Source organism: Pseudomonas massiliensis (assembly GCF_000826105.1).
In the GTDB taxonomy this organism is placed as follows: Bacteria; Pseudomonadota; Gammaproteobacteria; order Pseudomonadales; family Pseudomonadaceae; genus Aquipseudomonas; species Aquipseudomonas massiliensis.
Genome location: NZ_CCYK01000007.1, coordinates 1,080,568 through 1,136,404, shown reverse-complemented (window position 1 = coordinate 1,136,404; position 55,837 = coordinate 1,080,568). Strand labels below are relative to the sequence as shown.

Sequence of the window (55,837 nt, the reverse complement as noted above, 5' to 3'; positions counted from 1 at the left end):
GCGTTCACCGCCACGTTCATCAGGGAAACCACCAGGAACAGCTGAGGAATGCTCAGCCCCGCCCCGCTGAGCAGGCCCACCGCCACCACCGCCGAGATGACCATGAAGAGCGCATTAAGGATATTGTTGGCGGCGATTACCTGGGCGCGTTCATGTGCAGGTGTGCGGGCCTGAATGAGTGCATACAGGGGCACGATGTAGAAGCCCCCGAAAATGCCCAGGCCAAGAATATCCACCAGCACCGGCCATACGCCGGGCTGGCCCAGCAACTCCAGCCAGCCATAACCGGCCTCGACCGGGGTCGCTACCTGCCCCGAATGCCACCACCAGAGCAGCCCGAACAGGGTCAGGCCAAAGGAACCGAAGGGTACCAGGCCGATTTCCACCTGCCGGCCCGACAACCGCTCGCAAAGCACGGAACCCAGCGCTATGCCAACGGAAAAGGTCGTGAGCACCAGGGTGACCGCGGTTTCGTCACCGTGCAGCCAGGTCTTGGCATAGCTAGGGATCTGGGTGAGGTAGATGGCGCCGACGAACCAGAACCAGGAATTGCCCAGCAACGAGCGGGACACCGCCTTCGGCTGGCCCAGGCCCAGACGCAAGGTATGCAGCGTCTGCGCGGGAATGTTCCAGCGGATCCTTGTATGAGGCGCCGCGGCCGGGGCCGGCGGAATGAAGCGGCTGGCCAGGTAGCCGAGCACCGCTACTGTCACCATGGCCACTGCCACCGAAGGCGCATACAGGGTTTCAGCCATCAGCATGCCCGCGCCTATGGTACCGCCAAGAATTGCCAGGAAGGTGCCCATTTCCACCAAGCCATTGCCGCCAAGAAGCTCCTGGCGCTGCAGGGCCTGGGGCAGGATGGAGTACTTGACTGGCCCGAACACGGCCGAATGGGTACCCATGGCGAACAAGGCGACCAGTAGTACGGGCAGATGGCTGGTAAGAAAGCCCGCCGCGGCGACGCCCATGATCAGAATCTCGGCCAGCTTTACCGCGCGAATCAGCCGGTGCTTGTCGAACCGCTCCCCTAATTGCCCGGCCAGGGCCGAGAACAGGAAGAACGGCAGGATGAACAGCAGTGCGCAGAGGTTGATCCAGAAGGTGCGATCCCCTTCGATGCTCAACTTGTAGAGTATGGCCAGGATCAGCGACTGCTTGAAGACATTGTCGTTGAACGCCCCAAGCGCCTGGGTAATGAAGAACGGCAGAAAGCGGCGGGTGCGCAACAGCTTGAACTGGGAACTCATCGTCCTGGAACTCCTGATCCATCGGCCTGATTGACATGGGACGCCCGCGGCGGCCAAAAGCCACACCCCAGGGTAGACATTGGTCGCGACTGACGCCGCCTGGCGAGCGTGCGACACTGGCAACGCCCCAGGAGTCCAAGCCTCTGCCCTTGGCCGTCACCGCCAGCGACCCGCCAAGGCCAATACGTTCAGAAGGAAGCCCCAATGTCGCTTTCCAGCGGGCTGATCGCCGCGGTAGCCCTGGCCTACATGACCATCATGTTTGCCATAGCCTATTGGGGTGACCGTCGCCGCACTTCCCTGCCCCCGCGCCTGCGGGCCTGGGTCTACAGTCTGTCCCTGGCGGTGTATTGCACCAGCTGGACCTTCTTCGGCGCCGTTGGCCAGGCGGCCGAGCAGCTCTGGGCCTTCCTGCCCATCTACCTGGGCCCGGCTCTGCTGCTGCTTCTGGCACCGCAGGTGCTGCAGAAGATGGTGCTGATCAGCAAGCAGGAAAACATCACGTCGATCGCGGATTTCATCGCCGCCCGGTACGGTAAGTCTCAGCCCCTGGCGATCGTGGTGGCGCTGATCTGCCTGATCGGCATGCTTCCCTACATTGCCTTGCAGCTCAAAGGCATCGTGCTTGGGGTAAACCTGCTGATTGGCGCCAGCGCCGACGCCACCGGCCCCCGGGTACAGGACACCGCCATGGTGGTGTCGCTGGTGCTGGCGCTGTTCACCATCGTGTTCGGTACCCGTAGCCTGGATGTTACCGAGCACCATCGCGGCATGGTCCTGGCCATCGCCTTCGAGGCGCTGGTGAAACTGTTCGCCTTCCTGGCCGTGGGGGCCTTCATCACCTTTGGCCTGTTCAAGGGTTTCGGCGATCTGCTGGGGCAGGCGCGGCAGGCTCCAGCCCTGGGCGCCTACTGGAAAGAGACCATCAACTGGCCGTCGATGATGGTACAGACGGGGGTAGCCATGATGGCGATGATCTGCCTGCCGAGGCAGTTCCAGGTCACGGTAGTAGAGAACCTCGAACCGCGGGACCTGCGGCTGGCGCGCTGGGTGTTCCCCGGCTACCTGCTGCTGGCGGCCCTGTTCGTGGTGCCCATTGCCCTGGCCGGTCAGATGCTGCTGCCAGGTGCGGTGGTGCGGGATTCCTTCGTGATCAGCCTGCCCCTGGCCGAGGCCCACCCCGCTTTGGCGCTGCTCGCCTTCCTCGGCGGGGCCTCGGCTGCCACCGGCATGGTGATCGTCGAAAGCGTGGCCCTGTCCACCATGGTCTCCAATGACATTCTGCTGCCCTGGCTGCTACGCCGCCAGCGTGCCGAGCGACCGTTCGAAGCCTTCCGCCACTGGATGCTCTCGGCCCGACGGGTAAGCATCCTGGTGATCCTGCTGTTGGCCTATGTGAGTTATCGTTTGCTGGGGTCCACCGCCAGCCTGGCCACCATTGGCCAGATCGCCTTCGCCGCCGTCGCCCAGCTCACCCCTGCCATGGTCGGCGCGCTCTACTGGAAGCAGGCCAATCGCCGGGGTGTGTTCGCCGGGCTGGCGGCAGGCAGCTTCCTGTGGTTCTACGCCCTGGTCTTGCCCATCGCCGCCCATAGCCTGGGTTGGCCTATCGATGCCTTCCCTGCGCTCAGCTGGCTGCATGGCAATCCACTGCACTTGCCGATCTCGGCCCTGACTCAGGGCGTAGTGCTGTCCCTGGCAGGCAATTTCGTCCTGTTCGTATGGGTGTCGGTGCTGTCACGCACCCGCGTGTCCGAACACTGGCAAGCCGGACGCTTCGTTGGCCACTACTACAGCCTTCGGCCCAACGCCAAGGGCTTGCTGGCGGTGCAGCTCGACGACCTGCTCAAGCTCGCCAGCCGATTCGTGGGCGAAGAGCGCGCCCGGGAAAGTTTCAGCCGCTTCGCCTATCGCCAGGGCAAGGGCTTCAATCCCAGCCAGACCGCGGACAGCGAATGGATCGCCCATACCGAGCGACTGCTGGCCGGCACCCTTGGCAGCTCGTCGACTCGGGCAGTGGTCAAGGCGGCCATCGAAGGCCGCGACATGCAGCTTGAAGACGTGGTGCGTATCGCTGACGAAGCCTCGGAGGTCTTACAGTTCAACCGTGCCTTGCTTCAAGGCGCCATCGAAAACATTACCCAGGGTATCAGCGTGGTGGACCAGCATCTGCGCCTGGTGGCCTGGAACCGCCGCTACCTGGAGCTGTTCAACTATCCGGAAGGCCTTATCGCGGTCGGCAGGCCTATTGCGGACCTTATCCGCTTCAACGCCGAGCGGGGGTTCTGCGGCCCAGGGGAAGCCCAGGTCCACGTAGCCCGGCGCCTGGACTACATGCGCCAGGGGCGGGCGCACACTTCCGAACGAGTATTTCCCAATGGGCAGGTGATCGAACTCATCGGGAACCCCATGCCAGGCGGTGGTTTCGTCATGAGCTTCACGGACATCACTGCCTATCGCGAAGCCGAGCGGGCACTCAAGGACGCCAACGAAAGCCTGGAGCGGCGGGTCGCCGAGCGTACCGCCGAGCTGTCGGCGCTCAACCAGGCGCTTTCCGCCGCCAAGGCGCACGCTGATACCGCCAACCGCTCCAAGAGCCGTTTCCTGGCAGCCGTGGGCCATGACCTGATGCAGCCCATGAACGCCGCGCGTCTGTTCTGCGCGGCGCTCGGGCACCAGGAAAAGGAGCTGCCCACCGACGCTCGCCCATTGGTCGCGCACATGGACAGCGCCCTGCGCTCGGCCGAAGACCTGATCAGCGACCTGTTGGATATCTCACGCCTGGAGAACGGTCGCGTCACACCGAACCGAGCAGCGTTCGCCCTCGACGAGCTCTACATTGCCTTGGGCACTGAATTCTCGGCGCTTGCCCAGGAGCAAGGGCTTAGTTTGAGAGTGCGTGGCAGCGCCCAGCGCATCGACAGCGATATTCGCCTGCTACGCCGCATCCTGCAGAACTTTCTTACCAATGCCTTCCGTTATGGTAGCGGCCCGGTACTGCTGGGGGTACGTCGTACACACGGGCATCTGCGCCTGGAAGTGTGGGACCGTGGCCCAGGCATTCCGGCAGACAAGCTGGGAGTTATCTTCGAAGAATTCCAACGCCTGGACAGTCACCAGACCCGTGCCGAAAAGGGGCTCGGCCTGGGCCTGGCCATTGCTGACGGCCTTTGCCGGCTCCTCGGCCACCGCATCGAGGTGCGCTCGTGGCCGGGGCGCGGCAGTGTCTTCAGCGTACAGGTGCCGTTGGCCGCGGCGGCTCCCACGGTAGTGCCAGCGTCGGTGCCCGCCGCGCTGCCCCTGGGCGGCTTGAAGGTACTGTGCGTGGACAACGAAACCAGCATCCTCACTGGCATGACCAGTCTGCTGACACGCTGGGGCTGCACTGTATGGACAGCCACGGGTCGTGATCGATGCGCCGCGCTCCTGGCCGAAGGTGCGCAGCCTCAGTTGCTGCTGGTGGATTTCCACCTTGACCAGGGCGACACCGGCCCAGCGCTGGTTGCCTGGCTGCGCACCTGCCTGGGCGCGCCTGTTCCGGGCGTGGTGATCAGTGCCGATGGTCGCGCCGAAACCATCGCCCAGGTCCATGCCGCCGGGCTGGACTACTTGCCCAAGCCACTCAAGCCGGCGGCCCTGCGTGCCCTATTGAATCGGCACTTCGCCCGGCGCGAGCTGACGCAGGCTTGAGTCCGCGTCCATTGGCCCGAAGAGATCATCCCCGCCAGCCACGGCGGCCTTGTCCAGCAGCTCCGGGGGCAGGCGCTTGCTGGCGCGGGCGCCCAGCAACTTGAGCTGCTCGCTGCGGCTGACCAGATTCCCGCGCCCTTCGGTAAGTTTGTTCCGAGCGCTGGCGTAGGCCTTGTCCAACTGCTGCAGACGGGTGCCTACCTCGTCCAGGTCCTGGATGAAAAGTACGAACTTGTCGTAGAGCCAGCCCGCGCGCTCCGCAATCTCCCGCGCGTTCTGGCTTTGCCGTTCCTGCTTCCAGAGGCTGTCCACCACTTTGAGGGTCGCCAGCAGGGTAGTAGGGCTGACCACGACGATCTGCTTGTCGAAAGCCTCTTGGAACAACCCCGGCTCATGTTGCAGCGCGGCGGAAAAGGCTGCTTCGATGGGCACGAACAAGAGCACGAAGTCCAGGCTGTGCAGGCCCTCCAGGCGACTGTAGTCTTTTCCGGCCAGACCTTTGATATGCGCTCTCAGGCTGTTGACGTGTTGCTTGAGCGCGCCCTGGGCCAGGTCGGCTTCCGAAGCGCCGACGTATTGCTGCCAGGCCACCAGGCTGACCTTGGCATCGACCACAACTTGTTTTTCACCGGGCAGCGTGACCAGTACGTCGGGTTGGAAGCGCTCGCCGTCCGCACTCTTGAGGCTGACCTGGGTCTGGTATTCCCGCCCCTTCTGCAGCCCGGCATGTTCCAGTACCCGCTCAAGCACCAACTCGCCCCAATTGCCCTGGGTTTTCTGGCCTTTCAACGCCTGGGTAAGATTGGTGGCTTCGTCGCTCAGGCGCAGGTTCAATTGCTGCAGCCGCTCCAGTTCCTTGGCAAGGGAAAATCGCTCACGCGCTTCCTGGGCATAACTGTCTTCCACGCGCTTTTCGAAGGCCTGGATCCGCTCACGCAGCGGGTCAAGCAGCTGACCCAGGCGCTGTTGGCTGTTCTCCGAAAAGCGTTGTTCCCGCTCTTCAAAGATCTTTCCCGCCAACTCGGCGAACTGAGCCCTGAGTTCGTCCCGAGCGCCCTGGACATCGGCCAGGCGTTGCGCGTGGCCCTCCTGCTGCTCTCTAAGCTCCGCGGTCAAGGCAGCGCAGCGCGCTTCCAATTGACGCAACTCCCCTTCACGCTGTCGACGCTCATGATCCCAGGCGTGAGCGGCATCACGGCCGTTGTCCACCTCCAAGCGCAACAACTCCAGCTCACGGGCGGCGGCGGCCAGTTCCGCTTGAACCAAGGCATGGCTGCGGCCCAGGTCAGCCAGTTCATGAGCACGCGCGGCCCCTTCCTGGCGAGCAGCTTCTTCACTGGCCTGAGCGAGTCGTAGCCGCTCCTGCAGCAAGGGAATGTCCGTGCGGGCCGCTGCCGCGGCGCGGTAGAAATGCCAGGCCAGGGCAACACAAGGCAGCGCACCGAGCAGGGCGCTGAAGACTAAACGGAGGACATCGTCGGGCATGGGGGGGTACCGGTGGAAGTGCTGGATGGCGAAGCGGGGAGTTGGCAGGTCAGTCTACCCACTACCTCGGTTATGCCGAAAAAATTACATGCTTCAACTTGACAGCGCAGCGGCTATGGACATCGATAATAGCGGCTCTAGAGCGCAATGGCCGCCGTAGAGCAATCAACGGTCACAATCCACAGAACCTGTGGATAACACAGTGGACAACACCCCTCTACCCTTCGCAAACCCTGATGGGACGGGGCCTCCAGACAAACTGTCCATTTTTTCACCAGCTCAAAAAAGTGTTTTTTTTCATTGACTTGAAAATCGGGAGCATGCTGCTCGAGGGCTGCATCACCGCTCCGCTGGAATGTGACAGTTTCGCACACTGGTGTGCACAACCCCTTGGGTTATGCAAGCCTTTAAACGCCAGGCTCGGTAGAGAACAACAGAAAAGGCGCAGCCTGTGGCACGAACGAGCATCCCTCTGAAGACCTATAGAAGCCGGTTTCCAGCGATCAGGCCCAACTACCGTTTATCGCCTCTCTCCCTGGAGGCTTGCCATGACTGCCTTTTATCTATAGGGTTCTCCGCAGTTCGTACATAAGCTGAAAGCAAATTTCGGCCGCTCAAGTCCCTCCAGCAACACCGTCGATGCCTAGCATCGAGTCTCGCTGTTCAATCGGACCCTCTCGGCCTTCAGGCCAGCGCCAAGCGTCTCTACCATTACGCCCCGCTGTCTCGCTTCCCAGGCTTGCCTCTCGCTGTCATGACCTCAGCCGGGCTGCCCCTCGTCTTGCGTACCGACCGCCGCCTGCATCACGTTCATCTATACGTCACAGGCGAGCTGTACTGTTCTGGCAGGTCTGCGTTATCTATCAAGCGCGCCGGAACAAATTCAATGCCGCACGGCTCTGATCCGTGTCAATCGCAGGAACACCCACAATGACCTTCAATACTCAAACCCAGGTTGCCATCCATACCTTGTCCCAAGCTTTCGCTCCGCTGCGTTGCGTCATCCTCGCGGCACGTAACGATAGCTTCAGCTTCTCCGTGGTCAACGAGCATGGCGTAGCGCGTCATACCGAACGCCTCTACCCGGAGCAATATGCTGCTCCAGCTCCATTGCAGGCAGTCATCGAGCGCGCTCGCCAGTCGCTGGTTGCCTGAGAGGCGCCCTCGACCTCTTGTCCTCAGGGTCGAATAGCTCCGACGAACGTACATTTGCGTCCCGAAGTTAAAGCTATGCTTTAACTTGAGCGATACGCCAGCGGCGTGTCGTTCCAGGCGAGCCCCGTTCGATCAATCGCTGCCACGCGTGGGGCTCGCCTTCTTACCCTTTCCTGTTACAAAAAAGTGCCTAGCTATCGGGCCTCCAGGTGTGAGGCCTGCTTCCGCTCGCTTCCCTATCAGTGACAAGTTCCCGGCCCTCAATCGAATTTCGTCAAAATGCCATCGCTGGGTTATAGCGCCCAATCCAGAAGGGTTAGCGGTCCCTGTAGCGAAACGCATTAGGGCTACCGTCAACTATATGACGTCGAAAACAGGAACCACGACTCGATTCTATTGCGTATGAGGGCTCTTTTAGTTGGATTGTCCGACAAAACTGCTCTAGCTTAGGTGATACAGAGGTGTAGCGCAGTTGCAGGTTTATTGGTACTTTGCCTCGGAGATCACCCTCGGAGTAACAACAACAATGAAAAAAGTCATGATCAGATCGAGCCTCGGCCTCGCAGTCACGCTTGCCTCCACTCAACTTTTCGCCAGCGGCTTCGCCATCAACGAGCAAAGCATCAGCGGCATGGGCGTGGGCTTCGCGGGTCGGTCATCATCGGCGGAAGACGCCAGCACCGTGGCGGGGAACCCGGCGGGCATGGCGCGTCTCAAGCAGGAACAATTCACCGTCGGCGCCGCTGGGATCTATGCCGACTCTGAAATCGATCACGCCCGCTCCACCCTGGGTGGCAGCAACGAAGGCGACATGGTTCCCCTAGTGGGCGTGCCCATGGGCTACTATGTAAAGCCCCTGGATGACCAGTGGGCCGTGGGCTTCGGAGTCTACGTGCCCTTCGGCCTGGCTACCGACTACGAAAGCGGCTATGCCGGCCGCTACTGGGCGGACAAGAGTGTGGTCAAGGTGATCACCTTCCAGCCCACCGTCAGCTATGCCTTCAACGACAAGGTGTCCATCGGCTTCGGCCCGACCATCAACCGCATCGAGGGTGAGCTGACCTCTCGCACCATCAACGCCGCCAACCCCATTTCAGGAGGCGACGGCCAGGTGAAGATCAAGGGTGACGACACCGCCCTGGGCTTCAACGTCGGTATCCTGGTTCAGGCCACCGACAAGACTCGCCTTGGCCTGACCTACCACTCCAAGGTGGACTACAAGCTGGACGGTGACACCAAGGTGCGAAACCTGCGTGCGAGGGCAGCCCTGCCAGCGTTCAACTTCAAGTCCGATGCTTCCCTCGACCTGACCACCCCGGAATCGGTGGACTTCTCCTTCACCCATGAGCTGGATGACCGCTGGACTATCTACGGTGGTAGCACCTGGACCCGCTGGAGCCGCCTGAAGGACATCACCGTGGAAAACTCCGGCAGCGCTACCGCAACCGCGCTCGGCCTGGGAACCATTACCGAAGAGCAGAACTGGCACGACACCTGGGCCCACGCCATCGGTGCGTCCTACAAGCTGAACAAGCAATGGACACTGCGCACGGGGTTCAGCGTGGACCAGTCGCCCACCAACAACCACGACCGTTCACCGCGCATCCCTTCGGGTGACCGCCGGATCTTCAGCGTCGGCGCCGGCTACAGCCCGACCGACAACATCACCCTGGACTTCGCCTACTCCTACCTCAAGGAAGAAAGCGTGGATGTGAACCTGCCTAGCTCAGGAAGTACTACCAACAAAGGTGCCTACAGCGCGACCTACAAAAACAGCGCCCACGGCTTCGGCAGCTCGCTTACCTACAGGTTCTAAGCCAGCCGATGCTCAACGAACCCCCGCCCTGCGGGGGTTCGTCATTTCAGGGGTGATCCAGGGTAGGCTGCCCTACCCCAGCGCCAGGCTCACCAGCATCACCACCTCCAAGCATTCCAGCAGCGCGCCAGCGGTATCCCCGGTGGTACCGCCCAGGCGGCGCAGCATCAAGCGTCGCAGAAGCCAGAACGTCAGGACCCCGGCCAGCGCGGCCGCCGGGGCCTCCCAAAGGGCCAGAGCGATACAGAATGAAAGTATCCAGGCAGCTTTCGCCCTCGGCAGGTACTCGGCCAGTGCCTGTCCAAGCCCCCCAGGCCGTACATAGGGCGTACTCAGGAACAAGCCCAACAGTGCCGCGCGGCCGAATATCGGCACCAGCCACCAGTGCGCTGAGCCCGGCGCGTCTATCAAGGCCAGCAGGGCCGCGAACTTGATCAAGAGCAGTAGCACGAGAGTGACCACAGCCATGGGCCCGCTGCGCGGATCTTTCATGATCGCCAAGGTACGCGCCCGGTCGCCATAGCCGCCCACCCAGGCGTCGGCGGTATCGGCGAGGCCATCCAGGTGAAGCCCGCCGGTCAACATCACCCAGGCCAGCAGCAGCAGGGCCGCGTGCAATAGCTTCGGGCTGTCGGCCAGAAGCCAGTCCAGGACCCAGAGCAGCATGCCGAAGAGCAGCCCGACCATCGGGTAGAACAGCAGGGAACGGCCGTTCTCCGCCGGGCTGGGCATACGGGCAAGGCGCACCGGCAGACAACTGAGAAACTGCAGGGCTATCCACCAGGCCATCATGTCAGTTCCCGCCATTGCCCTGGGCCGTCAAGGACCAGACGGTGCAAGGCCCCATGGGCGACTTCTATCTCCAGCAACCCCACGGCAGGCCGCCCTCGGGCCCGGGCGAGCAGCAAGCGGATCACGCCGGCATGGCCCACCAGCAGCAACCGTTGGCCAGGATGGCGGGTCCGCAGTATTTCCACGGCGGCCTCGACCCGATGGATAAAGTCCCTCAGGGGCTCGCCGCCAGGCGGCGGATGGGTGAACGGATCCTGCCAGAAGCGACCCAGCGCCTGCGCCTGGCCTTCCATCAGTTGCGCGGCGGTCTTGCCCTCCCATTCGCCGAAGTGCAGCTCCTTCAAGCCTGGCACGATCGACATAGGCACCCCAAGGGCGGCCGAAAGGTGTTCGGCGAAAGCGGCGCAGCGGCGCAGGGGTGAGCTGACGATGACATCCCAGGGCCCCTGCCCACCGACCGCAGCCTCGAGGGTCGCCCAGCCCTGGGGCGTCAGGTTGTCGTCCAGGCTGCCGCGAAAGCCACCGCCCCGTTCGGTTTCACCATGCCGCAGTAGGTCCAGGCGCAGGCTCACGCCGGACGATCCGCGACCGCCGCCTCGGCGAAGGTCGCCATGTTGCCGTGCAGTTCACAGGCCAGCCGCATCAGCGGCACCGCCAGGGCCGCCCCGCTACCCTCCCCCAGGCGCAAGCCCAGGGCCAGCAGCGGCTGCGCCTGCAACGCCTGGAGCACGGCCCGATGTCCGGGCTCGGCGCCTTGATGGGCGAAAAACAGCCATGGCGCGCACTCAGGGTTCAAGCGCACTGCGATCAGCGCGGCTACGCTGCAGATAAAGCCATCCACCAGCGCCGCCACGCCGGCCTGGGCGGCGCCCAGGTAGCTGCCAACCAGGGCGGCGATCTCGAAGCCACCGAAGCAGGCCAGGGCCTCAAGAGGGCCTGCGCAGGACGGGCCGTGGACGCGCAATGCCGCCTCTATTACCTGGGCCTTGTGATTGACGCCAGCGGCATCCAGGCCTGTCCCGGGGCCTACCAGATCCGCCGCCGGGCAATTCAGCAGCCAGGCCGCCAAGGCGCTGGCGGACGTGGTGTTGCCAATCCCCATCTCGCCCCCGATGAACAGCTCTGCGCCTTGGGCAGCGGCGAACTGGGCGGTTTCTCGGCCCACTTGCAGCGCCCCGGCGCATTGCCCAGGCGTCATGGCCGCCGCCTGGGCGAAGTTACGGGTGCCGGCGCCCAGCCGCGCCTGACGCACCCCTGGCAAGTCCAGGGGCGTTACCGTGCCCAGGTCCACTACCGTCATCTGTGCCCCGAGATTGCGCGCCAGGACGCTGATCGCGGCGCCACCGTTGATGAAGTTGCGCAGCATCTGGCCAGTGACCGCCTGAGGATAGGGCGATACCCCTTCGGCGACCACGCCATGATCGGCGGCGAACAGCCCGATATGTACATTGGCCAGGCGCGGTCGCGGACTGCCTTGAAGCGCCGCCAGGCGCACCGCAATGGTTTCCAGCTGGCCCAGCGATCCCGCCGGCTTGGTCAGCTGGCGCTGGCGCTCCTGGGCGATATCCAGGAAGGCGCCATCGACGGGCGCGCAGGGTTGGCACCACCAGGCTAGGGTCATGGTGTGGGTCCTTTGAGAGTAAGAGGTAGGCCAGCGACCGTGAGCACTACTTGCTGGCAGCATTCGGCGATTGACTGATGCAGGCTGCCGGCTTCGTCCACATAACGGCGAGTCAGCTCACCCAAGGGAACGATGCCCAGCCCGGTCTCATTGCTGACCAGAATGATCTCGCCCGGCAGATTCGGCAGCGTATCCAGAAGGGCCGCCCGCTCCGCCGACAGTCGCGCCGCGTCTTCCAGCATCAACAGGTTAGTCAGCCAGAGCGTGAGGCAGTCCACCAGCAGGCAGCGGCCTGGCGCCGCATGGATTTGCAATGCCTGCGCCAGGGCCAGGGGTTCTTCCACCAATCCCCAGTGCGGCGGGCGCCGGGCCTGGTGCAGCCTGACCCGGGCGTCGAGCTCGGCGTCCCTGGGCTCACTGGTTGCGATATAGGTCACCGGCAGCGCGCTGGCCTCGGCCAGCCGTTCGGCCAGGCGGCTCTTGCCGGAGCGAGCGCCCCCAAGGATCAGCCTGAGCATGTCAGCGGCCTCCCGCGCACAGGGCGCGCAACCGGGCGGTGTCCAGATGCGCTTCGACCAGGTCGGCCAGGCGGTCGATCTCACGCTCGCGCAGCCCTTCATAGTCGTGCTCGGCAGCTCGTTCCAGACCCGCCCAGCGGAGCAAGGCGGCACAGGCGGCCGGCTGCTCGAACAGCCCGTGAACGTAGGTGCCCATCACCTGACCATCGTCGCTGATGGCCCCGTCGGGGCGCTGGTTGTCGAGCCAGAGCGCAGGCCGCGCCAAGGCTGCGCCGGTACTGACGCCGGCGTGGATTTCATAGCCGCGGACAAAGGCACCGCCATCGGCCAACTGGCCGCTGACATTGCGCAATTGCTTGTGGGCCGCCAGGGTGGTTTCCAGCTCCAGCCAGCCCAGGCCCTGGCAATCACCCGCCGGCCCCTCCAGGCCGAGAGGGTCGTGGATACGCTCGCCGAGCATCTGTAGCCCACCACAAATGCCCAACAGCTTGCCGCCATAGCGCAAGTGTCGGCGTATCGCCCCCTCCCAACCCGCGTCCCGCAGCCGCTCAAGGTCGGCGCGCACGCTCTTGGAGCCTGGCAAGATAATCAGGTCAGCCGGTGGCAGGCTATCGCCAGGCCTGACAAAGCTGAGCGATACCTGCGGGTGCAACCGCAGCGGGTCGAAGTCGGTGTGGTTGCTTAGCCTGGGAAGCACCGGTACCACCACACGGAGCAGCGTGCCCGTCTTGCTGGGCTGGCGGCTGTCGAGGGCATCCTCGGCTTCCAGGTGGAAGTCGGTCAGGTAAGGCAATACGCCAAGCACGGGCTTGCCGGTGTGGGCCTCCAGCCAATCCAGCCCGGGCTGGAGGAGCTTGAGGTCGCCCCGAAAGCGGTTGATCACGAAGCCCTGTATCCGGACCTGTTCGCTTTCGGAAAGCAAGGCCAGAGTACCGACCAGATGGGCGAAGACGCCGCCCCGGTTGATGTCGGCGACCAGGATGACCGGGCAATCCACCGCTTCGGCGAAGCCCATGTTGGCGATGTCGCCTTCGCGCAGGTTGATCTCCGCCGGCGAGCCCGCGCCCTCTACCACTACCGCCTGATGGGCAGCCTCCAGGCGTTGGTGGGACTCGAGCACCGCGCGCATGGCGGTGGCCTTGTAGCCGTGATAGCGCATGGCATTCATGTTGCCCACCGCCTGGCCGTGGATGATGACCTGGGCCCCCGTATCGCTGTTTGGCTTGAGCAGTACCGGGTTCATGTCGGTATGTGGCGCCAGGCCGCAGGCTTGCGCCTGTACCGCCTGGGCACGACCGATCTCGCCACCGTCGGCCGTTACCGCGCTGTTGAGCGCCATGTTCTGCGGCTTGAACGGCGCTACGCTGAGGCCTTCTCGACGCAGCCAGCGACAGAGCGCGGTCACCAACGTGCTTTTACCCGCATCGGATGTGGTGCCCTGCACCATGAGCGTGGCCATCAATTGTTCCCAGCGATGGCGGCCAATGCCTGGGCCAGCCGTTGAAAGTGTGCCTCTTCAGCCGGCAAGCCGAAGCGCAGGCTTTGAGTATGGCGGAACAGGCGCACCAGAATGCCCCGCTCGGCCAGTGCCAGGTACCAGCTTTCGGCTTCGGCCAGGCGTACCCATTGGAACAGCCCGCAACCTCCTGTCGGGGCCAAGCCATATTCAGCGAGCAGGGCCGCCAGGCGCTGGCTGGCCGACTGGCAGCGCTCGATCTGCCGACGATGACCGGCCCGATCACGCAGGCAGTCCATGCCGAGGATCCGAGTCGGGCCGCTGACCGCCCAAGGCCCCAATTGCTCGTCCAGCGCGGCCAGCAGTCTGGGCGCAGCCAGGACGAAGCCCAGGCGAACGCCGGCCAGGCCAAAGAACTTGCCGAACGAGCGCAATACAATCAGCCCCGGCCTGCCAGCTTCCGCCGCCAGGCTGTGGCAAGGGGTCAGGTCCATGAACGCTTCGTCCACCACCAGCCATCCTCCGCGCGCCGCCAGGCGGGCCTCCCAGGCCAATAGCCGGTCACGGTCGAGCAGTCGCCCGGTGGGGTTGTTCGGGTTGACTACCACCAGCACGTCGAGCCCGTCGAGATAGTCGTCGACCTCGCCTTCGGCCAGTTCCCGCACCACGTGGCCGCCACGGCGCCAGGCCTCGGCATGCTCGGCGTAGGTGGGCCCGAGCACACCTACCTTGCCGCCGCGCCTGAGCCGGGGAAGCATCTGGATCGCGGCCTGGGAGCCGGCCACGGGCAAGGCCTGTTCCGCGCCGTAATACTGGCAGGCGACCACTTCGAGGCCATCGTCCGCCTCAGGCAAGCGGGCCCAGGCCTGGGCCGGGATCGAGGGCACCGCCCAGGGCCAGGGAGCGATCCCCGTGGACAGGTCCAGCCAGGCCCCTTCCTCGATACCGAAAGTCTTGGCGGCGGCGCGCAGCCGCCCTCCGTGTTCAAGCATACAGACTCGCCCCTGCGCAGATCAGCAACAACCATAGCCAAACGCCTCGCTGAACCAAAGCCCAGGCGCGCTCGATGCTTTCAGCGGTGGGCTGCGGCCCCTCGCCCAGGCGCGGCCGCTCATGCAACTCGCCGTGATAGGTGGCCGGGCCGCCCAGTTCCACACCCAGGGCGCCCGCGCCGGCGGCCATCACAGGGCCAGCGTTGGGGCTGTCCCAGGCACCGGCCTGGCGCCGCCAGCAGCGCAGCGCGCCAGCGGTACGCCCCAGCAGGGCGTAAGTCAGCGCGCACAAGCGGGCCGGGATCAGGTTGAGCAGGTCGTCGATCCGCGCCGCCGCCCAGCCGAAGCGCTCGAAACGTTCATTGCGATAGCCCCACATGGCGTCCAGAGTGTTGGCCAGACGATAGAGCACCACACCCGGGACACCGGCGACCATGAACCAGAACAGCGCGGCGAACACCGCGTCGCTGCCGTTCTCCAAGGCCGACTCGGTAGCCGCCTTGGCTACGTCAGTGGCGTCCAGGGCGTCGGTTTGCCGGCTGACCAGGCGCCCGACGCAGTGCCGCGCGCGCTCCAGGTCACCGCCACGCAGCGCCTGGGCCACGGGCTGCAAGTGCTCTCCCAGACTGCGCAACCCCAGGGCCCAGTACAGCGCCAGCACTTCCACCAGCCCGCCAATGATCGGCAGCCAGGAAAGGAACGTCAGGACCAGCACCGGCGGCAGCACAGCCAGCAACCAGGCAGTGACCCCATGGCTACGCCAGCCGTGGCCGGCAAAATTGAAGCGTTGCTCCAGACGCTGGGCAAGCCGGCCGAAGCCCACCAGCGGGTGCCAGCGCCGCGGCTCGCCGAGCAGCGCATCCAGTGCCACGCCCAGCACACAGGCCAGGGCCAGACTCACGGCGTGCCTCCCCAGCGGTCTTCGAATACCAGCTCATCCAACGGCCGCGCCTTGGCCCAGCCCTCCAAGGAGAGCATCGGCTCGCTGTAGAAATCGGTCACCGGCCCCAGGCACAGCACGGCCACGGGCCGGGCGCCGGGGGGAACCGCGAGCAATTGCCCGAGGCGATCGGGGTCGAACAGCGAAACCCAGCCCATGCCAAGGCCTTCCCCACGAGCGGCCAGCCAGAGGTTCTGCACCGCGCAGGCCAGAGACGCGAGGTCCATCTCCGGAAGGGTGCGGCGGCCGAACACATGAGCATCACGACCCTCCATCAGCGAAACCACCAGCAGTTCGGCGCATTCCAGCACGCCCTCGACCTTGAGCTTCATGAACGTATCGGAGCGTTCGCCCAGGGCCTGCGCGGTACGCACGCGCTCTTCCTCGACCAGACGATGGATGTCCTGGCGTAGCGCCGGGGAGCGCACCCGGATAAAGCGCCACGGCTGCATCAGGCCGACGCTTGGCGCCTGGTGCGCGGCGGCCAGCAGCCGTTGCAAGGTCTGCGGATCGACTTCTCCACCGCTGAAATGACGCATGTCGCGGCGTTCGGCGATGGCGCGGTAGATGGCGGCTCGCTCGGCCTCGGCATAAGCGTGTTCGGTGACCACTAAGTACCCTCGGGCTTGAACAGAGCCGCGGTGGCGGCCAGGTTGGACGGAAAATAGAAATGTACATAGGACGCGGTGAGCCGGCCGCTCTGGTAGACCGCTTCGGCGCCCCGGCCGCCATTGGGGCTATGGCCGCGGGCCACCGGCACCCATGGCGTGTCGGTGAGCGAATGGTGATAGGTGTGGCCGCGCAAGCAGCCATGGCCCAGGTCCACCTCCTGCAACGCCAGGGCCGCCAGCCTTTTTTGCAAGCGGGCCTCGCCAGGCATCAACCCTAGCAGCGGGGCGCGTTCCCCGGCCACGTCAGTGAGGCCGTCGAGCAGATACAGCATGCCCCCGCATTCGGCCAATAGTGGCTTGCCCGCCTGGTGGTGAGCGCGGATGGCCGCCAGCATCGGCTGGTTCGCCGCAAGCTGGCGATGGTGAAGCTCGGGGTAGCCTCCGGGTAGGTAGAGACTGTCGCAGGCGGGCAGCGCGGCGTCAGCCAGCGGGGAGAAGAAGTGAAGCTCGGCGCCCATGGCCCGCAGGGCATCCAGATTGCCGTTATAAAGGAAGGCGAAGGCCTCGTCCCGGGCCACCGCGATACGCACCCCGGCCAGGGTGGGCTCGCTCAGGCTCGGCTGCGGCGCCTCGAAGCTGACAGGAAGCGGTAGCGCCTCGGCCTCGGCGCCCAGCACGCCAGCCAGTGCCTCGGCTGCCGCGTCCAGGCGTCGATCCAGGTCGTCCAGTTCGCTGGCCTGCACCAGGCCAAGATGCCGACTGGGTAGGTTGATGGCCTGCTCGCGCGGCAAGCCGCCGAACCAGCGCAAGCCTTCGGTCAGGCTGTCGCGCAGCAGTTGACCATGCCGTGGGCTGCCCACGCGGTTGGCGATCACACCGGCAAAGGGCAATTCCGGGCGGTAACGCGCCAGGCCGAAGGCCAGGGCGCCGAACGTCTGCGCCATGGCGGTACCGTCGATCACCGCCAGCACCGGCACACCCAGGGCAATGGCCAGGTCAGCGCTGGACGGGGTGCCGTCGAACAGCCCCATCACCCCTTCCACCAGGATCAGGTCCGCGCTTTCGGCAGCGTCCCACAGCAACCGCCGGCTCTCCTGGGCACCGACCATCCACAGGTCCAGCTGGTAGACGGGGGCGCCGCTGGCCCGCTCCAGGATCATCGGGTCGAGAAAGTCCGGCCCGCACTTGAACACCCGCACGCGGCGACCAAGGTTGCGGTGCAGGCGCGCCATGGCGGCAGTGACCGTGGTCTTGCCTTGACCGGAAGCGGGGGCGGCGATCAGCACCGCCGGGCATCGCCGTGCCTGGCTCACCACTCGATCCCTTTCTGCGCCTTGATGCCCGCCTGGAAGGCATGCTTGACCAAGCCCAACTCACTTACCGTATCGGCTATTTCCAACAGCTCCGGCCGCGCGGCACGGCCGGTCACTATCACATGCTGCAGGGAGGGTCGATCGTTCAGGTCCGCCAGTACCATGGGCAGGTCAAGGTAACCGTGCTTGAGGGCGATGTTGAGTTCGTCCAGCAGCACAAAATCCAGAGCCGGGTCCCGCAGCATGGCTCGCGCCACGTCCCAGGCAGCGACCGCAGCGGCGATGTCACGCTGGCGGTCCTGGGTTTCCCAGGTAAAGCCCTCGCCCATGACATGAAAGCTGACCTCTTCGGGGAAGCGGCGGAAAAACAGCTCTTCCCCAGTGGCCTGGCGACCCTTGATGAACTGCACCACCCCGCAACGCATGCCATGACCCAGCGCGCGGGCCAGCATGCCGAAGCCGGAGCTGCTCTTGCCCTTGCCATTGCCGGTAAGCACCAGCAGCACGCCTCGCTCGTCCGGCGAGGCGGCGATACGGGCATCGATCACGGCTTTCTTGCGCACCATGCGCGCCTGGTGGCGCTCGTCGCGCCCGGTGGTATCCTTCATCGCTGCTCTCCGCTCGCTCGCGGGGGCGCACCAACGCCGCGCCTGCGCCGGGGTCGGCGGGCACGCGAACGTCGATGCCGCTCTCACCCGCGCGGCGATCTCGTATGACAGGCGCAGGTCACGCCCATGGGTTTCAGGCCGGTCTCCGGGCTCATGAGCGGGCGCTGCCCAGCTTCAGCGCCTTCCCGGTTCCCCAGTGGCTTGTGCTCAAGCGTGACTCATCTACCGTTGCGGGGGCAGCGCCGGGTTTGCACCGGCTTCCCTGTTTCACCCGAGCGCCTGCGGCACGTCGGACACCTGAAACGATCGGCGAAGGGTAAGGGGTTGGCCCCACAGCGTCAATGCGGCATGTTGAACCTCCGCCGGCTCGCTGCCTCTACGGTACATACCGCTCGCCAGGAAGCTGATGCCATGCCCAAGTCCAGTCTCGCTCTCATCGCTCTGTTGGCCACCAGCATGGCCGCCTGTGGGGAAAGCGCCAAGCTGCAGGTATCCGACGGCACTGGCCCGTCGCCGAAACTGCCCGCGCCCAACAAGACGCTCGTACCCACCGTCAACATCGCGCCCGCCGTGGGCTGGCCCGTCGGCGTCACGCCCAAGGCGGCGCCGGGCACCCAGGTGAAAGCGTTCGCCGAGGGTCTGGAACATCCTCGCTGGCTTTATGTACTGCCCAACGGCGATGTACTGGTGGCGGAAACCAACTCCCCCACCAAGCCGGACGACAGCAAGGGCATACGCGGCTGGGTGGCGGAAAAGGTCATGAGCCGGGCAGGCGCCGGCGTGCAGAGCCCCAATCGCATCACCCTGCTACGCGACCAGGACGGCGACGGGGTAGCGGAAACCCGGGAAACCTTCATCAAGAACCTGAACTCACCCTTCGGCATGACGCTGGTAGGCCAGGATTTCTACGTGGCCGATACTGACAAGCTCCTGCGCTTCAAGTACCAGCCGGGCGCCACCCACCTCAGCGGCGACGGCGAAACGGTCACCGACCTCCCCGCCGGCAGCCTGAACCACCACTGGACCAAGAATGTGATCGCCAGCCCCGACGGCAAGAAGCTATACGTGACCGTGGGCTCCAACAGCAACGTGGGCGAGAACGGCATGGCCGCCGAAGAGGGTCGCGCCGCCATCTGGGAAGTGGATGCCGCCAGCGGCCAGAAGCGCCTGTTCGCCACTGGTCTGCGCAACCCCAACGGCCTGGCCTGGGAACCGAAGACTGGCAAGCTGTGGACAGCTGTCAACGAGCGGGACGAGATCGGCAGTGACCTGGTGCCCGATTACATCACCTCGGTGAAGGATGGCGGCTTCTATGGCTGGCCCTACAGCTACTATGGCCAGCATGTGGACGTTCGGGTCGAGCCCGGCAATCCTGAGCTGGTACAGAAGGCCATCACCCCGGATTACGCGGTCGGGCCACACACCGCCTCCCTGGGCCTGGCCTTCGCCCAACCCAAGCAACTGCCCGCCCCCTTCGACCAAGGGGTGTTCATCGGCCAGCACGGCTCCTGGAACCGCGAGCCCCATAGCGGCTACAAGGTGATCTTCGTGCCCTTCGAGAACGGGATGCCCAAGGGGCAACCGCTGGACCTGCTGTCCGGCTTCCTCAATGACAAGGGCGAAGCCATGGGGCGCCCGGTCGGCGTGGTGGGCGATGACAAGGGCGGGGTGCTGGTGGCCGATGATGTAGGCAACAAAATCTGGCGGGTGACTCGCCAGTAGTGAACCGTGGCCCGGCGCGTGCCTCAAGCGCGCCGGCAGTTGTTCCCACTCGCTGGATTCAAGGCGCCGTTTGCGCCAGCCGTTCTGGCTGGATGACGCGCTTGGCGTCCAGATAGGCCTTTTGCCAATAAGGCTTGTCCAGGTAGTCCAGGCGCACCGTACCCCCGGTGGACGGCGCGTGCACGAAGCGCCCCTCCCCCACGTAGATTCCGGCGTGACTCACCTGCCCGCCACCCTGGGTGGAAAAGAACACCAGGTCCCCGGAACGAAGCGCCGCGCGATCCACGCTGGGTGCATGCATGGCGATCAACTCTGCGGTGGTACGCGGCAAGGCTATACCCGCCGCGTCTCGGTACACGAAGCCAATCAGGCCACTGCAATCGAAGCCTGCCGCAGGGGTGTTGCCGCCCCAACGATAGGGCGTACCCACCAGGCCGATGGCCCGGAACAGCACGTCATCGGCCTTGATCGAAGAATAATCGCTCGGGTCGACCATCAGCGGACGGGGCGCCGCGGCGACAGGGGCGGACGCGGGCGGCGGCGGGGTTGCACAACCGGCAAGCGCCACCAGCGGCAGCACTGCGAGCACGCGAAGGAAGAAAAAGGCCATGGACAGGGGTTCCGAGTTCGACTGCCGATGAAGATTAGCGTTTAACCCGCTGTTTTCCATAAAAAAGGGCAGCGAAAGCGTGACCGCTCGTCGCTGCCCTTGTCAGGCGTTGCGCTGGTTTACTTGCGAGCCATTTCGCTGACGGGCGCCATGGCCAACATGCGCTTGGCTTCGATATAGGTTTTGCTCCAGTAGCGGTCGCCCAGACTGTCGACCCGTACGCCACCGCTGCGGCGGCTGCTGGAGTGGATGAACTGATCGCCGCCCAGGTAGATACCGGCGTGGCTGACCCGGCCCTTGCGCCCCGAGGTGCCGAAGAACAGCACATCACCCGGCTTGAGGTTGTTACGGGCAACCAGCGGCGCCTTGACGTTGATCATTTCGCGGCTGGAGCGCGGCAGGGTCATGCCCGCCTCTTCGCGGAACAGGAAGTTGATGAAGCCTGTGCAATCGAAGCCGCTTTCAGTGGTGCCGCCAAACTGGTAGCGGGTACCGATCAAAGATTTGCCGCGTTCGAGGATGCTATCGGCCAGCAACGGCAGGCGATACGGCGCCTTGCTGGAAAACGCGGCCAAGTCGTCCTTGTCGTCGGCTTCGTCAGCCTCATCGAACACGGAAACCTGGGCAATGGATGGGTGGCGAAGCTGGGTTGGCGCCTGAGGGGCGCGTTCGGCGGTAACGGGGGCGGACACCTGCTGTTGCGAGACCGGTGACTGGGCTGCGCAGCCGACCAGCAGGGTAACGAGTGCAAGGGGCACGAGGGGTGCGAAGCGCTTGAGCATGGGCACGACCGTGTCGGTTGGTTGAAGAAGAGTGGAATATGCCCTCTATCGGCATCATTTGCAAATTTTATAGAACATTTTGTGACTCTCGTTGTTCAGGCTGACATCTAACGCGCAAATTGCTGGTCTAGAGCACTTGGACCTGAAGGGCCCTGACTCCAAGCCCATGATCTTGTTGCGTTATCCACGATGCCCGCGTTACGAAACATTCCAAGGAAGCAACGCCTAGGCGGATCCGCTTCGCTTAGCTAACGATGAGTGATATAGGAAAGCTATCAGTAGCGAAACGACTACTGCGCCAGTCAAGTGGCGGTCGGATCAGTGAAGCAAGGGTCATGCCAGGCAAGCCCAGGCCATTCGCCAGCTGCGCTGCTGTGCAGGCATGACGGCGCTGTTACCAGCCCAGGGTTTCCTTGAGGAAAGGGATAGTGAGCTTGCGCTGAGCTTGAAGCGAGGCCTGATCGAGGCGTTCGAGCAGGTCGAACAGCGAGCTCATGCTGCGACTTCCGCGGGTAAGGATGAAATGCCCCACCTCATCGGTCAGGTGCAGGCCCCGGCGCGAAGCCCTCAGCTGAAGCGCTCGCAGCTTGTCTTCGTCGGAAAGCGGCCGCATCTGGAAAACCAGGGCCAGGGTAAGGCGGGACTTGAGGTCTGCCAGCTTTACCGGCAATTCCCGTGGGGAATGTGACGCGGCGATCAGTAGGCGGCGCCCACTGTCACGCAGGCGATTGAACAGGTGGAACAAGGCCTCTTCCCAGTCTGCCTTGCCGGCGATGACCTGGAGATCGTCCAGGCATACGAGTTCATATTGGGCCAGGTAATCCAGAATGCCAACACCCCGGTCCAGCAGCTGGGCCAGAGGCAGGTACACCGCTGGCTGCCCCTGCTGCTCCATGCGCAAGCATGCCGCCTGCATCAGATGAGTGCGCCCTACCCCCGGCTTGCCCCAGAGGTAGATCAGGCTCTCCGTCCAGCCGGCATCCGCATCGCACAACCGCTCGACGTAGCCAAGCGCCGCGGCGTTGGCTCCGGGATAGTAGTTGACGAAGGTGGCGTCATCACGCAGGCGCACACCCAGCGGGAGTTGGATCGGCTCTTTCATGCGCCTGGGGTTACGCCTCAACTCAAAAGGTGCCAGATTCTAGCGGCTTGGCTGGAAGCTGCAAGCTTGACGCGCGCCAGGCCCGCCGGCAAGGGCTGATCGCGCGCCCGCCGGCCAGCCAGGGGTAATTACAACTGTGGATCCTCGCCACCGCCGTAGAGGTCCGATTGCTTGTAGAGCACGTGCATATGCCGCACCAGCACCATGATGACGGCGGCGACCGGCAGGGCCAACAGCACCCCGGTGAAGCCGAACAGCTCACCACCCGCCAGGATGGCGAAGATCACCGCCACTGGATGCAGGCCGATGCGATCACCCACCAGCAACGGGGTCAGCACCATGCCTTCGAGCATCTGGCCGATGGCGAATACCGCGCCGATGGCCGCAAGATGCCATGGGTCCAGGCCGAACTGGAACAGCCCCGCGGCGAGCGCGGCGCTGATACCGGTGATAAAGCCCATGTAGGGCACTATCGAGGCCAACCCGGCCAGCACCCCGACCAGCAGGCCCAACTCCAGGCCGGTGAGCATCAGGCCCACCGAATAGATGCCGCCCAGGGCGAGCATGACCATTAGCTGGCCGCGCACGAAAGCGCCGAGCACCTCATGGCACTCGCGAGCCAGCGTAACGATTTGCCCTTCCCGATGCCGAGGCAGCAGGCCACGGATCTTGGCCATCATCAGGTCCCAGTCTCGCAGCAGGTAGAAACCCACTACGGGAATCAGCACCAGATTGGCCAGCCAGCCGATCAGGGCCAGGCCCGAGGCGGTTGCCCTGGCCAGCACCAGGCCAACGATATCGGTGGTCTGCCCCATGTGGGCGGAAATAGCCTCCTTGATCTTGTCGAACTTCCAGAAGCCTTCTGCCAGCCCCAGCCGCGACTGAACCCACGGCAGCGCCACCTGCTGCAGCCAATCCAGAAACTGTGGGGTCAGTTCGTACAGCCGTACCACCTGCTTGGCCAGCATGGGAATCACCACCACCAGCGCCAGGAGCACGATCAGGGTGAAGAGCGCGAACACCACGACCACGGCAAGGGTACGGGACAAGCGCAGACGCTCGAGCCGGTCTACCAGCGGGTCGCCCAGGTACGCGATCAGCATGCCGACCAGGAAGGGCGAGAGGATAGGATGCAATTCGAAGATCAGGGCGACGGCGACCAACGCCGCGCCCAGCCAGAACCAACGCTTCTTGTCTGTCATGACCGCCCCTTACCAGTGGAACCGCAGAGGTTCGAGCGTGGGCGCCGCGCCCGGCGTGGCGGGGATTGACGCATCGGCGGGCGTCGCCGGCATCTCCTGCAAACGGGCCAGGCTCAGTTGCGCTCGCAACTGGTCGGCGCTGGCGGTCACCTGATAGAGAACGCGGTCACCCTGCACGCTCAACAGGCGGCCGCCCAGGGTATCGAGCACGCGCCCCAGTTCAGCGTAGTGGTCCAGGGTCATGCCCTGCACTTCGACCGTCAGGTCGCCACTGGCGCCCGGCTTGACCGTATAGCGGGGCGCAAGCCGTTGCGCCACGGCCAGCATCACCGCATCGGCCAGGCCTGCCTGGTCGGCCGCTTCCACGCTGCCCTGTTCTTTTTGCCCGCCCAGCCAAAGCCGCCACTTCGCCTGCCAACGCTCCCCACTGGGAACGGCATGCACGGCCAGCAACGCGTCGGCGCCATAGCGTTGGGATACACCTTGCAAAGGGGCCGGGTCGGCGGCTTCCAGGTTCTTGGCGGTGGCCGCCAGCTGCTCCGGCAGGTCGGCCATGGGCAGCTTGAGGGGCAGGCCACGGTGCCTGGCGGCCTGGCGCAGCGGGGCGGCGCTGGGCTGGGCATCGCCGGCCAGGATAGCCCCGGCGGGACTATCGTTCAGCCACCAGGCAAGGATGGAAGGGCGATTGGCGCCCCAGGTCGCCAGCCCGGCCTGACGCAGGGCCTTGTCTGTACTGACCGGGTCGAAATCCACCTGCAGGACCTGGGGCGGCCCGGCCTGGTAGCCGTATTGGCTGATGATCTGTTGCGGGTCCTTGCGAACGCTCGCCAGGGCGCCACCACCATAGGCCTTGGCGTCGCCGGTCAGGCGCAGCACCAGGGTTTCCAGGGCACGCTGGGTGGCCTGGTCCCGCTCTTCCGGTGCCTGGCTGGCGACCGGCTCGCTGACCTCGTACAGGTTGGCGACGGTTTCGCCCCAGGCTGCCAGATGAACTAGACCGAACAATGAAGCGAGCAGAACGGAGCGCAGGCGCATGGGCTGATTTCCAAAAGAACGTGTACTAAGAGAAGTGGGACCCACTTTCCCTGAAAACATTCGCCCTGCCAACCACGGCGCGGATTCGAGGGCTCGCCGGCCTGGCCGCGTTCTGGCCTGAACAGACCAACCCTGATAAAATCGCGCGCCTTCGCAGACCCCCGTGGTCGTTTCCTGTATCGCCCCTCTTCAAAGGCCTGGATCATGAGCAAGCAACCCTCCCTGAGCTACAAGGACGCCGGTGTGGACATCGACGCCGGTGAAGCGCTGGTCGAACGCATCAAGGGCGTGGCCAAGCGTACCGCGCGGCCTGAAGTGATGGGCGGCCTGGGAGGCTTCGGCGCGCTGTGCGAGATCCCGGCCGGCTACAGGCAGCCCGTGCTGGTCTCCGGCACCGATGGCGTGGGCACCAAGCTGCGCCTGGCCTTGAACCTGAACAAGCACGACAGCATCGGCATCGACCTGGTGGCCATGTGCGTCAACGATCTGGTGGTCTGCGGCGCCGAGCCGCTGTTCTTCCTTGACTACTATGCCACCGGCAAGCTGAACGTCGACGTGGCGGCCACCGTGGTCACCGGTATCGGCGAAGGGTGCGAACAGGCCGGCTGCTCTCTGGTGGGCGGCGAAACCGCCGAAATGCCGGGCATGTACGAAGGCGAGGACTACGACCTGGCCGGCTTCTGCGTCGGTGTCGTGGAGAAGTCGGACATCATCGACGGCTCCCGGGTGGCTACCGGTGACGCCCTCATTGCCCTGCCCTCCTCGGGCCCGCACTCCAACGGCTACTCGCTGATCCGCAAGATTATCGAGGTTTCCGGGGCGGACCTCGCCACCGAGCAGCTCGACGGCAAGCCCCTGGCGGACCTGCTGATGGCGCCGACCCGCATCTACGTCAAGCCCCTGCTCAAGCTGATCGCCGAAACCGGTGCCGTGAAAGCCATGGCCCACATCACCGGCGGCGGCCTGCTCGACAACATCCCGCGCGTGCTGCCAGCTGGCGCCCAGGCCGTGGTCGATGTGGCCAGCTGGGAGCGCCCGGCCGTATTCGACTGGCTGCAGCAGCAGGGCAACGTCGACGAAACCGAGATGCATCGCGTACTGAACTGCGGCGTGGGGATGGTGATCTGCGTGGCTCAGGCTGACGTCGCCCGCGCACTCGAGGTTCTGCGTGCCGAAGGCGAACAGCCTTGGGTGATCGGGGAAATCGCCACCGCGGCCGACGGCGCCGCCCAGGTCGAGCTGAAAAACCTCAAGGCCCACTGATGCCCGCGCCTTGCAACCTGGTGGTCTTGCTGTCGGGCACCGGCAGCAACCTCCAGGCAATGATCGACCAGTTCCGCCACGCCGACAGCCTCGTGCGCATTCGCGCGGTGATTTCCAACCGCGCCGATGCCCCGGGCCTGGTTCGCGCGGCGAACGCCGGCATCGAAACCCGCGTGCTGGAGCATGCCGGTTACCAGGGCCGTGGAGCCTTCGACGAGGCTCTGATGGCCCTGATCGACGGCTTCGAGCCCAGCCTGGTGGCCTTGGCGGGCTTCATGCGCATCCTCAGCCCCGGCTTCGTTCGCCACTACCATGGCCGTCTGCTGAACATCCATCCTTCGCTATTGCCCCGGTACAAAGGGCTGCATACCCATCGCCGCGCCCTGGAAGCCGGGGACGCGGAGCACGGTTGCAGCGTACACTTCGTCACCGAGGAACTCGACGGGGGCCCCTTGGTCGTACAGGCTGCCGTCGCGATAGCGGCCGAAGACACACCGGACACCCTCGCCCAGCGGGTTCACGCCCAGGAACACCGGATCTACCCCCTGGCCATCGACTGGTTTGCCCAAGGCAGGCTTGGCCTGACGCCCACCGGCGTTGTGCTCGATGGCCACCCGCTGCCAGCCAGTGGCCATTTGATTCGCCCATAGGAGACCATATGCGTCGTGCCCTGTTATTCGCGCTCGCCCTGCTCGCCCTACCCAGCGCACAGGCCGCAGACCTGAAACCCTTCTCGGCCAGCTACACGGCCGACTGGAAACAACTGCCCATGAGCGGTACCGCCGAACGCAGCCTCAGCAAAGGCGCCGATGGTGATTGGACGCTCAACTTCAAGGCATCGATGGTGATCGCCAGCCTTACCGAAAGCAGCACGCTGCGCATGGACAAGGAAACGTTGCTTCCGCAGAAATATCACTTCGAGCGTGGCGGCCTGGGCAAGGCCAAGACGGTGGACCTGGACTTCGACTGGTCCGCCAAGAAAGTCACCGGCACCGACCGCGGAGACGCCATCACCCTGCCGCTCAACCGGGGCGTACTGGACAAGTCCAGCTACCAGCTGGCGCTTCAGCATGACGTGGCGGCCGGCAAGAAGAGCATGAGCTACCAGGTGGTGGACGGCGACGAAATCGACACCTACGACTTCCGCGTTCTGGGTGAAGAGAAAGTACAAACCAAGGCCGGTAGCATTGACGCCATCAAGGTCGAACGCGTCCGTGACCCCACCCAGAGCAAGCGGGTGACCGTGCTCTGGTTCGCCAAGAGCTGGGACTACCTCTTGGTCCAGCTTCAGCAGGTCGAAACTGACGGCAAGGAATACACCATCATGCTGCAGGACGGCACGGTGGATGGCCGAAAAGTCCAAGGCAGCTAACCGCCTGCCGGCGTGACCGAGGTCCCTCGGTCACGTTTTTCCCTCCTTAAAACATTCTTCACGCAGCTTCATCTGCCGCGACAATTTGCCGCAGGCCGCGCCACGCCTGGCCTGAGCCGTTTTTCTTGAAAAACGCAACAGTCCGTTGCGCTGGCGCCGCGTTCCCATTCTCCCGCCAGGCTCCTATAACGGAAGCACGTCCCTTGCGACGGCTACCCAGAGGAGTGTCAACATGACTGTGAAAGTAAGCGAACGTGACGATGCCCATATGTCCCATGAAGGCCTTGCCGCCGGCGTGCGTATCTGGGACGTGTACCAACAGGACCTGCTGGTAGGCATGTTCCACAATGAACACGATGCGCTGGCCTACCAGCATGAGCTGGAGGCACAGGAGGCCGTTAGGGCTGAGATCCATCACGGCGCCATGTCCGAGTCAGGGAAGCTGGCGAACCTGGCCTGACGATGAACAGGCCCGCTGAACTGAACCCCATTTATCAGACAGCGAGGTAACCACAGTGGGAGCTAGCGCCAGCTAGCGAAAAAGCTGTCCCGTTGAACACGATTCGTCAGCTCCGCTGACTCCCACCGGCTGAACTGAACCCCATTTATCAAACAGCGAGGTAACCACAGTGGGAGCTAGCGCCAGCTAGCGAAAAAGCTGTCCCGTTGAACACGATTCGTCAGCTCCGCTAACTCCCAACGGCCATGTGGAACGGGCGCAGCTCCCGAATGCAAGGTGCAAGCTAGCGAATCTTCACCACATCAGATCATCGGGAATCTTGTAGGCGGCGTACGGATCATCGCCATCAGGCTCTTCCGTGGGGGTATTGAGCAGCACGATGCGGCGAGGCTCCCGCTCCTGCACCTTCACGGCCGCTTCACGAGGAATGACCTCGTAGCCGCCTCCGTGGTGAACGATGGCCAGGCTGCCGTTCGACAGCTTGCTACGCATCAGGCTGTTCACGGACAAGCGCTTGACCTTCTTGTCGTCGACGAAGTTGTAATAGTCTTCGGTGGTCAGCTTGGGCAAGCGGGTCGCTTCGATAAGCTGCTTGACCTGGGCCGCCTTGGCCTTGGCTTCGGCCTTGGCTTGCTGTTGGCGGTTGAGCTCCTGGTCCTTGCGCAGCTTCTCGGCGGCGGCCTCCTGGGCCAGGCGCTTCTGGGTGTCGTCCGCCTCGGCCTGGCCCTTTTGCACCAGCCGCTTGTGCTTCTGCTGCTCCTTGCTCACCTGCTTGACTTGTTTCTGGTTGACCAACCCTGCCTTGAGCAGTTGGTCACGAAGGGAAAGGCTCATGGTGCTCACTCGCTCTTGCTCAGCCGCAGCTGGGCGTTTTCTGTTCCTGACGTTTCGCTTCACCCCAGAGGGCATCGAGCGCCTCGAGGTCGCAATCTTCGATGACTTGGCCCCGCTCGCGCAACACCTGTTCGAGGTAGCGGAACCGCCGCTCGAATCTGCCGTTGGCACCTCGCAGCGCCTGCTCCGGGTCCACCTTCAGCTTGCGCGCCAGGTTGGCCACGGTGAAGAGCAGGTCGCCGAGTTCGTGCTCCACTGCCGAGGCGTCGTTGCCCGCCATGGCTTCGAGCAGTTCGTCCAGTTCCTCCCGTACCTTGTCCACCACCGGCAGCGCTGCCGGCCAGTCGAAGCCTACCGAGGCGGCGCGCTTTTGCAGCTTCACCGCGCGCGGCAGGCCCGGCAGGGCCACCGGCACATCGTCCAGCAATGAAAGCTGTTCGGGCGCATCGCTACGCTCAGCGCGCTCTTCAGCCTTGATCGCCTCCCAGCGATTCTTTACCTGCGCTTCGTCCAGGCGCGGGCTGTCCAGGGGCGCATAGAGGTCACCGGTGGCGAACACATGGGGATGCCGCCGCACCAGCTTGCGGGTGATCCCATCCACGACCTGGGCGAAGTCGAAGCGGCCCTCTTCCCGGCCCAGCTGGGCGTAATACACCACCTGGAACAGCAGGTCGCCCAGCTCCCCAGGTAAGTGGACGAAGTCCTCGCGCTCGATGGCGTCGGCGACTTCGTAGGCCTCCTCCAGGGTATAGGGCACGATGCTGGCGTAGGTCTGCTTCTGATCCCAGGGGCAGCCGTTTTGCGGGTCCCGCAGGCGCGCCATCAGGTAAAGCAGGTCTTCCAGTGTGTAGGCTTTCTCTGGCTGGCTCATGGGGTACGGTTACGCCGCGCTTCAATGATGTTGGGCAACTGGGATATTCGCCCCAGCAACCGTCCGAGCGCGTCCAGCCCCGGGATCTCGATGGTCAGGGACATCTGCGCGGTATTGTCTTCCTTGTTGGAGCGGGTATTGACCGCCAGCACGTTGATCCGCTCGTTGAGCAACACTTGGGATACGTCGCGAAGCAGGCCGGAACGGTCATAGGCGCGGATCAGGATGTCCACCGGGTAGGTAAGCACCGGCACCGGCCCCCAGCTGACCTGGATGATGCGCTCGGGCTCCTTGGCGCTGAGCTGCAGCACCGAGGCGCAATCCTGGCGGTGGATGCTCACGCCACGACCCTGGGTGATGTAGCCGACGATGGCATCGCCCGGTAGCGGCTGGCAGCAGCCCGCCATCTGGGTCAGCAGGTTGCCCACCCCCTGGATCTGGATATCCCCGCGCTTGCCCGGCTTGTAGCCGCTGGACGACTTGCGCGGAATCAGGTCGAGGGTATCGAGATGCCCACGGTCGGGCTCGGCCAGCTGCTGGGCAGCGTTCACCAAGGGGGCCAGGCGCAGGTCACCGGCGCCCAGCGCGGCGAACAGGTCCTCGGCGGTCTTGACGTTGGCTTTTTCCGCCAGGCGCTCGAAGTCTACCTGCGGCAGGCCCAGCCGGCTGAGTTCGCGTTCCAGCAGGCTGCGCCCGGCGGCCACGTTCTGGTCCCGGGCTTGCAGCTTGAACCAGTGGACGATCTTGGCCCGCGCCCGGGAGGTGGTGACATAGCCCAGGTTGGAGTTGAGCCAGTCCCGGCTGGGGCTGCCCTGCTTGCTGGTGATGATCTCGACCTGCTCACCGGTTTGCAGGCTGTAGTTCAGCGGCACGATGCGGCCGTTGATCTTGGCGCCCCGGCAGTTGTGTCCGATCTCGGTATGCACCCGGTAGGCGAAGTCCAGGGGCGTGGCCCCCTTGGGCAGGTCGATGGCGTGGCCGTCGGGCGTGAATACGTAGACCCGGTCCGGCTCGATGTCGACCCGCAACTGCTCGGCCAGCCCACCGATGTCGCCCAGTTCCTCGTGCCATTCCAGCACTTGGCGCAGCCAGGAGATCTTCTCTTCGTAATGGTTGGAGCTGGGCTTGACGTCGGTGCCCTTGTAGCGCCAGTGGGCGCATACCCCGAGCTCGGCTTCCTCGTGCATGGCATGGGTGCGGATCTGCACTTCCAGCACCTTGCCTTCGGGGCCTATCACCGCGGTGTGCAAGGAGCGATAGCCATTCTCCTTGGGGTTGGCGATGTAGTCGTCGAATTCCTTGGGGATATGCCGCCACAGGGTGTGCACGATGCCCAGCGCGGTGTAGCAGTCGCGCACCTCCGGCACCAGCACCCGCACCGCCCGGACGTCGTAGATCTGGCTGAACTGCAGGCCCTTGCGCTGCATCTTGCGCCAGATCGAATAGATATGTTTCGCCCGCCCGCTGATGTCGGGCTTGACCCCGGTTTCGGTGAGTTCACGTTCGAGCTGGTGCATCACGTCGGCAATGAAGCGCTCGCGGTCCAGGCGCCGCTCATGCAGCAGCTTGGCGATCTGCTTGTATTGCTCAGGCTCCAGGTAGCGGAAGGAAATGTCTTCCAGCTCCCACTTGATATGGCCGATACCGAGGCGATGGGCCAGGGGCGCATAGATATCGAAGACTTCCCGGGCCACCCGCTGGCGTTTTTCCTCGGGCGCGTTCTTCACCGCGCGAATGGCGCAGGTGCGCTCAGCCAGCTTGATCAGCGCCACTCGTACATCGTCGACCATGGCGACCAGCATCTTGCGCAGGTTGTCCACCTGCACCTGGGTGCCGAGCACCAGCGACTGCCGGGGGCTGAGGCTGGCGCTGATGGCCGCCATGCGCAGCACACCATCGATCAGCTTGGCGACCACCGGGCCGAAGCGCTCGCCCACCTCAGCCAGCCCCACCTTGCCCTCGCGCACCGAGCGGTAGATCACCGCCGCCACGAGCGAATCCTGATCTAGCTTGAGGTCGGCCAGGATCTCGGCGATTTCCAGGCCAGCCTGGTAGCTGGACGTGCCATCGGCCCAGGAATCCTTGGCGTTGACGTTAGCCACGTCCAGCGCAAGGGCGAACTCGCACGCCTGCTTCAACGCTTCCCGGTCGAGCGCCAGGTCCACGCTGACGATATGATCGAGCCACGCATCGAGGTTGATGCTGCCGTCCGTATTGACCGGCTGCTGCGCTCTCACCTGTACCATCTTTACCTTCCCTATGACGCACTACGGGTGCGCCAACATTCGCTGGCTCAGGCTCCCACCCGGCGCATCCGCGCCTCGGGCTGATCTGTGGAGCCGGGACCGCCGCCACTCGCGGGGTCGCCAGTCACATTGCCTGGTCGTCCTGACCTTTTTCAAATAACGCCATCGCCTCGACATGGGAGGTTTGCGGGAACATGTCGAGAACGCCGGCACGTTTCAAACGGTAACCCTGTTGCTGCAACGCCACGGTGTCACGGGCCAGGGTCGCGGGATTGCACGATACATACACAATGCGGCGCGGCCCCAGCGAGGATATATGGCGAACTGTTTCAAAAGCCCCATCACGAGGCGGATCCAATAGTACCGCAGAAAAGCCTTTCTTCGCCCAGGGCGCGCCTTGCAGGGGTTGTGACAGATCGGCCTGGTAAAAGGTCGCGTTGGCCAGACCGTTATCGATCGCGTTGGTCGCCGCGCGGTCGACCATGCCTTGCACACCTTCCACGCCGACCACTTCCCCGGCCAGGCGCGCCAGGGGCAAGGCGAAGTTGCCCAGGCCGCAGAACAGGTCCAGCACCCGATCTTGGGTGCCTGGCGCCAACCAGGCCAGGGCCTGCTCGACCATGGCCTGGTTCACGGCCTCGTTGACCTGCACGAAATCCCCGGGCCGGTAACCCAGCCGCAGATCCCATGGCGTCAAGGCGTATGCGAGGGTGCCGGCGGGATCGTCAGGATGCGGCTCGCCTGTACCCTGCCACCAGAGTTGAGCGCCCTGCCCCGCACAAAATGCGCGCAACCGCGCCTGGTCGGCGTCCTCCAGGGGAGCGGTATGGCGCACGAGCACGGCGGACTGGGTGCCATGGAACAACTCGATGTGGCCGATGGCGCGGGGACGGTTCAACTGACGCAGGACTCCAGGTAGTGCCTGGAAAATCGACTGCAAAGGTTGTACCAGCACCAGGCATTGGTCGATGTCCACGATCTGCTGGCTGGCCGCCGCGCGAAAACCCACTTCCAGGCGCTGCTTGGCCTGATCCCAGCGCACCGCGACACGGGCCCTGCGCCGATAACCGAATTCCGGGCTCACCAGGGGCTTCGCCCAGGCGTCCGGCGCCACGCCACCTACCTTGGCCAACTGCTCGGCCAATTGCCGCTGCTTGAGGGCCAGCTGGTCATCATGGCTGATGTGCTGCACGCTGCAGCCGCCACAGCGGTCCACATAGGGGCATGGCGCTTGCCGCCGCAGGGCCGCCGCTTCAATTATCCGCTCGGCCCGGGCCTGCACCACCTTGCCCTGTGCGCTGAGCACCCGGGCGTCCACCGTCTCGCCAGCCAAGGCGCCGCTGACGAACCAGGTGCGCCCATCCTCGAAGCCGATGCCACGACCGTCGGCGGCCAGGCGCTCGATGCGCAAGCGTAGCTTCTTGCCCGCTGGGACCGCCGCAGCCCGCTGACCGCCACTGGGCTGGAAGCGCAGCCCGCCATTCTTGCGTGCCATCAGTTGGGCGCGTCGAACAGGCCGCTGGACAGATAGCGGTCGCCGCGGTCGCAGATGATCGCCACCAGTACCGCATGCTCCACTTCCCGGCTGATCCGCAACATGCCGGCCACCGCGCCGCCGGAAGATACGCCGCAGAAAATGCCTTCCTCCCGCGCCAGGCGGCGAGTGATATCCTCAGCCTCGGCCTGGGCCATGTCGACGATACGGTCGACCCGTTCGGCCTGGTAGATCTTCGGCAGGTAGGCCTCAGGCCAGCGGCGGATGCCCGGAATCGCCGAGCCCTCCATCGGCTGCAGGCCCACGATCTGCACGGCCGGGTTCTGTTCCTTCAGGTAACGAGAGGTGCCCATGATGGTACCGGTGGTACCCATGGAGCTGATGAAGTGGGTAATGCTGCCGCCGGTCTGCTGCCAGATTTCCGGGCCCGTGCTTTGATAATGCGCCTCGGGGTTGTCGCCGTTGGCGAACTGGTCCAGCACCTTGCCCCGCCCTTCTGCCTGCAGGCGCTCGGCCAGGTCGCGCGCGCCTTCCATGCCTTCCTCACGGCTGACCAGGATCAGCTCGGCGCCGTAGGCGGTCATGGCGGCCTTGCGCTCAGCGGTGGAGTTGTCGGGCATGATCAGGATCATCCGGTAGCCCTTGATGGCCGCGGCCATGGCCAGGGCGATGCCGGTGTTGCCAGAGGTGGCCTCGATCAGAGTGTCGCCAGGCTGGATCTGCCCGCGCAGTTCGGCCCGGCTGATCATCGACAGCGCCGGCCGGTCCTTCACTGAACCGGCCGGGTTGTTGCCTTCCAGCTTCAGCAGCAGGGTATTGCTGGTGGCACCGCCCAGGCGCTGCAGGCGAACCAGCGGGGTATTGCCGACGCAGTCGGCGATGGTGGGGTAATGCACGGTCATGGGCTTTTCGTAATCTGAACGGCGGGGGGCGCTATGATACGCGCATTCGCCGCCGCCCCATATCACGCAAAAGCTGATCGTTATTCAAACGAGTTATAACCAGGATGCTTACGGGCTGCTGTCTATCCTTATGCCATGACTGCTCCATGACCACCGCATCCTCCCGGCAAAGATTTGACAGGTTCACACGGTACCGCGCGTTCAGCCCATCAGCGCCCGCCAGGCCTGTAGATGCGCATCCCGGGCGGCTTCCGCCATGACCGGCCGGAGCCGCAATTGCTGCCCAGGCGTGGCCTGCGCCAGCCGGGCCATCGACAAGGGCGTAAGCGCGCCGAGCCGAGGGTAACCTCCGATGGTCTGGCGATCGTTGCCCAACACAATGGGCTGGCCGTCGGGTGGTACCTGAACGGCGCCCAGTGGGATGCCCTCTGATACCAGCCCAGGGCCTTGATACGCCAGCACCGGACCGAGCAGGCGCATGCCCATGCGGTCGGCGCGGGTATCCAGGGTCCAGGGCTGATTGAACGCGTCGAACAGGGTCTGCCCGGAAAACTGCCCCACCTGGGCGCCCAGCACCAGGTCCAGCGGCCGTGCCAGGCTCAGGTCCGGGGGACGCGCCGTGGCCGTTTCGCGCCCGAGGCCTGGCGCCCCAAGAAAGCCCAGGCAGTCGCCTACCGCCAAGGGCTCGCCGTCACCGTGCAAGCCACCCAGGCTGTCCCGCGCCACCGTGGCCAGGCTGCCCAGGGCGGCGGGCGCGCTGAAACCGCCCGGCGCGGCCAGGTAGGCGCGCAACCCCTCACGAGGGCTGCCGAACACCAATCGCTGGCCTTGGCGCAGGTTGAAGCTGCGCCAAGGCAGCAGCGCCGCGCCGTCCACGGTCGCCTGTAGGTCGGCGCCGGCCAGCGCCAGCAGGCAATCCGTTTGCGCCAGGAGGGCAAAGCCGCCCAGGGGGATCTCCAGCACGCTGGCCGAGGGCGCGTTGCCCAACAGCAGGTTCGCATGGCTCACGGACAGCCAGTCCGCCGCGCCGCCCTGGGTGATGCCTAGGTGGCGCACACCGAAGCGGCCGGCATCCTGCAGCTGGCACAGCGGGTGGGTTTTTTCGATCAACAGGCTCACGGCTGGTTGCCCTCCAGTGGCATCGGGTCCCCGCCCAATTCGATAAAACGCTCACGGCTGATGGCCTCGAAGCGTACGCTGTCGCCTGGGTTGAACAGGCTCTGGCCCGCGACGTACAGTTGCACCGGCGTGCGCCCCAGCAGGTTCCAGCCGCCTGGCGAGTCGCTGGGGTAGATGGCGGTCTGGCGTTCGCCGATGCCGACGCTCCCGGCCGCGATACGCTGACGTGGCGTGGTGAGCCGTGGCGCCGCCAGCGCGGGCTCCACCAGCCCCATGAAGGCGAAGCCCGGGGTGAAGCCAAGGGCGAACACGCGGTAGGCCTTGGCGCAGTGTCGGCGCACCACCTCATCGACCGTCAAGCCGCTGAGTTCAGCCAGGCGGGCGAGGTCCGGCCCCACCGTGGGGTGGTACCACACTGGCACTCGGTGCTCGCGGCCCTGGGCGCTTGCCGCCGGGGCCAGGCCGAGAGCCGCCTGGCGCACCCGCGCCCGGGCCTGGTCCATGTCCAGGGCGAGCACATCGTAATGCACCAGCACAGTGGTATAGGACGGCACCAGGTCGACCAGGTGATCGCCGAAGGTGCCGCGCAGGCGTTCGACCAGGGCCAGCAACCAGCCGACGTTGGCTTCGTCGATGGTGTCGAACAGGCGGATCATCAAGGCGTCCAGCCCTACGGTTTCCATGGTCCCGATTCGGTCATTCCCGAAACTGAAGCGGTGCCCGCTCATGACCGTGCCGCCTCGAGGGCCTGCCGGATGCGGCGCACCGCGGCCACCGAAGCGGCGTTGTCTCCATGCACGCACAGGGTATCGCTGTGCAGCTGCAAGGGGCTGCCATCACGGGCCACCAAGGCTTGGCCCCTGGCAAGGGCCAGTGCCTGAGCCACCACGGCATCGGTGCTTTCATGCACGGCCCCGGGCACACGCCGGGATACCAACTGGCCATCGGCCTCGTATGCCCGGTCGGCGAAGCTTTCGAACCATAGGCTCACCCCGAACTCAGCCGCCAGGGCGCGCTGAGCGCTGTTGTCACGCATGGCCAACAGCACCAGGGGCACCTTGTGGGCCGCCACGGCACGCATCACCGAAGCCAGTAGCGCCGGCTGGGTCATCATGTCGTTGTACAGTGCGCCGTGGGGCTTGACGTACGCTACCTGGGTCCCTTCCAGGGCGCAGAACGCCTGCAGGGCGCCTATCTGGTAATGCAGCAGGCTTTCCACCTCCTCCGCCGAGCAGGCCATGGAGCGGCGACCGAAGCCGACCAGGTCCGGATAGGCCGGATGCGCCCCGATGCGCACCCCGTGACGCGCTGCCAGGGCCACGGTGCGGCGCATGGTCGGCGGGTCGCCGGCATGGTAGCCACAGGCGATGTTGGCGCAGTCGATCAAGGGCATGATCTCAGCGTCCAGGCCCATGGTCCAGGCACCGTAGCTTTCGCCGATGTCGCAGTTGAGAAGAATCATGGGCCGCTCCAGCCGACAGGACATCTGGCCAAGGTAGAAGCCTGCGTGGCGGCCGGTCAACTCAGAAAAAGCCGCTGGGGGCGATAAGAAAAGCTTAAGCGCCCTCTTCGGCGATCAGCGCCTGGGCCATGCTGGTGGTCAACACGCTGCTGCTGTACGCGTTGATGTAGCGGCGCAAGCGAGGGATGCGCAGGTTACGTCGGCAAGGTATGGTGCGCCAGATCATACAGATGGGCCTAGGGCATTCGAGGGGCGGGCGTGTTGAGGAAACTGGGAATCAAAGGGCGGGTGATTCTGCTGACCATGCTGCCGGCCAGCTTGCTGGCGCTGCTGTTGGGCGGCTATTTCACCTGGGTGCAGCAGAACGAACTGCGTGGCCAGTTGCTCGACCGTGGGGAAATGCTGTCGGGCCAGCTGGCCCTGCTGGTGGCGCCGGCCCTGGCCGAGCGTGATACCGAGCGGCTGGAGCGGGCCGCGGCACAGGCACTGGAACAACCGGACGTGCGCAGCGTGAGCCTGCTCGACGCCGAGCGTGGAATGCTGGCCCACGCTGGCCCCAGCATGCTCAACCCGGTACCGAGCACCAAGGCCGACAAACTGACCCAGCGTAGCGGCAGCGATGCCACACGCTACCTACAGCCGGTCTTCGGTCGCGACCGCGATCTTGTGGGCCAGCCAGTGCCGACCGAGGGCGATCGCCTGCTGGGCTGGGTGGAAATCGAGCTGTCCCATGCCAATACCTTGCTGCGTGGCTACCGCATGCTGTTCGCCAGTCTGGTGCTCATCGCTGCAGGCCTGGTGGTTACGCTCTTCCTGGCCATGCAACTGGGCCGCGGCATCAGCGCGCCCCTGGGCCATATCAAGCTCGCCGTGGCCCGGATCAAGGAAGGCCGCCTGGATTACCGCCTGCCCACCCTGGGCAACCATGAACTGGACGAGCTGGCGGCCGGGATCAACCGCATGGCGCAATCCCTGGAAGAAGCCCACGAGGAGCTCCAGCACAGCATCGACCAGGCCACCGAGGACGTTCGGCAAAACCTGGAGACCATCGAGATTCAGAACATCGAGCTGGACCTGGCGCGCAAGGAGGCCCTGGAAGCCAGCCGGATCAAGTCCGAGTTCCTTGCCAACATGAGCCATGAGATCCGCACTCCGCTCAATGGCATCCTGGGCTTCACCCACCTGCTGCAGAAAAGCGAGCTCACGCCGCGACAGCTCGATTACCTGGGCACCATCGAAAAGTCGGCGGACAACCTGCTGGCGATCATCAACGAGATCCTGGATTTCTCCAAGATCGAAGCGGGCAAGCTGGTGCTCGACAGCATTCCCTTCAACCTGCGCGACCTGCTGCAAGACACCCTCACCATTCTCGCCCCCGCGGCCCACGCCAAGGACCTGGAGCTGGTCAGCCTGGTCTATCGAGATACCCCGGTGGCCCTAGTGGGCGACCCACTTCGGCTCAAGCAGATCCTCACCAACCTGGTGAGCAATGCGATCAAGTTCACCCGGGACGGCACCATAGTCGCGCGGGCCATGCTGGAGGAGGACGACGAAGACGAAGAGAAGGCGCAGCTACGGATCAGCGTGCAGGACACGGGGATCGGGCTGTCAAACGAAGACGTGCGTGCGCTGTTCCAGGCGTTCAGCCAGGCGGACAACTCCCTGTCCCGGCAACCTGGCGGTACCGGCCTGGGGCTGGTGATTTCCAAGCGCCTGGTGGAGCAGATGGGCGGGGAAATCGGCGTGGACAGCACGCCGGGCGAAGGCAGCACGTTCTGGATCAGCCTTACCCTGCCCCGCGCCCGCGACGACATCGAAGATCATCCCGCGCCGCCCCTGCTGGGCCGGCCTGTGGCCTTGCTGGAGCAGCACGAGCTGGCCCGGCAGGCCCTGGATCATCAACTGCAGGATCTGGGCCTCAGGGTGCTGCCCTTTGCCTCGCTTGAACGCCTCACCGAAGCGGTGGCGGCCTCTCGCCTCGCCGGGCAGCCCATCGAACTGGCGGTGCTGGGCCTGACGCTGCAACAGATCGCCCCGGAAAGGCTTGGCCCGCGCTTGCGCGAGCTACAGCAACAGGGTTGTCATCCGGTGGTGCTCTGCCCTACCACCGAGCAGACGGCCTATCACGACGTAGTGCCGAACCCGCACAACCAGCTCCAGGCCAAGCCGGCCTGCAACCGCACCCTGCGCCGGGTGCTGAGCGAGCTGATCAGCCCGCAGCGTGGGCTGCCCGCGCCCGATGAAGCGCCCTCGGTGCGCTCGCCGCGCATCCTCTGCGTGGATGACAACCCCGCCAACCTCTTGCTGGTACAGACCCTGCTCGAGGACATGGGCGCCACGGTGGAAGCCGTGGACAGTGGCGAGGCTGCCCTGCAGGCGGTACGCGAGCAAGCGCTGGATCTGGTACTGATGGACGTGCAGATGCCGGGCATGGATGGCCGCGAAACCACCGAGCGGCTGCGTGCCTGGGAAGCCGGGCGCCCCGGGGCGCCCTTGCCGGTGGTGGCCCTCACTGCCCACGCCATGGCCAACGAAAAGCGCGCCCTGCTTCACAGTGGCATGGACGATTACCTGACCAAACCGATCAGCGAACGCCAGTTGGCCCAGGTAGTGCTCAAGTGGACCGGGCTGACCCTGGGTGGCCCCCCGGCTGAGCGCGCCAGCGAATGGGTGAGCGGCGAGAGCGGCGAGCAGGTGCTGGACCTTGAAGAAGGCCTGCGCCTGGCCGCCGGCAAGCAGGACCTGGCCACCGACATGCTCGCCATGCTCCTGGCCGGCCTGGATGAAGACCGCCAGGCCATCCAGGCGGCCCGCGAAGCCGAGGATAGCGAGGCCCTGATAGAGCGCATCCACCGGCTGCATGGCGCGACCCGATACTGCGGTGTACCCCAGTTGCGCGGGGCCTGTCAGCGCAGCGAAACCCTGCTCAAGCAAGGCGACCCGGCAAGCCAGGCCGCCCTGGACGAGTTGGACCAGGCGATCGTTCGCTTGGCCGAGCAGGCGCGACTCAGCGCCTAGGCAGGCGATTGACGGCGCCGCCGGGCAGCTGCGCGGGCGTGCTATCATGCGCGCCCTTTTCCGGAGGCCCTATGGTCGAACACGATTTCCGCTACAGCCTGCTCACGCCCCAGCACACCCTGATCGAGTGCAAGGCCCTTTCGCCTGGGCGCTATCAAGTGACGGGCAATGGCGGCGCCATCCGCGCCGACGACGTGCTGCTGGTGACCCTCAAGGGCAGCCAGACCCTGAGCATGCGCCTGACCGTGGAAAAGGTTCGTCACCTGATCAACCCCATCGGCCAATGGACCGCCGTGGCGCGTGGCCCGGTGTTCAAGGAACTGGCCATCCATCGTTGGGACGTCACCTGCGACCAGTGCGGCAAGGCCATGAACTTCGAGTTCGCGGTGGACGCCAGCCTGGGCGAAGCCGCCCTGCAACCAGCCGCCTCGGCGCGTATCGCCGAACTGGGCTGGGGCGCCAAGGGTGACGGGCATCGCTGCCCGGCATGCGTGGCATAAGCGTAGGAAGTAGCGCAGCTGCCGAAGGCTGGGGTGCAGCTCAGAAGCGCCTTCCCCAGTTGGTGCTGAATCCCACCGTGGGAGGTAGCGCAGCTGCCGAATCCCGGGTGCAGCTCACAAGCTTCTTCCCCAGCTGACGCTGGGTCCCACGGTGGAGGTAGCTCTACAGCGCACCCAACCCCTGGAGACGCTCCCTGAGGCTGGCCGCGGTCTGTTCACCGAGCAGGGTTGCCTTCACCTCGTGCCTGGGGTCAAGGATGAAGGTGACCGGCAAGCCTTCCGCCGAAGGCAAGCCCAGGGTTTCGGCCGGGTCCTGGTCCAGCACCCGGTAGCTGATGCCCATGCTGTCTACCGCTTGTACCAGCTCAACCCCGTGCAGTTGGTCGAAGTTGACGCCGAGCACCTGCACGCCCCGGCTGGTCATGTCCCTGGCCAGGCCATTGAGCTCTGGAATTTCGCGGCGGCAAGGGCCGCACCAGGTGGCCCAGTAGTTGAGCACCAGCCACTGCCCGTCCAACCCCTTGGCGGTGACCGGCTGGCCCCGGTGGTCCACCCCCAGGTCTTGGCCACAGCCACCGAGGGCCAAGGCCAACAGGCCAGCCCAGAGCGCTCTCTTGCCATATCGAAGCATTGCCGTCCTCGTCATCCGCGGTGAGGCGGGTAGAATAGCCGCCACTCGATAGCACAGGCGACCCCCATGAGCGACCTTATCCTGTATCACAACCCGCGCTGCTCCAAATCCCGTGGTGCCCTCGAATGGCTGCAGGGCCAGGGGCTGGAGCCTACCGTGGTGCGCTACCTGGACACGCCCCTAAACAAGGCGGCCCTGAGCGACCTCCTCCGTCGGCTGGGCCTGGGCGCCCGCGGGCTGTTGCGTACCGGTGAAGAAGCCTACAAAACGCTGAACCTGGCGGACCCGAGCCTTAGTGAAGAGGCGCTTATCGATGCCATGGTCCGCGAGCCGCGCCTGATCGAACGGCCGATCCTGGTGCGTGGTGAACGAGCGGCGATCGGCCGTCCCCTGGAAAACCTCAAGGAGCTGCTGTCATGAGCCAACCCTACGTGCTGGTCCTGTATTACAGCCGCCATGGCGCCACCCGCCAGATGGCCATGCAGGTGGCTCGAGGCGTGGAACGCGCCGGGCTTGAAGCGCGGATCCGCACCGTGCCAGCGGTATCGACCGAATGCGAGGCAGTGGCGCCTTCGGTGCCCGAGGAAGGCGCCGTGTACGCTACCACCGAGGAACTGGCCGGCTGCGCCGGACTGGCGCTGGGTAGCCCTACCCGCTTCGGCAACATGGCCGCACCGCTCAAGTACTTCCTCGACGGCACCAGCAGCTTGTGGCTGAGTGGAGCGCTGGCGGGCAAGCCGGCGGCGGTCTTCACCTCCACCGCCAGCCTCCACGGCGGCCAGGAAACCACACTGCTCTCGATGATGCTGCCGCTGCTGCACCACGGCATGCTGATCACCGGCCTGCCCTACAGCGAATCCGCCCTGCTGGAAACCCGTGGTGGCGGCACGCCCTACGGCGCCAGTCACCACGCCGGCGGCGATGGCAAGCGCCCGCTGGACGAACACGAAACCGCCCTGTGCCGAGCCCTCGGCCTGCGTCTGGCCCAGGCCGCGCAACGGCTGGCCCGACCTCTGGAGGGCGCGGCCTGAATGCGTGATTACCAATGGTTGCATGAGCATTGCCTGAACCGCTTCGGCTCCGCCGCCGCGCTGGAGGCGCGCCTGCCACAACCGCAAAGCCCCCAGGCCCTCGAAGCCCTGGCAGACGACCGCTACCTGTCGCTGCTGGCGTTGCGCATCTTCCGCGCCGGGCTCAAGCACAGCCTGGTCGACGCCAAGTGGCCCGCGTTCGAAGCGGTGTTCTTCGGGTTCGTTCCGGAAAAGGTGGTGCTGATGGGCGGCGAGCATCTGGAGCGGCTGATGCAGGACACCCGCATCATTCGCCATCTGGGCAAGCTGCGCAGCGTGCCCATCAACGCCCAGATGCTCCTGGACGTGGCCCAGGAGCATGGCAGCTTCGGGCATTTCATCGCCCATTGGCCCGTGGAGAACATCACCGGGCTATGGCGCTACCTCACCCGCCACGGCAACCAGCTCGGCGGGCTGTCCGCGCCTCGCTTCCTGCGGATGGTCGGCAAGGACACCTTCATCCCCACTCAGGACGTAGTAGCCGCGCTCAACGCGCAGAAGATCGTGGACCGCGTGCCCACCAGCCAGCGAGACCTGACGGCGGTACAGGAAGCGTTCAACACCTGGCGCGCCCAGAGCGGGCGGCCGCTGTGTCAGCTTTCGGTGATGCTGGCGCATACGGCGAATCATTGAGCCCCGGCGGTGATCCACGCCGTGGCATGATCAGGGATACCCCAGCACCTCCTTGAGCCGCGGCAGATTGCGTTCGACCCAGCCACGGTCGATCGCGCCCCAATCCCGAATCCGGTAGCAACCGATATGGTTACGCTCGCCCTCGGCCTGTTCGAACTCGCACAGGATATCCAGCTCTGCCAGCGCGGCCAGGGTGTCCTGGGCGGTGCGCCTTGGCATGCCGGTCAGCTCGGTCAAGGCAGGAATGCTGCCGGCCAGGCCGCTGTCGATCAGGTAGGCCACGTATAGGCGCCGGTAGAAACTGCTGCGGGTCTTGCTGACATCCATGGGGTGATTTCCGGTCAGGCGGCGAGGTCGCGCCAGGTGAGGTAGACCCGCAGGTCGAATTCCAGCTGGTGGTAGCCGGGCTGCATATGCTCGCAGAGCTGGTAGAACGCTTTGTTGTGATCGGTTTCCTTCAGGTGCGCCAACTCGTGCACCACGATCATCCGCAGAAACTGCGGCGCGGCTTCCTTGAACAACGAAGCGACGCGAATCTCTTTCTTGGCCTTGAGCTTCCCGCCCTGGACGCGGGAAATGGCGGTGTTCAGCCCAAGCGCGCGGTGGGTAAGGTCGAGCCGGTTGTCGAACAGCACCTTGTCGGGGCTGGGTGCGTTGCGCAGATATTCCTGCTTGATGTCCAGCACATAGCCATACAGCGCCTTGTCGCTTTGCACCGCGTGCCGCTCCAGGTAGCGCTGCTGCAGATAGTCGCCCAGGCGCTGCTGCTCGATCATCTGGCGCACCCGGGTTTGCAGGTCGGCGGGATAGGCTTGCAGGTATTTGAGTGGGGGCATGGCGACAGCATGTTTGAGGAGGCAGCCCGAGTGTATCTCATGTGTCCGGGCTGCCCCAGTCCAAGCCCCGGCTGTACTGCGCCTGGCCGCGCCGATTCTGCTCCCCTCGTCGACGTCCAATGAATCCACGCCACCCAGGCCTTGAAGCTGGCTTGCCAGACGATTCTGCCTTTGGCGTCGCTCAATTTCAGCCGGGTACTGATCGGGTCGGTGTGGAAGTAGTAAGACTCTTGCTCTTCACTTTCCATTTTGTCAACTCGATCCAAATCCACCACCCACTTTATCAGATTGCCACGTGATAAATCATTCAGACAATTATACAAAGTGCCATTATTGCAGCATCGCCTCTCCCATGCAGAGAAGTAGACTCAGCCCCATCTTTCATCTATATATGGAGTAAATCCCTCTACAACCAAGAATCTTGATTCGCAATCCAACTTAAAGTTACAATTTTCGATATTTAAAACTGATTTTTCAGAACAGGTGCTCAGGCGCGGAGCACAAACAAAGCCTATTTCGCCGCCTTGTATATTCAAGGAATATATATTGATCATACTAAAGGTCAAGCTTATCGCGTTATACCTTTGCCGCCTCCACTTATCGGGCACTACACCCGGAATATTTTTGCACAAAAATTGTAACCGCAAGTCTTTTGAACCATGAAAAGTCAAGCTCTCGAGCTGGACATCTTCCAATGGAAAATTACCAGCAAACATATGATCTATTTTCTCTCTTCCGATAGCGTCTTTAAACCACATGTTTCAATTCTCAAAATTATAGTGACCATGCGTTCCGGACAGAGAACTATTATTCAGGACTTCGCCGTTATTTTGTCCAATGCTCGAACATTGAAATGAGGGTCGGCGCCATGCTTGGATACAGCTTTTACATGACCAAGGCTGTGTTCCTGTATGTAAATGAGTCCCTTCTCAGCATGCATGTATTCGTACTCTCTTGTTTGTATTGGGCGTGCTTTTTTATCCAGGATTTTTTTACGATTCCCATCCAGCAATAATGGCCGCCTTATGCTCCTTGGGTGTTGGTATTAGGTATCCCTGCATCTCTCTTAGCTTGCCTGAACGCATCACGTCGGCTAACGCCTTCATAGCTAGTTTTTCTATCAGGCCCGTAGCCGGCCCACCCACACGGATCCACCCACCCCACCGGGCTCGGCGCATACTGCTGGTACAGATTATCCCCACCCAGCAATCCAATCGGATCCTGCGTAGTAAACCGCCCCACCCCCGGATCGTAATACCTGAAGGTATTGTAGTGCAGCCCCGATTCCTGATCGAAGTACTGGCCCTGGAAGCGCAGGTTCTGCTCGACCTCGTCGACCTCCAGTGAGTCCAGCCCACCCCAGGCCTTGAAGGTGGCTTGCCAGACGATTCTGCCTTCGGCGTCGGTCATTTCCAGCGGGGTGCCGATCGGGTCGGTGTGGAAGTAATAGGTCTTTTCTCCTCGCCTTCCAGGTTGTGGACTCGGGCATGGGGGCGTAGCTCTCGGATTCGTAGAAGTACAATTGCTGGCCTTGCGGGGTCTGTTCCAAGCTGTCGTCCGTCGGCCGGCGTCAGGGTAGTCAGGTTGTTTAGCGGGTCGCTGTCAACCGGCGAGCAAAACTATTGCAAAAGGCCTCCCGATTAACTATCAAGATATATTTCGCATCGCTGAAATATAAAGTACTCAAACTCCAACTCCAAGCTCCATGACTTCGCGCACTGACTTAATATCCGGCTTTCACCATAATCAGTTAGGTTGATGTCCGCATAAGTCGCATTCTGGATGTTGGTCACAGTGCACCTAGTCACATTTGAACTACTTAGTTTTATGACGATGGTATCATAGTCTTCACCCCATACCCCCCATTTTGCAACAGAAATCGCGGGCTTTTGTCTGATATGCACGTTGATAGTGGTATATCCAAATGAATTGATATCGACTTGCGGCACTACCACCTTTTCAATCAGCCCATTAGGAAATAGCTTTTCAAGGAAGTGCTTTCCATCAACAAAATCTAAAAGATTCAACGCTTGATACCTGGAAAGTTATAATGTCCATTAGTTTTTGAAACATGGCCAGTTCGCGGATTTTCCACTGGGCGAACGTTAAAATGCGGCTCCGCACCGTTCAAGGGTGTAGCTTTAACATGTCCCATACTATGCTCCTGAATAATAATCTCTTTACCATCTCGATTTATATAATGGTACTGACGGGTTTGAATTCGCGCTCCTCCTCTTGCTAATACCGCTTTTCCATAGCCATCTTCCAAAACCTCCCTGCGGACGGTAGGGTGTTGAGTTTGTTCAATGCCAGCGTCTCGTTTCGCTTGCCTGAACGCATCTCTGCGACTCACCCCCTCATAACTTGTCTTCTTATTTGGACCGCATACCCAGCCAAGAGGATCCACCCACCCCACCGGGCTCGGCGCATACTGGTACAGGTTATTCCCACCCAGCAACCCAATCGGGTCCTGCGTAATAAACCGCCCCACCCCCGGATCGTAATACCTGAAGGTATTGTAGTGCAGCCCCGATTCCAGATCGAAGTACTGGCCCTGAAAGCGCAGGTTCTGCTCGACCTTGTCGACCTCCAGTGAGTCCAGCCCACCCCAGGCCTTGAAGGTGGCTTGCCAGACGATTCTCCCCTCGGCGTCGGTCATTTCCAGCGGGATGCCGATGGGGTCGGTGTGGAAATAGTAGGTTTTCTGGTCCTGGCCTTCCAGGTTGTCGACCCGGGCCAAGGGGGCGTAGCTGTCGGGTTCGTAGACGTACAGCCGCTGGCCTTGCGGGGTTTGTTCCTTGAGCAGGCGCAGGCCTTGCCATTGGAAGGTCTTTTCGCTCGGGGTGGGGCTGTCGGGCGTCAGGGCCTTCTTCCTGATGCGCCGGCCGAGGCTGTCGTATTGGTACCAGCCTTCGCTGACCCGTTTGCCCTCTTTCCAATGCTGGGTATGCACCAGGCGGTTTTCGCTGTCGTATTCGAAGGTCTGGACATCGATCCCGAACGGCCCGGTGCGCTTGGTAACGAGGTTGCCCCAGGGATCGTAGTCGAAGGCCTGGTTGTCCAGTTTCTTCAGGCGGTTGTCCGCCACCTTGTCCAGTTTGCGCGCGCCCTGGTCCAGCCGGTTGGCGGCGGGGTCGTAGCGAAAGTGTTCGCTGTCGATGAAGCGGCCGGTGTTGCGGGTGAGCAGCTGGCCGTTCGGCGCGTACTCGTACGTGATCTCGCCGCGCAGTTTGTCTAGGGTCCTGGCCAGCTCCCCGGCCGGGTCGTAGCTGTAGCGGCGTTCGGTGGGGCTGCGGCTGTCGTCCAGCAGGAAGGTGGGCGGAAACTGAGGACTGTGGAGGCTGGAGAGCTTTTTCGCGTCCACGAACGAGGCGTACTGCCAGGCGCGGCGGCCCATGGCGTCGTAGCCGAAGCGGCTGGTGAGCGCGCCCTGGGTGCGGTAGATCTCACGGTGAAGGTCATCGCGTTCGATGTCGCAGATGACCTGGCCATCGAGGTTGAGCTGATGCAGGTGGCCGCTGCCGTAGTACAGGTGGTTGAGCTGGCGGCCGTCGGAGAGTGTGAGGGCGGCCAGGTTGTGCAGCGGGTCGTAGTCGTAGCCCAGGGCGCCCTGGGGGGTGGTTTCCTTGATCAAGCGGCCCAGGGGGTCGTATTTGAACTCAAGCGTCTCGGCACTCACGCCAAGCTTGCGGCCGCTGTCGGTGGGGGTACGCTGGATTTTCAGCAGACGATCGGCGATGTCGTATGCGTAGTCATGGCGGGCATCGCCATTGACCTTGGCGGTCAGCCGGCCGATGGGGTCGCGCTCGAACTCGGTGATCCGTTGCGGCTGTTCTCCCTGTTCGCCGTAGCCGATTTCCTGCAGGCGGGTGAGATGGCCGCCGCTGTCGTAGCTGAAGCGCCGGATGAGATTGTCCACCCGCACCTCTTCGATCAGCCGGTCCGAGGCGTCGTAGTGAAAGTCATAGCGCTTGAAGTTTTCATTGACCAGGGCCGTCAGGCGCAGGGCCTTGTCGTACTCGTAGTGCAGCAGCCCGCCCTTGGCGTCGGTTCGCAGGCGCGGCAAGCCCCGTTCGTTTCGCAACAGGCGCGTGCTGTGGCCTTTGCCGTTCGTATGCGTCAGCACCTGCCCCAGGGGATTGTAGGTAAAGGCATCCTGGGTGCCGTCGGGATGCCTGATGCGCAGGATCTCGCCCGCGGGCTGGCGCTCGAACTCGGTGGTGTTGCCCAGCGCATCGGTGACCGCGGCCAGGTGGTGCCTTTCGTCATAGCGGTAGGTGGTGACCTTGCCCGAGCAGTCCTGAAACCTCTCGAGCTGGCCCAGGGCGTTCCACCACAGGTGTTTGGACTTTTCCGTGGCATCCACCACCGTGTGCGGCAGGCCGTCCTCGCCGTGGAAGTATTCGGTGCGCTGGCCCAGCGCATCGTATTCGGCCAGTAGCGTACCCTTGTCGTCGTAGCGGGCCTTCCAGGTGGCGCCGTCGGGGTAGCTCACTTGGGTGATTTGGGTCGTATCCTGGTGGTACTGGTACCTGAAGGTGCGCCCCAGAGGGTCGGTTTCCTCGGTCAAGCGACCCAAGGCATCGTACTGCAGGGCTATACGGTTACCGTCGGGCAGCGTCAGGCCCGTCATGTTGCCGTGCTCGTCGAGTTCGAACCGGTAATGCTCGCCGCCGAAGTCCTGGCTGGCCGTGACGCGGTGGTCCTTGTTGAACTCAAACCGTGCCTGGCGGTTCAGGGCATCGGTGACCTGGGTGATACCGGCCTGGAAATCATAGGTGTAATGGTAGTGCTCGCCATCGCTGGTCCAGTGCTCCACCACGCGGGGCTGGCCGTCTAGGGTTTGCCAGCGGTATTCGCAGGCCAGGCCCAAGGCGTTGCTGTGCCGGGTCATCACGCCATCGGTGTAGGAAAAGTAACGCGTGGTGTCGCCGTTGCGATTGACCACCTGGCTGAGCTGGCCGTTCGGGTCGTAGCGGTAGGTCACCAGGGTTTCCACGGCCCGGTCGCCGACGATGCGCTTGACCTCGGTCAGGCGACCGAGCGGGTGGTCGTAGTGCAAATGAACCCGGGTGCCGCCGGTGGCGGTGATGTCGGTTAACTGCCCCTCGGCCGTGCGCGTGAAATGCAGGAAATGGCCATGAGCGTTTTCGATACGCTGCAGCGGCACCGGGGTATTGTCTTCAGGGATTTCACCGAAGTAGAAAAACAGGTTGTCCAGCGTCTGCAACAGGTAGTGGCCACCCTGGGAGCGGACCAGGTACAGTTGCTCATGCGGGTTGTAGATGCGCTCCCCTGGCTGCAGGCTGACGAAAGGGACGCTGCGGCCCTGGGTGTCGGTCAGGTACAGGCGCTTGCCGGTGCAGCGCAAGCTCTGCTCCCAAGGCAATACCCAGCCCTGGCCCAGCACGCTGTCGACGGTGAGGTCGCTGGCGTAGAAGCGTGCCCATTCGATGGGCATCAGGCCTGGAAGGCTGAAGTCGGTTTCGTGGGTGTCCAGCAACAGCTTGCGGCCCGTGGTGCCGTCCACCGGGTTACCCGTGAGCGCCGCGGCGACCCGGTTGATGGCTGGGCCGACGACCGCACGACTGGCCACCTCCCCCATCACGAAACCGGCGGTGAACTTCAGGGCGCAAGGCAGCGCCGCCTTCAGGCCTGCCTGGGTACCGATCTTGAGTACTTGGGCGATACCGCCCGCCACGCCTGCCACGGCCATGAGCGCGCCCACGGTGGTGCGTAGCCACTGGGGCACCTCATCGTCCACCGGCAGGTATCGGTAGGTGCCGCCGCCGATGACCACGTTGCCCGAACCACTGGAAATGGTGGCGCCGCAGGTCAGCTTATCCCCCTTGCGCGCGGCGGGCTTGCCGTTGATGAAGACGTTGGTGGACCCCTCCGCCACCTTCACCGGGCCGGCGTGCTTGTCACAGGCGCCCAGGCTACCTTCGACGAACGCGGCGGGGCGGCCATTGATGAACACGTTGGGCGAGGCCGTGGTGATCACCCCGGCGGGCGAACTGAACAGGCTGCCCATGGCTTCGCCGGCGGCGGTGAGCAGGCTACCTCCCAAGCCTGCCAGGATACCCGCCAGCAACGCGGCGCCAAAGCCGCAGGTGAAGGTGGTGATCGCCACCGCGGCGACCAGCGCGATACCCAGCGCAGCGCCAACCAGGAAACCACCCAATGCGCTGGTATGGCTGATTTCGTCATGCAGGCGAGCCGCTTCATACATGCGCTCTACTCCTCGGCGGCGCCTGGCGCTGGCTGGCGCGGCGTGAAGCTGTCGAGCATGTCTTGCCAACTGGCGGTCTGCTCAGCGGTGAATTGGCTCTGGCTGGTGGTGGAAAACACCAAGGCCCGCTCGGGTGCGATCAGAAAGGCGGCCTGGCGCTGGTAGTAAGGGCGCCCGTCGCTCAGGTAATAGGCGTCCACCTGAATCCCAGCGATGGGCAAGGCTTTCGAGAGGCTGGCTGCGTTCTGGCCCAATACCCTGTAACCGCGCAGTTTCGAGGCCAGCAGTTTCAGCTGACGCTCGACATAAGGAGCCAGGGCTTCACCGGGCAGCAGGTCATCTCGCGAGACGGTGATACTGAGCGGAGCAGGCATGCTCTTGCCCAATACGAACATGTTGACGGTGCGGTCCTGGTAGCCCTCGGGGAGTGCGAGGCTTCCTTCCTGTAGTTGGTAGTCCATAGGGTCAATCGCCGTGAAGAATAAGGAATGAATAGCGATGCTCAGGCATCCGCGACCGCGGCAAGCATGTCGTCGAAATGGATAAGCCAAGTCGCCAACCCGGGCTGGGAGGCATCCATGACGGACAAGACACTTAGCCACTGACGTTGGTCAGCGCCCAGCAACGGCACTACTGCGCCAACCAATCGACCATGGCGGTTCTGTGCGCCAGCCATGAAACTGAAGTCGACCGCCTTGGCTTCGCTGCCGCCGAACAGGCAGTCGTATCGACGGATAATCCGCAGGTCCGCGTATGACTGGCACGCCGCATCGACCTCGGCATCGAACAGTGGCGCGAGTTCGTCAGTCCCACTCAGTTCGCGGCGCTTGATTTTCAGCGTGACGGGTTGCCCATCGCATTCGACGCCCATATCGACGTCACGAAACGCAAAGCCAGCAGGCAGTTCGAAGCTAAAGCCTCCCAGGCAGATGCGGCTGGGCTGCGACGTCATCTCAATAACAGGAACTGGCTGGGGCGCCAGGGCAAGCGCAGCGGCTTCAGTGGCGGCTTTGGCAGCCGCCTCGGCCTGGTCATGCGCCCGCGCCTTCTGAGCGCGGTAATGCTCCTCATAGAGCTGCAGGATGCTTTTCTTTCTCAAGGTCATGGCAGCGTCAACTCAGTCATTGATTTGAACGGCCTTACCAGTAATGGTCGTTTGGCCCGTACTAGTGGTGACGATGATCTCGCCTTGAAGCTTGATGGCTTCAGGGGTGAGCGCGATGCTGCTGTTACCGACCTTGAGAAGGATGTATTGACTGGCGCTGATCTGAATGAATCGCTGGTCTACCTCAAGCGTGAACGAGCCCTCCTCAACCCTCACTGCTGCATCTTGCTTGATCACTTCCGTGTGCGTTCCGCCCACCGCGATCCTGCGGTTGTTCCCCACTGTGTGCGCCTCATCCACTTCGATCTCGGTGTCCATGTTTCGCTCGGCGTGAAGGCTGAGCTGTTCCTGGCCGGGCTTGTCCTCGAAGCGGAGGAAATTCGCCGTACCGCCATCGCCCTTCAACGACCGCGTCAGGAATCCGCTCTGGGTCTTGTTCGCCGGCAACGGCCAGGGCGGGGTGTTCATGCTGTTGTACAGGCTGCCGGTAACCAGGGGCCGGTCCGGGTTGCCGTCCATGAATGACACCACTACTTCATCACCGACGCGCGGGAGTTGAATGGCACCGAAGCCGCCGCTGGCGCCGGCCTGCACCACCCGTACCCAGCAGGAGCTCTTATCATTGAAGTCGCCCTGGCGGTCCCAGTGGAACTGCACCTTCACCCGGCCCAATTCGTCGGTGTAGATTTCCTCGCCCGGCGGGCCAACCACAATGGCCGTCTGCGGGCCGATGATCTGAGGCCTAGGAGTTGCCAGCCGCGGCCGATATGGAACTTTCTGCCTGATACAACGAATATTGTTGTGGTAGCTCGCTACCTGACCGCGGTAGTTGTTATGGCCCTCGTGCTCCACCCTAACAATCAGGAACCGGCGATCCTCCAGGCAGTCACTGTCGTGAAGATAATGCTGGGTCAAGGTAAATGCATAGCCTGGGCGCAGGACGCGGCAGTTACTGGCGCCTATGAACACCTTCGCGTCCACGTTAAGCGCTTCGAAGTGACGACGGATAAAGGCATCACCTTCCTCGTAGTTCCCATAGGTGTACTGGCCGGCGTAGTCATAGACCTCATATGCAGGTGCCTCGCCTTGATCGATAAGGCCGGACATGCTGACGGGCAACCGATTGGCAGGCTGCCGATAATCGAAAGTCTGCATGGATACTCTGCCGGGAAGAAAGCTACGTTCGCCAGCCCAAAGAAATATGCTGTCGGCCCACTCAGTCACCCCGGTTCGGTGGAAGCGAATGACGGGTTGCTCGGGTAGCTGAAGCAAACGAGTAGAATCATCCGTGATAATCATCACATGGGTATCAGGGGTATGTTCGAAGTAATAAAAGAGGCCCTCTTCTTCGAGAATACGTTTTACGAATTCATTATCACTTTCCCTATACTGGGTCAGGTAGCTACGAGGCTTGAGGGGGGTCGTGAGCCTGAATTCGTAGTTCGCTAGAGACGCATGCAGCGAGAACACCTGGCGTACCACATCCTCAATTGTCTGATCTTGAAAAATCCGCGTATCGACGCGACGCTCGAGCAGACTGAACCAAGGGCCAAGCACGGCAGCATAGCGACACCTGTGCCCGTCGCTTCCAGTGTTGGCAAACCCCAGCACATGCCCATGGATGAAACGGCTACCGCCGTCTGCGAGTGCGATTTCAATCCGTGCGGCTTGCGTCATCGCGGCCTTGAGCTCAATGTCGGAAACATCGCTAATCAGGGCGAGCTTGAACTGGAAATCTTCGCAAAGCCCTTCTGCACCTGAAAACGCATCCAGCAACAAGTCGCCAGCTCCCTGTACAGGCAGCGTGAGCTTGAACAATCTTTGGTGCTGAGACCTTAGCGGCGAAGATATTTCTACGGGCATGACAGCTCCCTTCCCTAATCTGAGAAAGTTCTATTTTTTTGAAACAGCGAATGCAACTAACGCGACTACGAAAAAATAAGATACGCCCATTGACTATCGAAACCAGCGAGCAAACCTGACGACATACGAGCCACGACGCGCGGCACGGATTTCATCTATCCAATAAAATGTATAGGTTATCTCCAAGTCACGACTAGTCCTTGCCAGATGACGCAAACCACGAAGACTTTCTCTACATATAAAAACGATACTTACCAAAACAAAGGTCCCAAGCGCAACAATGATAGCCTCAGCTATCAACCCGTCTAACTTTCCCGTTATCATGGAGCCTGTAGACACTGATGCCCCTCCTATGAAAAAGGGAGACGTTTTCGTGGGAGCCTGTGCGTCCTTTTGAGTCAAGCTTTGTATTCGGTTACCCGGCACTATCAAGGGCATATCTCTTGGCTCGCTGCTAATTACATATAACAAAAGGAAGCCCACACTAAATATAGGGGTAACAGCCAGTACCTTCCGAGTTATCTGTTCGCCGGTCCCATCCTCGGCCATGGCAAAAGCGGGAAGAGAGCAAGCGAGAAGCAGGAGGGAAATCATAGTCACAGCAAACACAATTGAAACGTAACGAACATAATTCTCACAGAAATAAACTAAATAAATAAAAATCCAAGCCAGCGCGATGAACAGCACCACACTGAATAGTTGCCAGTGGGGCATCGCGAAACCGCTTAGAACAAAGGTCACCATCACATAGAAAAACAGCAACCCACCAAAAGCGGCTCTTCGCATCACAGTGAAGTTGATATGCATTCAACCACCCCAAACATAGTCACCCACCCTATGATTAAGGCCGGTCTTATCCAAACCGTACTGTGCAAATTGCCCGGCCATTGCCCCTATGGCCAAAATGACAACGAAAGGAAGGGTTCCTCCCGTCAAAACAGAGGCAATACCCACCACTATCGTCGGCACCAACCAAGACGCTGCCAAGGCTGCAACGTTTACTGGCTGGGTGTAGGTAGATCTACGGAGAAAATCACGGGCGTCTTTGGCATTCGTGTAATCCGCTATTGCCTGCGGAACTACAGCCAGAACTGTGCCGACAATCGTACTTGAGGCGATCCTCAAGCCTCCCCTCGCGCCGTTCGCCTTTAGCACCGCTCGTTGCATGAGAGCGGCGCGCGTTGAACTCGCGGGAATCAATGCGCTGGATGCGGGCATCTTACCGCCAATCAAATAACGGCTGGCCATTGTCGTCACCGGCACATCCAGGTAGTGTTTGCCGGCAAGAGTTACGAACTTCACTCCTCCTTGGGCCAATTTTCTAGCGGCCTTAGCACGTGTCTTGCCTTTGGCGCGAGACCATTGAGAGAGGGCTTTTTTGCGCGCGTTCGTCAGGTCCAGCAACTGATGCATAGGTTTGGTCGCCGACGCGGCGGCGACTAGGGTACCGGCGGTGACCATGGTGCCGGGCAGGCTGGTGGGGGAAAACAACAACGGGCCAATTTCAGGGATACTTTCGGCCGCTTTCTGGAGGACGGACAGTTGTTCCAGAGTAGCACGCCCGCCGCGCTGGACCTTTTGCATCAGATCATGCAGCAGGTTCGCTTTTTCCAAGGCCTCATCAGGCTCCATGACGATGTCCGGGTCCCCGAGTTCGTAGGCAAGGAACAGGGCCGCGTGGTAATCATCGATCGAGTAATACCCACCGATACTTGGGCCGCCGCGGAACTCACCTACGGAGTTTTCCGGGAAGGCTGTGTAACTGCGGCCGAGCATTCCGGGGTCGGGCCAAATGCCCTGACGGTTTTCGGCAGTGCAGAGGTAATTTGACTTACGCATCAACGCACACTCCAGAACATTCTGCAGGTACCCTGTAGGCGTAATAGGTCCGATGACATTTGGGCATGGGTCTCCTAGACAATGCAAACGCCAGAAAGCGGGCGGCACTTCGGCATCCAGCCATAGCGAACTGTCCGACGCGGGTTCGGGCTCAGGTTTAGTGCGGAGAAACGATACCGCCACCAGATTTCAGGTCAATCTTGCGCGATATTTTGTTTGGCGTTATACGCGCGTATAGGCGCGCGCCAATGACGGCCGAGTGTGATAGCGACGAAAGCCACGGATTAGAGGCGCCCAGCGGGAGCGGCATTACTTCAAGCCGAAATCAGCCAAATTGTAACAAACGGCATTTCCTGTAGTTCGTACTTGAGGATCGCCTCAACGTCCGCAGCGGCTGTCGAGAGATCAATGTCCCGACACTATCTGATACATATGTGAATCTAAGGGCAACGCAGGGAAGCTCACTGACAGTGCGAAGGAAAGGCATTGCGCCGTTCCTACTTTCCTTGAGCGAAGTTGAAATATTGATCCAGGTCATACATTTGGCTTAGTTACAATTTCGTCTGCAGCGCTAACACTTCCCTGCAGCCCCCTAATTAGACGGCTTGAAGCCTTTGGAGGATGACCGAAAGAGCAAAAAAGGCAAAACGCTATCAGTAGGCAAGATCATTTAAATCGATAAATATTTGCGGCGCCTTGGAATTTTCAGGCGCTCGCGCTGTCACGGAGCACCCGCTCCATCGTCTCGCTACGCCTATTTCAAACTGCCATCGAACGATGGCCTGGGCTGGCAATGATTGCCAGGCCCACCGTAACCATTGGCTCCAGCTCGCCTCCGAAACGACTCAGTACCGGTGGCAGATATTTCTCTAGGACGAGGGCGGTAATGATCCAGGCGTTTGACGTTGATGCATTGATCCGACTACAGGCGCAAGCCTGTGCCATTTCGGATGCGCTCAACGCCCAGGCAGCGGGCTACCTCAACACCCTCCCGCAACTGATCCGTCCGCGGAGAAGAACCCAAGGCCTGAACCGCGCGCTGAAGGGCCTGCGTTTTCCAGTGACCTTCGAACGCTTGAAAGCCCGCTGCAACCCGGCGTTGTGCCTGGTCGGCTCGCCAGTCAGCGCCAGCCTGCCCAATGAATCGGTGATCCGCAGTGGCACGCAGGGCGCCGGCAGCCATGGTTTCGAGCAACTGGTGGGGCGAGAAAGCGTAGCGGGCATCGAAGCTGCCATTCGTCAGCGCCCGTTGCTGACCTTCGACGGACTGTAACCAGCGCGCCCTTCCCAGGGCGCGGCAAACGAACTGCAGCGAGGCACTCGCTCAAGGAGAGATCACCATGGCGAAGACGGAAAGTACCCAGCACAAGCTTGACCGTGTTCGCT

53 protein-coding genes, 1 pseudogene and 1 riboswitch (2 of these 55 running past the window's edge) are annotated in these 55,837 nt (G+C 63.1%); of the genes and pseudogenes, 15 read left to right on the top strand and 39 right to left on the bottom strand.

What is annotated here, in order from left to right:
- On the bottom strand, positions 1-1,250 hold the 5' portion of the coding sequence (locus tag BN1188_RS16105; protein ID WP_040262418.1) for an MFS transporter. It extends 622 nt beyond the left edge of the window; only the first 1,250 of its 1,872 coding nucleotides appear in the window; its start codon is at positions 1,248-1,250; the stop codon falls past the left edge of the window.
- Positions 1,251-1,454: 204 nt separating this feature from the next.
- On the opposite strand from BN1188_RS16105, the gene BN1188_RS16100 reads away from it, so the two are divergent.
- Positions 1,455-4,940, top strand: coding sequence for a hybrid sensor histidine kinase/response regulator (locus tag BN1188_RS16100; RefSeq protein WP_040262417.1), 3,486 nt, complete (start codon positions 1,455-1,457; stop codon positions 4,938-4,940).
- Here BN1188_RS16100 and rmuC read toward each other — a convergent pair.
- Positions 4,896-6,425: a DNA recombination protein RmuC gene (gene rmuC / locus BN1188_RS16095; protein WP_084596247.1), complete on the bottom strand. Its 1,530-nt coding sequence runs from the start codon at positions 6,423-6,425 to the stop codon at positions 4,896-4,898. The genes BN1188_RS16100 and rmuC overlap by 45 nt on opposite strands.
- A 930-nt stretch (positions 6,426-7,355) precedes the next feature.
- On the opposite strand from rmuC, the gene BN1188_RS16090 reads away from it, so the two are divergent.
- Both BN1188_RS16090 and BN1188_RS16085 read left to right on the top strand, forming a co-directional pair.
- A complete protein-coding gene (locus BN1188_RS16090) occupies positions 7,356-7,580 on the top strand; it encodes a hypothetical protein (protein ID WP_040262416.1) in 225 nt (74 codons plus the stop codon).
- A 526-nt stretch (positions 7,581-8,106) separates the two neighbouring features.
- Positions 8,107-9,396, top strand: a complete 1,290-nt coding sequence (locus tag BN1188_RS16085) for an OmpP1/FadL family transporter (protein WP_040262415.1) — start codon at positions 8,107-8,109, stop codon at positions 9,394-9,396.
- 72 nt (positions 9,397-9,468) lie between these two features.
- On the opposite strand, the gene BN1188_RS16080 is transcribed toward BN1188_RS16085, so the two are convergent.
- From BN1188_RS16080 to cobO, 10 genes are read right to left on the bottom strand one after another with little or no spacing between them, the layout of a single operon-like run.
- Positions 9,469-10,188, bottom strand: a complete 720-nt coding sequence (locus BN1188_RS16080; RefSeq protein ID WP_040262414.1) for an adenosylcobinamide-GDP ribazoletransferase — start codon at positions 10,186-10,188, stop codon at positions 9,469-9,471.
- Positions 10,185-10,760, bottom strand: a complete 576-nt coding sequence (locus tag BN1188_RS16075; protein ID WP_408633611.1) for a histidine phosphatase family protein — start codon at positions 10,758-10,760, stop codon at positions 10,185-10,187. Before BN1188_RS16075 ends, BN1188_RS16080 begins: the two co-directional genes overlap by 4 nt.
- Positions 10,757-11,809, bottom strand: coding sequence for a nicotinate-nucleotide--dimethylbenzimidazole phosphoribosyltransferase (cobT, locus tag BN1188_RS16070; RefSeq protein ID WP_040262413.1), 1,053 nt, complete (start codon positions 11,807-11,809; stop codon positions 10,757-10,759). Before cobT ends, BN1188_RS16075 begins: the two co-directional genes overlap by 4 nt.
- Positions 11,806-12,327, bottom strand: a complete 522-nt coding sequence (gene cobU / locus BN1188_RS16065) for a bifunctional adenosylcobinamide kinase/adenosylcobinamide-phosphate guanylyltransferase (RefSeq protein WP_040262412.1) — start codon at positions 12,325-12,327, stop codon at positions 11,806-11,808. Before cobU ends, cobT begins: the two co-directional genes overlap by 4 nt.
- 1 nt (position 12,328) lies before the next feature.
- Positions 12,329-13,786, bottom strand: a complete 1,458-nt coding sequence (locus tag BN1188_RS16060) for a cobyric acid synthase (RefSeq protein ID WP_040262411.1) — start codon at positions 13,784-13,786, stop codon at positions 12,329-12,331.
- Positions 13,786-14,775 (bottom strand): threonine-phosphate decarboxylase CobD, encoded by a 990-nt coding sequence (gene cobD / locus BN1188_RS16055; protein WP_040262410.1) that lies wholly within the window; start codon positions 14,773-14,775, stop codon positions 13,786-13,788. Before cobD ends, BN1188_RS16060 begins: the two co-directional genes overlap by 1 nt.
- Complete coding sequence (cbiB, locus tag BN1188_RS16050; protein ID WP_040262409.1) at positions 14,768-15,676, bottom strand: adenosylcobinamide-phosphate synthase CbiB; 909 nt, start codon at positions 15,674-15,676, stop codon at positions 14,768-14,770. Before cbiB ends, cobD begins: the two co-directional genes overlap by 8 nt.
- Positions 15,673-16,326: a 5,6-dimethylbenzimidazole synthase gene (bluB, locus tag BN1188_RS16045; RefSeq protein WP_040262408.1), complete on the bottom strand. Its 654-nt coding sequence runs from the start codon at positions 16,324-16,326 to the stop codon at positions 15,673-15,675. Before bluB ends, cbiB begins: the two co-directional genes overlap by 4 nt.
- The gene (locus BN1188_RS16040) at positions 16,326-17,639 is read right to left on the bottom strand and encodes a cobyrinic acid a,c-diamide synthase CobB (RefSeq protein ID WP_040262407.1); all 1,314 of its coding nucleotides are present in this window, start codon (positions 17,637-17,639) and stop codon (positions 16,326-16,328) included. The genes bluB and BN1188_RS16040 overlap by 1 nt, the downstream gene beginning before the upstream one ends.
- Positions 17,636-18,247: a cob(I)yrinic acid a,c-diamide adenosyltransferase gene (gene cobO, locus BN1188_RS16035; RefSeq protein WP_040262406.1), complete on the bottom strand. Its 612-nt coding sequence runs from the start codon at positions 18,245-18,247 to the stop codon at positions 17,636-17,638. The genes BN1188_RS16040 and cobO overlap by 4 nt, the downstream gene beginning before the upstream one ends.
- 119 nt (positions 18,248-18,366) lie before the next feature.
- Positions 18,367-18,563, bottom strand: a riboswitch (cobalamin riboswitch).
- A 95-nt stretch (positions 18,564-18,658) separates the two neighbouring features.
- On the opposite strand from cobO, the gene BN1188_RS16030 reads away from it, so the two are divergent.
- The gene (locus BN1188_RS16030) at positions 18,659-19,969 is read left to right on the top strand and encodes a PQQ-dependent sugar dehydrogenase (RefSeq protein ID WP_040262405.1); all 1,311 of its coding nucleotides are present in this window, start codon (positions 18,659-18,661) and stop codon (positions 19,967-19,969) included.
- 58 nt (positions 19,970-20,027) lie between these two features.
- On the opposite strand, the gene BN1188_RS16025 is transcribed toward BN1188_RS16030, so the two are convergent.
- From BN1188_RS16025 to BN1188_RS16005, 5 genes are all read right to left on the bottom strand, one after another.
- Positions 20,028-20,579, bottom strand: coding sequence for a C40 family peptidase (locus BN1188_RS16025; RefSeq protein ID WP_084596246.1), 552 nt, complete (start codon positions 20,577-20,579; stop codon positions 20,028-20,030).
- Positions 20,580-20,698: 119 nt separating this feature from the next.
- Positions 20,699-21,361, bottom strand: a complete 663-nt coding sequence (locus tag BN1188_RS16020) for a C40 family peptidase (RefSeq protein WP_040262404.1) — start codon at positions 21,359-21,361, stop codon at positions 20,699-20,701.
- 394 nt (positions 21,362-21,755) lie between these two features.
- Positions 21,756-22,463: a DnaA regulatory inactivator Hda gene (gene hda, locus BN1188_RS16015; protein WP_040262403.1), complete on the bottom strand. Its 708-nt coding sequence runs from the start codon at positions 22,461-22,463 to the stop codon at positions 21,756-21,758.
- 128 nt (positions 22,464-22,591) lie between these two features.
- Positions 22,592-23,665, bottom strand: a complete 1,074-nt coding sequence (locus BN1188_RS16010) for an AI-2E family transporter (RefSeq protein ID WP_040262402.1) — start codon at positions 23,663-23,665, stop codon at positions 22,592-22,594.
- Between the two features lie 9 nt (positions 23,666-23,674).
- Positions 23,675-24,700, bottom strand: coding sequence for a DUF2066 domain-containing protein (locus tag BN1188_RS16005; protein ID WP_040262401.1), 1,026 nt, complete (start codon positions 24,698-24,700; stop codon positions 23,675-23,677).
- Positions 24,701-24,904: 204 nt separating this feature from the next.
- Here BN1188_RS16005 and purM point away from each other — a divergent pair, with 204 nt between their 5' ends.
- The 4 genes from purM to BN1188_RS15985 all read left to right on the top strand — a co-directional run bounded on the left by purM (position 24,905) and on the right by BN1188_RS15985 (position 27,795).
- The gene (gene purM, locus BN1188_RS16000) at positions 24,905-25,963 is read left to right on the top strand and encodes a phosphoribosylformylglycinamidine cyclo-ligase (protein WP_040262400.1); all 1,059 of its coding nucleotides are present in this window, start codon (positions 24,905-24,907) and stop codon (positions 25,961-25,963) included.
- Positions 25,963-26,613, top strand: a complete 651-nt coding sequence (gene purN, locus BN1188_RS15995) for a phosphoribosylglycinamide formyltransferase (RefSeq protein WP_040262399.1) — start codon at positions 25,963-25,965, stop codon at positions 26,611-26,613. The genes purM and purN overlap by 1 nt, the downstream gene beginning before the upstream one ends.
- Before the next feature lie 8 nt (positions 26,614-26,621).
- On the top strand, positions 26,622-27,335 hold the full coding sequence (locus BN1188_RS15990) for a DUF3108 domain-containing protein (protein WP_040262398.1): 714 nt from the start codon (positions 26,622-26,624) through the stop codon (positions 27,333-27,335).
- Between the two features lie 232 nt (positions 27,336-27,567).
- Positions 27,568-27,795 (top strand): hypothetical protein, encoded by a 228-nt coding sequence (locus BN1188_RS15985; RefSeq protein ID WP_040262397.1) that lies wholly within the window; start codon positions 27,568-27,570, stop codon positions 27,793-27,795.
- A gap of 294 nt (positions 27,796-28,089) precedes the next feature.
- Here the strand turns inward: BN1188_RS15985 and BN1188_RS15980 are convergent, their stop codons facing one another.
- The 9 genes from BN1188_RS15980 to BN1188_RS22110 all read right to left on the bottom strand — a co-directional run bounded on the left by BN1188_RS15980 (position 28,090) and on the right by BN1188_RS22110 (position 36,950).
- Positions 28,090-28,629, bottom strand: coding sequence for a DUF2058 domain-containing protein (locus BN1188_RS15980; protein ID WP_040262396.1), 540 nt, complete (start codon positions 28,627-28,629; stop codon positions 28,090-28,092).
- Between the two features lie 19 nt (positions 28,630-28,648).
- Positions 28,649-29,500 (bottom strand): nucleoside triphosphate pyrophosphohydrolase, encoded by an 852-nt coding sequence (gene mazG, locus BN1188_RS15975; RefSeq protein WP_040262395.1) that lies wholly within the window; start codon positions 29,498-29,500, stop codon positions 28,649-28,651.
- Entirely contained in the window at positions 29,497-31,746 is a 2,250-nt protein-coding gene (gene relA / locus BN1188_RS15970; protein WP_040262394.1) for a GTP diphosphokinase, read from the bottom strand. The genes mazG and relA overlap by 4 nt, the downstream gene beginning before the upstream one ends.
- Positions 31,747-31,870: 124 nt before the next feature.
- Positions 31,871-33,241 (bottom strand): 23S rRNA (uracil(1939)-C(5))-methyltransferase RlmD, encoded by a 1,371-nt coding sequence (gene rlmD / locus BN1188_RS15965; protein WP_040262393.1) that lies wholly within the window; start codon positions 33,239-33,241, stop codon positions 31,871-31,873.
- Positions 33,241-34,143: a cysteine synthase CysM gene (gene cysM / locus BN1188_RS15960; RefSeq protein WP_040262392.1), complete on the bottom strand. Its 903-nt coding sequence runs from the start codon at positions 34,141-34,143 to the stop codon at positions 33,241-33,243. The genes rlmD and cysM overlap by 1 nt, the downstream gene beginning before the upstream one ends.
- 201 nt (positions 34,144-34,344) lie before the next feature.
- Positions 34,345-35,262 carry a 5-oxoprolinase subunit C family protein gene (locus tag BN1188_RS15955; protein ID WP_040262391.1) on the bottom strand — a complete coding sequence of 306 codons (918 nt, stop codon included), beginning with the start codon at positions 35,260-35,262 and terminating at the stop codon, positions 34,345-34,347.
- The gene (locus BN1188_RS15950) at positions 35,259-35,990 is read right to left on the bottom strand and encodes a 5-oxoprolinase subunit B family protein (protein ID WP_052469304.1); all 732 of its coding nucleotides are present in this window, start codon (positions 35,988-35,990) and stop codon (positions 35,259-35,261) included. Before BN1188_RS15950 ends, BN1188_RS15955 begins: the two co-directional genes overlap by 4 nt.
- A complete protein-coding gene (locus tag BN1188_RS15945; protein WP_040262390.1) occupies positions 35,987-36,724 on the bottom strand; it encodes a 5-oxoprolinase subunit PxpA in 738 nt (245 codons plus the stop codon). Before BN1188_RS15945 ends, BN1188_RS15950 begins: the two co-directional genes overlap by 4 nt.
- 94 nt (positions 36,725-36,818) lie before the next feature.
- Positions 36,819-36,950: a hypothetical protein gene (locus BN1188_RS22110; RefSeq protein ID WP_267904444.1), complete on the bottom strand. Its 132-nt coding sequence runs from the start codon at positions 36,948-36,950 to the stop codon at positions 36,819-36,821.
- A gap of 32 nt (positions 36,951-36,982) precedes the next feature.
- Between BN1188_RS22110 and BN1188_RS15940 the strand changes: the two genes are divergently transcribed.
- Both BN1188_RS15940 and BN1188_RS15935 read left to right on the top strand, forming a co-directional pair.
- Positions 36,983-39,742 carry a response regulator gene (locus BN1188_RS15940; protein WP_040262389.1) on the top strand — a complete coding sequence of 920 codons (2,760 nt, stop codon included), beginning with the start codon at positions 36,983-36,985 and terminating at the stop codon, positions 39,740-39,742.
- A 71-nt stretch (positions 39,743-39,813) separates the two neighbouring features.
- Positions 39,814-40,242, top strand: coding sequence for a hypothetical protein (locus tag BN1188_RS15935; protein WP_040262388.1), 429 nt, complete (start codon positions 39,814-39,816; stop codon positions 40,240-40,242).
- Between the two features lie 163 nt (positions 40,243-40,405).
- Here the strand turns inward: BN1188_RS15935 and BN1188_RS15930 are convergent, their stop codons facing one another.
- Positions 40,406-40,873: a TlpA disulfide reductase family protein gene (locus tag BN1188_RS15930; protein WP_052469303.1), complete on the bottom strand. Its 468-nt coding sequence runs from the start codon at positions 40,871-40,873 to the stop codon at positions 40,406-40,408.
- Positions 40,874-40,939: 66 nt separating this feature from the next.
- Between BN1188_RS15930 and arsC the strand changes: the two genes are divergently transcribed.
- The 3 genes from arsC to BN1188_RS21720 are packed head-to-tail and all read left to right on the top strand — an operon-like array spanning position 40,940 to position 42,576.
- Positions 40,940-41,293 (top strand): arsenate reductase (glutaredoxin), encoded by a 354-nt coding sequence (gene arsC, locus BN1188_RS15925; protein WP_040262387.1) that lies wholly within the window; start codon positions 40,940-40,942, stop codon positions 41,291-41,293.
- On the top strand, positions 41,290-41,904 hold the full coding sequence (gene wrbA, locus BN1188_RS21725) for an NAD(P)H:quinone oxidoreductase (protein WP_040262386.1): 615 nt from the start codon (positions 41,290-41,292) through the stop codon (positions 41,902-41,904). The genes arsC and wrbA overlap by 4 nt, the downstream gene beginning before the upstream one ends.
- A complete protein-coding gene (locus tag BN1188_RS21720) occupies positions 41,905-42,576 on the top strand; it encodes a DNA-3-methyladenine glycosylase I (RefSeq protein ID WP_040262385.1) in 672 nt (223 codons plus the stop codon).
- Positions 42,577-42,606: 30 nt separating this feature from the next.
- Here BN1188_RS21720 and BN1188_RS15915 read toward each other — a convergent pair whose 3' ends face one another.
- The 12 genes and pseudogenes from BN1188_RS15915 to BN1188_RS15855 all read right to left on the bottom strand — a co-directional run bounded on the left by BN1188_RS15915 (position 42,607) and on the right by BN1188_RS15855 (position 54,451).
- On the bottom strand, positions 42,607-42,903 hold the full coding sequence (locus BN1188_RS15915; RefSeq protein WP_040262384.1) for a winged helix-turn-helix domain-containing protein: 297 nt from the start codon (positions 42,901-42,903) through the stop codon (positions 42,607-42,609).
- Positions 42,904-42,917: 14 nt separating this feature from the next.
- Positions 42,918-43,412, bottom strand: a complete 495-nt coding sequence (locus BN1188_RS15910; protein ID WP_040262383.1) for a M48 metallopeptidase family protein — start codon at positions 43,410-43,412, stop codon at positions 42,918-42,920.
- Positions 43,349-43,660, bottom strand: coding sequence for an RHS domain-containing protein (locus BN1188_RS22335; protein WP_084596245.1), 312 nt, complete (start codon positions 43,658-43,660; stop codon positions 43,349-43,351). Before BN1188_RS22335 ends, BN1188_RS15910 begins: the two co-directional genes overlap by 64 nt.
- Before the next feature lie 120 nt (positions 43,661-43,780).
- Positions 43,781-44,170 (bottom strand): Imm50 family immunity protein, encoded by a 390-nt coding sequence (locus tag BN1188_RS15900; RefSeq protein ID WP_084596244.1) that lies wholly within the window; start codon positions 44,168-44,170, stop codon positions 43,781-43,783.
- 53 nt (positions 44,171-44,223) lie between these two features.
- The gene (locus BN1188_RS22330) at positions 44,224-44,424 is read right to left on the bottom strand and encodes an HNH/endonuclease VII fold putative polymorphic toxin (protein WP_157395817.1); all 201 of its coding nucleotides are present in this window, start codon (positions 44,422-44,424) and stop codon (positions 44,224-44,226) included.
- Between the two features lie 125 nt (positions 44,425-44,549).
- Positions 44,550-44,934: pseudogene (locus BN1188_RS15890) on the bottom strand (RHS repeat domain-containing protein); the annotation flags it as partial.
- Positions 44,935-45,435: 501 nt separating this feature from the next.
- Positions 45,436-49,644, bottom strand: a complete 4,209-nt coding sequence (locus BN1188_RS15880; RefSeq protein ID WP_084596242.1) for an RHS repeat-associated core domain-containing protein — start codon at positions 49,642-49,644, stop codon at positions 45,436-45,438.
- 5 nt (positions 49,645-49,649) lie between these two features.
- The gene (locus BN1188_RS15875; RefSeq protein ID WP_040262382.1) at positions 49,650-50,105 is read right to left on the bottom strand and encodes a DcrB-related protein; all 456 of its coding nucleotides are present in this window, start codon (positions 50,103-50,105) and stop codon (positions 49,650-49,652) included.
- Between the two features lie 41 nt (positions 50,106-50,146).
- On the bottom strand, positions 50,147-50,749 hold the full coding sequence (locus BN1188_RS15870) for a hypothetical protein (protein WP_040262381.1): 603 nt from the start codon (positions 50,747-50,749) through the stop codon (positions 50,147-50,149).
- 12 nt (positions 50,750-50,761) lie between these two features.
- The gene (gene tssI, locus BN1188_RS15865; RefSeq protein ID WP_040262380.1) at positions 50,762-52,612 is read right to left on the bottom strand and encodes a type VI secretion system tip protein TssI/VgrG; all 1,851 of its coding nucleotides are present in this window, start codon (positions 52,610-52,612) and stop codon (positions 50,762-50,764) included.
- Positions 52,613-52,705: 93 nt separating this feature from the next.
- Complete coding sequence (locus tag BN1188_RS15860) at positions 52,706-53,419, bottom strand: hypothetical protein (protein WP_040262379.1); 714 nt, start codon at positions 53,417-53,419, stop codon at positions 52,706-52,708.
- Entirely contained in the window at positions 53,420-54,451 is a 1,032-nt protein-coding gene (locus BN1188_RS15855) for a hypothetical protein (RefSeq protein WP_052469301.1), read from the bottom strand.
- An 886-nt stretch (positions 54,452-55,337) separates the two neighbouring features.
- Here BN1188_RS15855 and BN1188_RS15850 point away from each other — a divergent pair.
- Together BN1188_RS15850 and tssB are read left to right on the top strand one after the other, a co-directional pair.
- A complete protein-coding gene (locus BN1188_RS15850) occupies positions 55,338-55,724 on the top strand; it encodes a hypothetical protein (protein WP_040262378.1) in 387 nt (128 codons plus the stop codon).
- Between the two features lie 67 nt (positions 55,725-55,791).
- On the top strand, positions 55,792-55,837 hold the start of the coding sequence (gene tssB / locus BN1188_RS15845; RefSeq protein ID WP_040262377.1) for a type VI secretion system contractile sheath small subunit. 485 nt of this gene lie beyond the right edge of the window; the window shows 46 of its 531 coding nt (coding positions 1-46); its start codon is at positions 55,792-55,794; its stop codon lies off the right edge, out of view.

What these genes read in the sequence shown, in the direction of transcription:
- BN1188_RS16100 (WP_040262417.1), top strand. Translation starts at nt 1,455, where the DNA reads ATGTCGCTTTCCAGCGGGCTGATCGCCGCGGTAGCCCTGGCCTACATG.
- rmuC (WP_084596247.1), bottom strand. Translation starts at nt 6,425, where the DNA reads ATGCCCGACGATGTCCTCCGTTTAGTCTTCAGCGCCCTGCTCGGTGCG.
- BN1188_RS16090 (WP_040262416.1), top strand. Translation starts at nt 7,356, where the DNA reads ATGACCTTCAATACTCAAACCCAGGTTGCCATCCATACCTTGTCCCAA.
- BN1188_RS16085 (WP_040262415.1), top strand. Translation starts at nt 8,107, where the DNA reads ATGAAAAAAGTCATGATCAGATCGAGCCTCGGCCTCGCAGTCACGCTT.
- BN1188_RS16080 (WP_040262414.1), bottom strand. Translation starts at nt 10,188, where the DNA reads ATGATGGCCTGGTGGATAGCCCTGCAGTTTCTCAGTTGTCTGCCGGTG.
- cobT (WP_040262413.1), bottom strand. Translation starts at nt 11,809, where the DNA reads ATGACCCTAGCCTGGTGGTGCCAACCCTGCGCGCCCGTCGATGGCGCC.
- cobU (WP_040262412.1), bottom strand. Translation starts at nt 12,327, where the DNA reads ATGCTCAGGCTGATCCTTGGGGGCGCTCGCTCCGGCAAGAGCCGCCTG.
- BN1188_RS16060 (WP_040262411.1), bottom strand. Translation starts at nt 13,786, where the DNA reads ATGGCCACGCTCATGGTGCAGGGCACCACATCCGATGCGGGTAAAAGC.
- cobD (WP_040262410.1), bottom strand. Translation starts at nt 14,775, where the DNA reads ATGCTTGAACACGGAGGGCGGCTGCGCGCCGCCGCCAAGACTTTCGGT.
- cobO (WP_040262406.1), bottom strand. Translation starts at nt 18,247, where the DNA reads ATGAAGGATACCACCGGGCGCGACGAGCGCCACCAGGCGCGCATGGTG.
- BN1188_RS16030 (WP_040262405.1), top strand. Translation starts at nt 18,659, where the DNA reads ATGCCCAAGTCCAGTCTCGCTCTCATCGCTCTGTTGGCCACCAGCATG.
- BN1188_RS16025 (WP_084596246.1), bottom strand. Translation starts at nt 20,579, where the DNA reads ATGGCCTTTTTCTTCCTTCGCGTGCTCGCAGTGCTGCCGCTGGTGGCG.
- BN1188_RS16020 (WP_040262404.1), bottom strand. Translation starts at nt 21,361, where the DNA reads ATGCTCAAGCGCTTCGCACCCCTCGTGCCCCTTGCACTCGTTACCCTG.
- hda (WP_040262403.1), bottom strand. Translation starts at nt 22,463, where the DNA reads ATGAAAGAGCCGATCCAACTCCCGCTGGGTGTGCGCCTGCGTGATGAC.
- BN1188_RS16010 (WP_040262402.1), bottom strand. Translation starts at nt 23,665, where the DNA reads ATGACAGACAAGAAGCGTTGGTTCTGGCTGGGCGCGGCGTTGGTCGCC.
- BN1188_RS16005 (WP_040262401.1), bottom strand. Translation starts at nt 24,700, where the DNA reads ATGCGCCTGCGCTCCGTTCTGCTCGCTTCATTGTTCGGTCTAGTTCAT.
- purM (WP_040262400.1), top strand. Translation starts at nt 24,905, where the DNA reads ATGAGCAAGCAACCCTCCCTGAGCTACAAGGACGCCGGTGTGGACATC.
- purN (WP_040262399.1), top strand. Translation starts at nt 25,963, where the DNA reads ATGCCCGCGCCTTGCAACCTGGTGGTCTTGCTGTCGGGCACCGGCAGC.
- BN1188_RS15990 (WP_040262398.1), top strand. Translation starts at nt 26,622, where the DNA reads ATGCGTCGTGCCCTGTTATTCGCGCTCGCCCTGCTCGCCCTACCCAGC.
- BN1188_RS15985 (WP_040262397.1), top strand. Translation starts at nt 27,568, where the DNA reads ATGACTGTGAAAGTAAGCGAACGTGACGATGCCCATATGTCCCATGAA.
- BN1188_RS15980 (WP_040262396.1), bottom strand. Translation starts at nt 28,629, where the DNA reads ATGAGCCTTTCCCTTCGTGACCAACTGCTCAAGGCAGGGTTGGTCAAC.
- mazG (WP_040262395.1), bottom strand. Translation starts at nt 29,500, where the DNA reads ATGAGCCAGCCAGAGAAAGCCTACACACTGGAAGACCTGCTTTACCTG.
- relA (WP_040262394.1), bottom strand. Translation starts at nt 31,746, where the DNA reads ATGGTACAGGTGAGAGCGCAGCAGCCGGTCAATACGGACGGCAGCATC.
- rlmD (WP_040262393.1), bottom strand. Translation starts at nt 33,241, where the DNA reads ATGGCACGCAAGAATGGCGGGCTGCGCTTCCAGCCCAGTGGCGGTCAG.
- cysM (WP_040262392.1), bottom strand. Translation starts at nt 34,143, where the DNA reads ATGACCGTGCATTACCCCACCATCGCCGACTGCGTCGGCAATACCCCG.
- BN1188_RS15950 (WP_052469304.1), bottom strand. Translation starts at nt 35,990, where the DNA reads ATGAGCGGGCACCGCTTCAGTTTCGGGAATGACCGAATCGGGACCATG.
- BN1188_RS15945 (WP_040262390.1), bottom strand. Translation starts at nt 36,724, where the DNA reads ATGATTCTTCTCAACTGCGACATCGGCGAAAGCTACGGTGCCTGGACC.
- BN1188_RS22110 (WP_267904444.1), bottom strand. Translation starts at nt 36,950, where the DNA reads ATGATCTGGCGCACCATACCTTGCCGACGTAACCTGCGCATCCCTCGC.
- BN1188_RS15935 (WP_040262388.1), top strand. Translation starts at nt 39,814, where the DNA reads ATGGTCGAACACGATTTCCGCTACAGCCTGCTCACGCCCCAGCACACC.
- BN1188_RS15930 (WP_052469303.1), bottom strand. Translation starts at nt 40,873, where the DNA reads ATGCTTCGATATGGCAAGAGAGCGCTCTGGGCTGGCCTGTTGGCCTTG.
- arsC (WP_040262387.1), top strand. Translation starts at nt 40,940, where the DNA reads ATGAGCGACCTTATCCTGTATCACAACCCGCGCTGCTCCAAATCCCGT.
- wrbA (WP_040262386.1), top strand. Translation starts at nt 41,290, where the DNA reads ATGAGCCAACCCTACGTGCTGGTCCTGTATTACAGCCGCCATGGCGCC.
- BN1188_RS21720 (WP_040262385.1), top strand. Translation starts at nt 41,905, where the DNA reads ATGCGTGATTACCAATGGTTGCATGAGCATTGCCTGAACCGCTTCGGC.
- BN1188_RS15915 (WP_040262384.1), bottom strand. Translation starts at nt 42,903, where the DNA reads ATGGATGTCAGCAAGACCCGCAGCAGTTTCTACCGGCGCCTATACGTG.
- BN1188_RS15910 (WP_040262383.1), bottom strand. Translation starts at nt 43,412, where the DNA reads ATGCCCCCACTCAAATACCTGCAAGCCTATCCCGCCGACCTGCAAACC.
- BN1188_RS22335 (WP_084596245.1), bottom strand. Translation starts at nt 43,660, where the DNA reads ATGGAAAGTGAAGAGCAAGAGTCTTACTACTTCCACACCGACCCGATC.
- BN1188_RS15900 (WP_084596244.1), bottom strand. Translation starts at nt 44,170, where the DNA reads ATGTGGTTTAAAGACGCTATCGGAAGAGAGAAAATAGATCATATGTTT.
- BN1188_RS15880 (WP_084596242.1), bottom strand. Translation starts at nt 49,644, where the DNA reads ATGTATGAAGCGGCTCGCCTGCATGACGAAATCAGCCATACCAGCGCA.
- BN1188_RS15875 (WP_040262382.1), bottom strand. Translation starts at nt 50,105, where the DNA reads ATGGACTACCAACTACAGGAAGGAAGCCTCGCACTCCCCGAGGGCTAC.
- BN1188_RS15870 (WP_040262381.1), bottom strand. Translation starts at nt 50,749, where the DNA reads ATGACCTTGAGAAAGAAAAGCATCCTGCAGCTCTATGAGGAGCATTAC.
- tssI (WP_040262380.1), bottom strand. Translation starts at nt 52,612, where the DNA reads ATGCCCGTAGAAATATCTTCGCCGCTAAGGTCTCAGCACCAAAGATTG.
- BN1188_RS15860 (WP_040262379.1), bottom strand. Translation starts at nt 53,419, where the DNA reads ATGCATATCAACTTCACTGTGATGCGAAGAGCCGCTTTTGGTGGGTTG.
- BN1188_RS15855 (WP_052469301.1), bottom strand. Translation starts at nt 54,451, where the DNA reads ATGCGTAAGTCAAATTACCTCTGCACTGCCGAAAACCGTCAGGGCATT.
- BN1188_RS15850 (WP_040262378.1), top strand. Translation starts at nt 55,338, where the DNA reads ATGATCCAGGCGTTTGACGTTGATGCATTGATCCGACTACAGGCGCAA.